Annotated in this window: 46 protein-coding genes and 1 pseudogene (1 of these 47 running past the window's edge); 25 read left to right on the top strand and 22 right to left on the bottom strand. The window is 45.6% G+C overall.

The window, feature by feature from the left end; genetic code table 11:
* The 7 genes from istA to DWW91_RS23620 form a co-directional block, all read right to left on the bottom strand.
* Window positions 1-856, bottom strand: the 5' portion of a protein-coding gene (istA, locus tag DWW91_RS23650; RefSeq protein WP_117694571.1) for an IS21 family transposase. Its footprint begins 677 nt before the window's first position; only the first 856 of its 1,533 coding nucleotides appear in the window; the start codon lies at window positions 854-856; its stop codon lies beyond the left edge, outside the window.
* 86 nt (window positions 857-942) lie between these two features.
* Window positions 943-1,245 carry a hypothetical protein gene (locus DWW91_RS23645; protein WP_122329095.1) on the bottom strand — a complete coding sequence of 101 codons (303 nt, stop codon included), beginning with the start codon at window positions 1,243-1,245 and terminating at the stop codon, window positions 943-945.
* A gap of 24 nt (window positions 1,246-1,269) precedes the next feature.
* A complete protein-coding gene (locus DWW91_RS23640) occupies window positions 1,270-2,553 on the bottom strand; it encodes a PcfJ domain-containing protein (RefSeq protein ID WP_122329094.1) in 1,284 nt (427 codons plus the stop codon).
* Entirely contained in the window at window positions 2,550-2,978 is a 429-nt protein-coding gene (locus tag DWW91_RS23635; protein WP_122329093.1) for a PcfK-like family protein, read from the bottom strand. Before DWW91_RS23635 ends, DWW91_RS23640 begins: the two co-directional genes overlap by 4 nt.
* A gap of 12 nt (window positions 2,979-2,990) precedes the next feature.
* Window positions 2,991-3,212: a hypothetical protein gene (locus DWW91_RS23630; RefSeq protein ID WP_122329092.1), complete on the bottom strand. Its 222-nt coding sequence runs from the start codon at window positions 3,210-3,212 to the stop codon at window positions 2,991-2,993.
* Between the two features lie 11 nt (window positions 3,213-3,223).
* Window positions 3,224-3,439: a hypothetical protein gene (locus tag DWW91_RS23625; protein WP_122329091.1), complete on the bottom strand. Its 216-nt coding sequence runs from the start codon at window positions 3,437-3,439 to the stop codon at window positions 3,224-3,226.
* A 7-nt stretch (window positions 3,440-3,446) separates the two neighbouring features.
* Window positions 3,447-3,782, bottom strand: coding sequence for a molybdenum ABC transporter ATP-binding protein (locus DWW91_RS23620; protein WP_122329090.1), 336 nt, complete (start codon window positions 3,780-3,782; stop codon window positions 3,447-3,449).
* A gap of 451 nt (window positions 3,783-4,233) precedes the next feature.
* Here DWW91_RS23620 and DWW91_RS27730 point away from each other — a divergent pair, with 451 nt between their 5' ends.
* Window positions 4,234-4,395, top strand: a complete 162-nt coding sequence (locus tag DWW91_RS27730; RefSeq protein WP_158599475.1) for a hypothetical protein — start codon at window positions 4,234-4,236, stop codon at window positions 4,393-4,395.
* Between the two features lie 439 nt (window positions 4,396-4,834).
* Here DWW91_RS27730 and DWW91_RS23605 read toward each other — a convergent pair whose 3' ends face one another.
* Complete coding sequence (locus DWW91_RS23605) at window positions 4,835-7,771, bottom strand: DEAD/DEAH box helicase (RefSeq protein WP_122329089.1); 2,937 nt, start codon at window positions 7,769-7,771, stop codon at window positions 4,835-4,837.
* 120 nt (window positions 7,772-7,891) lie between these two features.
* On the opposite strand from DWW91_RS23605, the gene DWW91_RS23600 reads away from it, so the two are divergent.
* Window positions 7,892-8,437: a DNA-3-methyladenine glycosylase I gene (locus DWW91_RS23600; RefSeq protein WP_122329088.1), complete on the top strand. Its 546-nt coding sequence runs from the start codon at window positions 7,892-7,894 to the stop codon at window positions 8,435-8,437.
* A gap of 146 nt (window positions 8,438-8,583) precedes the next feature.
* Window positions 8,584-9,279: a hypothetical protein gene (locus DWW91_RS23595; RefSeq protein WP_122329087.1), complete on the top strand. Its 696-nt coding sequence runs from the start codon at window positions 8,584-8,586 to the stop codon at window positions 9,277-9,279.
* Window positions 9,280-9,369: 90 nt separating this feature from the next.
* Here the strand turns inward: DWW91_RS23595 and DWW91_RS23590 are convergent, their stop codons facing one another.
* On the bottom strand, window positions 9,370-9,648 hold the full coding sequence (locus tag DWW91_RS23590; protein WP_046147433.1) for a hypothetical protein: 279 nt from the start codon (window positions 9,646-9,648) through the stop codon (window positions 9,370-9,372).
* A gap of 154 nt (window positions 9,649-9,802) precedes the next feature.
* Window positions 9,803-10,513: a DUF169 domain-containing protein gene (locus DWW91_RS23585; RefSeq protein ID WP_010802642.1), complete on the bottom strand. Its 711-nt coding sequence runs from the start codon at window positions 10,511-10,513 to the stop codon at window positions 9,803-9,805.
* Window positions 10,514-10,745: 232 nt separating this feature from the next.
* On the opposite strand from DWW91_RS23585, the gene DWW91_RS23575 reads away from it, so the two are divergent.
* The 3 genes from DWW91_RS23575 to DWW91_RS23565 all read left to right on the top strand — a co-directional run bounded on the left by DWW91_RS23575 (window position 10,746) and on the right by DWW91_RS23565 (window position 13,730).
* On the top strand, window positions 10,746-11,636 hold the full coding sequence (locus DWW91_RS23575) for an MBL fold metallo-hydrolase (protein ID WP_007658391.1): 891 nt from the start codon (window positions 10,746-10,748) through the stop codon (window positions 11,634-11,636).
* 10 nt (window positions 11,637-11,646) lie between these two features.
* Window positions 11,647-12,102 carry a GNAT family N-acetyltransferase gene (locus DWW91_RS23570; RefSeq protein ID WP_010802640.1) on the top strand — a complete coding sequence of 152 codons (456 nt, stop codon included), beginning with the start codon at window positions 11,647-11,649 and terminating at the stop codon, window positions 12,100-12,102.
* Window positions 12,103-12,203: 101 nt separating this feature from the next.
* Window positions 12,204-13,730: a sensor histidine kinase KdpD gene (locus tag DWW91_RS23565; RefSeq protein WP_007658395.1), complete on the top strand. Its 1,527-nt coding sequence runs from the start codon at window positions 12,204-12,206 to the stop codon at window positions 13,728-13,730.
* A gap of 28 nt (window positions 13,731-13,758) precedes the next feature.
* On the opposite strand, the pseudogene DWW91_RS28210 reads toward DWW91_RS23565, so the two are convergent.
* A pseudogene (locus DWW91_RS28210) lies at window positions 13,759-14,277 on the bottom strand (GNAT family N-acetyltransferase).
* Window positions 14,278-14,890: 613 nt separating this feature from the next.
* Here DWW91_RS28210 and gltB point away from each other — a divergent pair.
* The 3 genes from gltB to asnB are packed head-to-tail and all read left to right on the top strand — an operon-like array spanning window position 14,891 to window position 22,621.
* Window positions 14,891-19,489 (top strand): glutamate synthase large subunit, encoded by a 4,599-nt coding sequence (gene gltB / locus DWW91_RS23555; RefSeq protein ID WP_122329086.1) that lies wholly within the window; start codon window positions 14,891-14,893, stop codon window positions 19,487-19,489.
* 33 nt (window positions 19,490-19,522) lie between these two features.
* Window positions 19,523-20,944 (top strand): glutamate synthase subunit beta, encoded by a 1,422-nt coding sequence (locus tag DWW91_RS23550; RefSeq protein ID WP_122329085.1) that lies wholly within the window; start codon window positions 19,523-19,525, stop codon window positions 20,942-20,944.
* A gap of 12 nt (window positions 20,945-20,956) precedes the next feature.
* Window positions 20,957-22,621 carry an asparagine synthase B gene (asnB, locus tag DWW91_RS23545; protein WP_007658404.1) on the top strand — a complete coding sequence of 555 codons (1,665 nt, stop codon included), beginning with the start codon at window positions 20,957-20,959 and terminating at the stop codon, window positions 22,619-22,621.
* Window positions 22,622-22,836: 215 nt separating this feature from the next.
* On the opposite strand, the gene DWW91_RS23540 is transcribed toward asnB, so the two are convergent.
* Complete coding sequence (locus tag DWW91_RS23540; protein ID WP_010802637.1) at window positions 22,837-23,175, bottom strand: cupin domain-containing protein; 339 nt, start codon at window positions 23,173-23,175, stop codon at window positions 22,837-22,839.
* 174 nt (window positions 23,176-23,349) lie between these two features.
* Between DWW91_RS23540 and DWW91_RS23535 the strand changes: the two genes are divergently transcribed.
* The 11 genes from DWW91_RS23535 (at window position 23,350) to DWW91_RS23480 (ending at window position 42,064) form a co-directional block, all read left to right on the top strand.
* Window positions 23,350-25,569: an alpha-N-acetylglucosaminidase gene (locus tag DWW91_RS23535; RefSeq protein WP_048317472.1), complete on the top strand. Its 2,220-nt coding sequence runs from the start codon at window positions 23,350-23,352 to the stop codon at window positions 25,567-25,569.
* Window positions 25,570-25,980: 411 nt separating this feature from the next.
* Window positions 25,981-26,565: an RNA polymerase sigma-70 factor gene (locus tag DWW91_RS23530; RefSeq protein WP_122329084.1), complete on the top strand. Its 585-nt coding sequence runs from the start codon at window positions 25,981-25,983 to the stop codon at window positions 26,563-26,565.
* Between the two features lie 65 nt (window positions 26,566-26,630).
* Entirely contained in the window at window positions 26,631-27,653 is a 1,023-nt protein-coding gene (locus DWW91_RS23525) for a FecR domain-containing protein (protein WP_122329083.1), read from the top strand.
* A gap of 337 nt (window positions 27,654-27,990) precedes the next feature.
* Window positions 27,991-31,350 carry a TonB-dependent receptor gene (locus DWW91_RS23520; protein WP_199722624.1) on the top strand — a complete coding sequence of 1,120 codons (3,360 nt, stop codon included), beginning with the start codon at window positions 27,991-27,993 and terminating at the stop codon, window positions 31,348-31,350.
* Between the two features lie 18 nt (window positions 31,351-31,368).
* Complete coding sequence (locus DWW91_RS23515) at window positions 31,369-33,039, top strand: RagB/SusD family nutrient uptake outer membrane protein (protein WP_122329081.1); 1,671 nt, start codon at window positions 31,369-31,371, stop codon at window positions 33,037-33,039.
* A gap of 373 nt (window positions 33,040-33,412) precedes the next feature.
* The gene (gene dapF / locus DWW91_RS23510; RefSeq protein WP_122329080.1) at window positions 33,413-34,225 is read left to right on the top strand and encodes a diaminopimelate epimerase; all 813 of its coding nucleotides are present in this window, start codon (window positions 33,413-33,415) and stop codon (window positions 34,223-34,225) included.
* Between the two features lie 65 nt (window positions 34,226-34,290).
* On the top strand, window positions 34,291-35,517 hold the full coding sequence (locus DWW91_RS23505) for an LL-diaminopimelate aminotransferase (RefSeq protein WP_007658415.1): 1,227 nt from the start codon (window positions 34,291-34,293) through the stop codon (window positions 35,515-35,517).
* A gap of 672 nt (window positions 35,518-36,189) precedes the next feature.
* Window positions 36,190-37,224: an aspartate--ammonia ligase gene (gene asnA, locus DWW91_RS23500; protein WP_007658421.1), complete on the top strand. Its 1,035-nt coding sequence runs from the start codon at window positions 36,190-36,192 to the stop codon at window positions 37,222-37,224.
* A 92-nt stretch (window positions 37,225-37,316) separates the two neighbouring features.
* Window positions 37,317-39,503, top strand: coding sequence for a glutamine synthetase III (locus tag DWW91_RS23495; protein ID WP_122329079.1), 2,187 nt, complete (start codon window positions 37,317-37,319; stop codon window positions 39,501-39,503).
* 197 nt (window positions 39,504-39,700) lie between these two features.
* The gene (locus DWW91_RS23490; protein WP_007658423.1) at window positions 39,701-39,970 is read left to right on the top strand and encodes a hypothetical protein; all 270 of its coding nucleotides are present in this window, start codon (window positions 39,701-39,703) and stop codon (window positions 39,968-39,970) included.
* Between the two features lie 162 nt (window positions 39,971-40,132).
* The gene (locus DWW91_RS23480; protein WP_122329078.1) at window positions 40,133-42,064 is read left to right on the top strand and encodes an NAD(+) synthase; all 1,932 of its coding nucleotides are present in this window, start codon (window positions 40,133-40,135) and stop codon (window positions 42,062-42,064) included.
* Between the two features lie 99 nt (window positions 42,065-42,163).
* Here DWW91_RS23480 and DWW91_RS23475 read toward each other — a convergent pair whose 3' ends face one another.
* The 5 genes from DWW91_RS23475 to DWW91_RS23455 all read right to left on the bottom strand — a co-directional run bounded on the left by DWW91_RS23475 (window position 42,164) and on the right by DWW91_RS23455 (window position 47,302).
* Window positions 42,164-42,400, bottom strand: a complete 237-nt coding sequence (locus DWW91_RS23475) for a hypothetical protein (RefSeq protein WP_199722623.1) — start codon at window positions 42,398-42,400, stop codon at window positions 42,164-42,166.
* A gap of 22 nt (window positions 42,401-42,422) precedes the next feature.
* On the bottom strand, window positions 42,423-42,713 hold the full coding sequence (locus DWW91_RS23470; protein ID WP_122329077.1) for a nucleotidyltransferase domain-containing protein: 291 nt from the start codon (window positions 42,711-42,713) through the stop codon (window positions 42,423-42,425).
* A 152-nt stretch (window positions 42,714-42,865) separates the two neighbouring features.
* A complete protein-coding gene (locus tag DWW91_RS23465) occupies window positions 42,866-44,269 on the bottom strand; it encodes a Gfo/Idh/MocA family protein (protein ID WP_007658430.1) in 1,404 nt (467 codons plus the stop codon).
* Window positions 44,270-44,367: 98 nt separating this feature from the next.
* Entirely contained in the window at window positions 44,368-45,903 is a 1,536-nt protein-coding gene (locus tag DWW91_RS23460; RefSeq protein ID WP_370449611.1) for a sulfatase-like hydrolase/transferase, read from the bottom strand.
* Window positions 45,904-46,015: 112 nt separating this feature from the next.
* Window positions 46,016-47,302, bottom strand: a complete 1,287-nt coding sequence (locus DWW91_RS23455; RefSeq protein ID WP_007658434.1) for a DEAD/DEAH box helicase — start codon at window positions 47,300-47,302, stop codon at window positions 46,016-46,018.
* A gap of 356 nt (window positions 47,303-47,658) precedes the next feature.
* Between DWW91_RS23455 and recQ the strand changes: the two genes are divergently transcribed.
* Window positions 47,659-49,491 carry a DNA helicase RecQ gene (gene recQ, locus DWW91_RS23450; protein WP_046147674.1) on the top strand — a complete coding sequence of 611 codons (1,833 nt, stop codon included), beginning with the start codon at window positions 47,659-47,661 and terminating at the stop codon, window positions 49,489-49,491.
* A 177-nt stretch (window positions 49,492-49,668) separates the two neighbouring features.
* Window positions 49,669-49,875, top strand: a complete 207-nt coding sequence (locus tag DWW91_RS28205; RefSeq protein WP_007658438.1) for a winged helix-turn-helix domain-containing protein — start codon at window positions 49,669-49,671, stop codon at window positions 49,873-49,875.
* On the opposite strand, the gene DWW91_RS23440 is transcribed toward DWW91_RS28205, so the two are convergent.
* The 4 genes from DWW91_RS23440 to DWW91_RS23425 are packed head-to-tail and all read right to left on the bottom strand — an operon-like array spanning window position 49,868 to window position 53,327.
* The gene (locus DWW91_RS23440; protein ID WP_046147449.1) at window positions 49,868-50,455 is read right to left on the bottom strand and encodes an aminotransferase class IV family protein; all 588 of its coding nucleotides are present in this window, start codon (window positions 50,453-50,455) and stop codon (window positions 49,868-49,870) included. The two genes, DWW91_RS28205 and DWW91_RS23440, sit on opposite strands and share 8 nt — an antisense overlap.
* Complete coding sequence (locus DWW91_RS23435) at window positions 50,439-51,425, bottom strand: aminodeoxychorismate synthase component I (RefSeq protein ID WP_046147450.1); 987 nt, start codon at window positions 51,423-51,425, stop codon at window positions 50,439-50,441. The genes DWW91_RS23440 and DWW91_RS23435 overlap by 17 nt, the downstream gene beginning before the upstream one ends.
* Before the next feature lies 1 nt (window position 51,426).
* Window positions 51,427-52,302 (bottom strand): carbon-nitrogen hydrolase, encoded by an 876-nt coding sequence (locus DWW91_RS23430; protein WP_046147451.1) that lies wholly within the window; start codon window positions 52,300-52,302, stop codon window positions 51,427-51,429.
* Window positions 52,299-53,327, bottom strand: a complete 1,029-nt coding sequence (locus DWW91_RS23425) for an agmatine deiminase family protein (RefSeq protein ID WP_122329121.1) — start codon at window positions 53,325-53,327, stop codon at window positions 52,299-52,301. The genes DWW91_RS23430 and DWW91_RS23425 overlap by 4 nt, the downstream gene beginning before the upstream one ends.
* A 142-nt stretch (window positions 53,328-53,469) precedes the next feature.
* On the opposite strand from DWW91_RS23425, the gene DWW91_RS23420 reads away from it, so the two are divergent.
* The 3 genes from DWW91_RS23420 to creD all read left to right on the top strand — a co-directional run bounded on the left by DWW91_RS23420 (window position 53,470) and on the right by creD (window position 55,791).
* Window positions 53,470-54,093 carry a hypothetical protein gene (locus tag DWW91_RS23420; protein WP_228100176.1) on the top strand — a complete coding sequence of 208 codons (624 nt, stop codon included), beginning with the start codon at window positions 53,470-53,472 and terminating at the stop codon, window positions 54,091-54,093.
* Window positions 54,090-54,380: a transcriptional regulator gene (locus tag DWW91_RS23415; RefSeq protein WP_046147454.1), complete on the top strand. Its 291-nt coding sequence runs from the start codon at window positions 54,090-54,092 to the stop codon at window positions 54,378-54,380. The genes DWW91_RS23420 and DWW91_RS23415 overlap by 4 nt, the downstream gene beginning before the upstream one ends.
* Window positions 54,381-54,444: 64 nt before the next feature.
* Entirely contained in the window at window positions 54,445-55,791 is a 1,347-nt protein-coding gene (gene creD, locus DWW91_RS23410; protein WP_046147455.1) for a cell envelope integrity protein CreD, read from the top strand.
* A gap of 10 nt (window positions 55,792-55,801) precedes the next feature.
* Here creD and DWW91_RS23405 read toward each other — a convergent pair.
* A partial coding sequence (locus DWW91_RS23405) for a Helicase associated domain protein (protein WP_233584565.1) occupies window positions 55,802-57,671 on the bottom strand: 1,870 nt, incomplete at its 5' end.

The following is a 57,671-nucleotide window of genomic DNA, read 5'->3' as shown; positions in this document are numbered from 1 at the left end:
TGCCGTGGTGTTCCGTACCGTTGGCTGTACGTTCCAGCCAGCTCAGGACATCCTTGTTCAGCAGGTCGATGTCGATAAACTCACGACCGCGAAGGAAGTTGTACTTCACATATTTGACCACGTTCTCTATCTTACCCTTACTTTGGGGATCGGACTTATGGCAGAATACGGGCTCGAAGCCATGTTCCCGAACCAGGGCACGGAAGCTGCTGGTAAGCACCAGATCGCCAAGGTTTTCCTTAACTAGCAATACCTTGTCCTGATCATAAATGATTTTCCGGGGTATACCTCCGAAGTGCTCAAAGGCCAGTTCATGGGCATAGACAGCAAGTGCGGTGGTAAACGGTGTCCGGCTAAAATACACGAACTTGTACCTGCTCCGGCTCAGGGACATCGCAAAGAAATAGACTTTTAGAGACTGCCCCTGAGAGGTTCGCATCCAGCGCTCGCCGAAATCACATTGGGCGTATTCTCCATAAGGAGTCTCAGGCTGCTTCTCATAGGGACGGTAACTCTTTTCCACCTCTTTGGGCAGATTATGTGTCAAACGAATTCGGTTGATGAAGTTGAAAACCGTTTTGGGAGTAACTGCCGGAAGATCCACAAAATTCTCCTTTAACCTGTCATGGATCTGAGGGGCGGACAGAAAAGGCCATTTAACAAGCTCCTCCACTACATAAGTCTCGTAAGCGTCAAGCTTATGCCCGTAATGCCGGTCATAGCTCTGGCTAGATATGAACTCATCTTCTGTCATAGACAGATACTTGGACACCGTCTGACGGTGAAGGCCTAAAGACAAACCTATCTGGCTTTTGTTTAGGCCGGATGAAAATAATTCTTTAACTTTGTTCCACATTAGATACTTCTTTTATTTGGAAGTCTCGGTCATAGCATTGTAATTAATAGTTGGCACTACAAAATTACAATGCTATTTTTTTCTAATCATGTCGATTTTACTTTTCCGATTTTTGACGAGACAAAGTTACCGATTACATGTACTGACAGCACTCTGTTCCGTATCACCATTTCGGGATTGCTTGTGTAGCGTTGGTACAGGTAGAAATGGTGTGAGCCGAAGCCGTAAAGGAAGAACTTGTCAAGTTCGTGTTTCTCGGCAAAGTCCTTTACACCCGCCCTTAACCGCTCTTCACTCTGACAAAAAGTGAGGAGGTTCATAAATTCAAGGAACATCGTGGGGATTTTATCGTCCCACAAGCAAACCATGCTTTCAAATCTTACTTCCATATTGTTCTTTATTATAGGTTGATATTATGCTGCGTTCATCCGCTGACGGATAAGTTCGGTATTGTCCTCCACAAGTCGGATGATGCGGTCGTGGTACTCGGTATTGGAATTGCATACCCCTCTGCTCTGTACCACTTTCAGCGTTTTCAGTGACACTTCTATCGTTTCAATCCGTTTGCCGTCAATGGTGGCGGATAGGATAAGGGAGTTTGCCTTGTTGTGATAACCACCCACACAATGGTGCATCATCCGCCCTTCCTCCACCATTTCCTCAACGCTCTCTATGACCTTGATGCAGATAAGGCTGTCGGAGAACACAAGTCCGAAGAAGATGCCTTTGGCTTTCAGATAGTTCTTCTCGTCCTCAATCGCCTTTTTCCGTTGCTGTTCCGTCCGCTCACGCTCCCTTTGCAGGTTGCGCTTTGCCACCAACTTGTCGTGTTCCGCTTTGAGGTCGGCAGGGCAGACGTATTTCGGGCTGTTCGTGTCCTTGCTGAAATGCCGCAGTAGGTCGATGGTGTCACGCCATACGGAGCCGTCCGAAATGGTGTAACCATTGCGGATGCAAATCTTGACGGATGCCCAATACCGTCCCATGTCAAAGGAACTGCGGATATAGTGGCGCAACATGGCGTATTGCCCTGCCTTCAAGAGTGTTTCGGCTCGGCTGTCGGAAAGGATAGCCGTGAAAAGGTCATACGGCAGTGTGTTGTGATAGTCCCCGTTGAAGCCGTTGCGTTTCAGTTCGGGGATGAAACGCTGTCGGGGATAGGTACACACAGGTGCTATATCGTATGCGTGAAGTCTGTTGTTCTTGCGCACTTCCATGTCGCTGTATTCAGACCATTGGTCATAATACAACATTGACATACCACGCAGTCGGGCAACGGTGGTTGTCTTTCCATCGGGTGAAATCCACCTCTGCACCACTTCATAAATGGAATACTCGGCTGCTTGCCCTGCCTTGTATCGGGACTTGACGAAGAAGAAGCGTATCACTTGGTACTGCTTGCTGGTGGTGACGATAGAGAAATACTCATTGTCGTTGAAAACACTCTTTCGGGTACGCAACGCTTCCAACTGCATACTGCAATGGGGGCAGATGCATCCGCAAAGGGTGTCTGCAAGGTCGTGGTCGCTCTTCCACGAATGTCCGCACTCGGTACAGATGTTCGTGCCGTCCGCTCTCTTGATTGCATAATGCTTGAAGCAATGGCGGAAAGCGTATGCCTTTTGCGTGGCGGTCAATCTCGGTAGTCGCTTGCTCAGATGCGCGACTTCCTGCTGTATGTGTGTTCTCGGTTTCATAAGCTTAAATCAAATAATGAGGGTTGTTGTATTTCTTGGATGGTCGCTTTGGTGGCGGTTCTCGGCTTGTTGCGGTTCTGCAACTTGCGGAGTTCCTCGTCTTGGTATTGTCGGATAACGTTCTGCCGTGCTTCCGCCTTTTCCTCTGCGGTGAGTTCCACCACATAGTTCACGGCTACTTGGCATTGGATAGGCTTGCCCACCTCTATTTCGTTCTCGTCATAGTAGTGTACGGCTTGTCCGTATATCTCCCCGTCCGTGAAGCCGTTGCAACCGCTTTTCTGCACATAGTTCAGAATGTAGGTCACACAATCGTCTATGTTCTTGGCAGGGTTGCGGTAATTCTTGGCAAAGAGCGCATCTTCCGCTGCACGTTGCTCCAAATACATCTGTATCGTTCTCTTGAAATGGTCTGTCGTTTTCATATCGCTGTCTTTTTAGATTGTCAGTTTCAGTATCTCTCTCCAATAAGTCGGCTCCACCTCGCTCAAAAGGAAGTCCGTAAAGTCCTTCCGTGCGTCCTTGTTCAGTTCGTGGTATAGTTCACGGAATACGGATATGTTGCCGTTGATGTACGTTTCCACCATGTACTCGAAGATGTTGCCTACCTCGTAGTATCTGCATTGTTGCTCCACTGTCTTGCTTCTTCTCTTTGTCATGTCGGTAGGTATTAAAGGGTGAATAACCAAAGGATGAAGCCGAAGAAGGCGATTGTGGAAAGGATAGCCACGATGATGCCTATCGCAACTCGGAACACTCCGTTTACTATCTCTCTGACGATGCCCCAAAGGATGCCGGACACCCAAAGGGTGGTGCGCATGATTAGAGTGCATATTGCAAGTCCCATGTATTGCGCCATTTGTCTGAAGTCTGCCGTTGCCGTCATATTTTCGCTATTTTTCAAGTTCTACAATGTTGTCTATCCTGCCGTATAGGTATCTGCGAAGTCCGGTCTTGTCTGTTGCCTTGTATTCCGTCCAATGTCCGTATTGGCACACGAGGAACGTGCGTAGAACATCGGAGAAGTCAAACCTCCAGCCTTGCAGGGGTACTGCGCTCTTGAAATAGGTGTTGCTGTTCACTTTTTCGGTGAGCCAATCCTTTTCCTCTCGGTTCATCTGTCCTCCGTTGTTCAGTTTCTCACGAAGAATGTAAACCTTACTGCCTTTCAGTGCTTCCAATATCGGCACTTCCCAAGCCACGAATTTTGTTGCTATTGTTGTTCCCATATCCGTTCTGTTTTTGATTTTTTGTTTTTAATGCGGATTCAAGAGCTGAGGGAGTTGAGTTTCAAACTATCTTATCTGCCTCTCGTTTATCCGACATTTTTTTTAATGCGTCTTTCTGTCGCATCGGTCGTTTTCGTTTCGGGTGCTTAAAAAGGTAGGGATTAGGGAATGCAAGGTTTTTAGGGAAAAATACTACCCGAAGGGCTGGAGATTTTTCCCGAAAACAGGAGGCTTGACCTTGCTTTCCCGTCAAATCCCGGAGTTACCTTTGCGCCCAGAACGGAAATGACTGCCTGATGCGGCTCACTGAAAGGCGCGAAAATGGAGGTAAACGGAAGTAGAGGCAGATTAGACTGAAAACTTCAAAAGAGAAATCCGTGGAAAAGGAAGCCCCCAACAAAAAAGGACATAGCCAGTAGCGTGAAACCGGGCAAACCACCTGCAAGGAAGTATGGTTCTATCTGTCCGGCCTGACGTGTCGGGGCGGGCAGATAAAATCATTCTTCCCGGTTTGCCTGCTGTGGGTGACGGCTTGTTTCATTTATGGACAAGCGGTCATACACGGCTTTCCGCTTCCGGCTCAAAAGAACAGCGAAAAAGAAAAATCATCTGAAAAGCCGTAAAAGCACCTCTTTGGCATAAGCACAAAAGAAATGGGCTTTGCCTCATCAGTCTAAACTGTTGCTTAGGCGTGAGGCAAAGCCCTTTTCTCCGCTTATGCAATAGTCGACACACGTTCGTTCAAAATCCTTTTGGGCGATGGTGTGCCGATAAATAAAACCGCTTTTACGGAAAACTTGTATGAGATAGAAAAAAATCAGGGAGATTCATATCAAAATCTCCCGTTTTATTGTTACTTTTGCATACGAAGAGTTCTTTGAAGGTTACGCAACGCGCAGACGAATAATGCAGCAGATAACTAACTAAATCGTAACCTATTACTATCATAAGCGATTAACATACGCTCTTTTCCAATAAAATACACTCTTTTCGTAACTTCATGTCTACAAATATACCGTTTTCCATTCAATTACGTGTGAAAAAGCGAAAAGTTACAACAAATCTTCCCACTCTTTATCCGTCAGTGACTTCAGCGGATTGTTTTCCGAGATGAATGTTTCAGCCAGTTCGCTCTTGGATTCCTGGAGGTTGCGTATCTTCTCCTCGATCGTGTCGGCAGTAATAAAGCGGTAGACAAAGACTTGCTTTTCCTGTCCGATACGATGAGCACGGCTTTCCGCCTGCAACTCGGCTGCCGGATTCCACCAGGGATCGAGGATGAAAACATAATCGGCATCCGTCAGGTTTAGTCCTACCCCACCGGCTTTCAGGGAAATGAAAAAGGCGGAAACATCATTGCGGGTAGAGAAACGGGTAATTTCGCTCTCACGGTCGAGGGTACTTCCCGTTAACATCGCATATAGCCATTCACGCTCGGTGAAGGCATCCGCCAACAGTTTCAGATGTGTGACGAAAGACGAGAATATCAGCACCTTATGCCCTTCACTAACCAGTGTTTCAAAAGCATCCAGCACCTGCTCCATCTTCCCCGAACCGCCTTCATAGTCCGCTAAAACCATGTGCGGATGATTCGCCAACTGGCGTAAACGGGTTATACCGTTCAATGCGACAAATGAGTTCTTATGGCGCTCCTGCAAAATCGTATTCCGCAGCGCATTCTTCTCTTTCTGGTAAACCTCCCGTTGTTCCGGTGTCATTTCACAATAAACCACCTCTTCCGTCAACGGGGGAAGTTCGGGAGCCACCTGTTGCTTGGTGCGCCTCAGAAAGAACGGACGGATAATCTGTTGCAAGCGTTTGCGGGCATTATCGTTTCCTTCCTTTGTTATCGGATGGATAAAATGTTTCCGGAATCCGTCCGCAGAACCCAGCAGACCGGGATTAATGAAGTTGAATTGCGCCCACAGATCTTTCAGCGAGTTTTCAATCGGCGTCCCGGTCAGCACCAGGCGATGCTCACATTGCAGGCGGACAACCGAATGGTATGTCATGGAAGCCGGGTTCTTTATATTCTGGCTTTCATCCAGTATCACATACGTAAAGCGATATTTCTCCAACAGTTCGATATCCCTCCGGAGAAGCCCGTAAGTAACCAATACAATATTATACCGGTCGAAACTCTTCCACGGTTCTTTCCTCTTTTGATCTCCCATATAAGTATAAACGCTCAATGTGCTGAACTTCCGGATCTCCCGTTTCCAGTTCGGCAACAAAGAGGTCGGCACAACGACTAACGAAGCGGGAACCGTCGTTTCCTCCTTCTCCTTTTTCACCTCTTCATACGGTATCTCACCGGGCATATCCATTCCGAAAAAGGAAAACTGTCCGCTGCTATCAACTGTTATATTTTGCGGAGCAGGAGAAGATAACACAACTGCTTTCGGTTCTTCCGGATCATAGATATGTTGCAACAGCGTAATCGTCTGCAACGTTTTTCCCAACCCCATATCATCCGCCAGGCAAGCACCAAAGCCGTTGGCTGCCAGATGGACCAGCCAGGAAAAACCGTCCTGCTGATACGGACGCAAAACAGTCTTTATCTTCGGAGGAACAACAACCGATTCTTTCTGTACATACACATTCGAAACAGTATCCTCCTGTTCCAACGCGGAAACAACTCCCAGATGCATTTTACGAACCCTGATCTCTTCCGGTCTGTCATCACCGAAAGTAAACAGATCGCTATATTTCTCGAACCAGTCTTCAGGAAGTAAGGCGACCTGTCCGTCCGGCAGCACAAACTCCCTTTTTCCTTCCAGAATATGCTTCCTGAAACGAATAAAAGGGAACAGAAAATCCCCCATACGCACCGTAATGCGGATATCGAACCAGTCGGGAGAAGGAGAAATCTCCTGTGTCAGCGAAATCTCTCCCAGATAATACCGGAGAGACGTGTCCGTCTTCACAAAAGAAAAGCAAGACTCCAACTCTGCCTTATGTTGTTGCAGCCAGTCGATAAACGTATAACCGCCTGTTTCGACAACCCTGACAAACTGAACATCCGTTATCTGTTTGAAGCCCCATTTCTCCAGTAAGTTGATATAGATTTGTTCCAACTCCAAATCACGTGTATAATAATAGATGACAGGTTTTCCGTCGACCTTTTCCAACCAGGGATAAGTCAGCTGGCTTTTCTTTCCCGGCGAGAAATAACGGTCTCCATACCGGAAACGCAACTGAAGTGCCGGCTCGTCATTAATAGACCGCTCCACAGACAATTCAGGGATACAAGTTCTCCTTTCGTGAATAAGATCGAAGCCGGAAGAGGTGGCAGGATAATCGCAAATCAGGGGAAGCGCAACCATCTCCAGATACTTTTCAGCATCTGCCAGCGGCACTTCCACATATTTCCGGGTCAGAAACGGTGTAACTTTCGAAGCCTCAATCCGCTTGAAAACTAAGAGCCGATCATCCAACAAAAGGATAGCCGGTTTTGAAGACAAAACCATAAACTTTCTCTTTTTCTGTAAAGGGATCTCTTCTCCATCCATACGACAGACAGCTGAATAACGGAAAAAATGATCTGTTATCTCAAAGCGGAAAGAGATCTCCGCAATATTCCCAGAAAAACGCATCCGGTCATGTTCATAAAGCAGTTTCACACCGGGTTCTTTCATATATACCGGCAAATGATTCGCCTGCATCAACCGGACCATCTCCCTTATTTTCTTATCAATGAAAGGACGGAGTTGCTTCTTCAACATCTCCGCCGTCACCGAACTCAAAAAGCCGGCCACCGTCTGTTGCCTGGAATATACCTGCATCAGGTTCTTTTCGGAATAACTTTGCGCAATAGCAATTACCCGCTTCTCCATCTCAGACAACTCCGTATCGTTTCCCGCATGGGTAGCCTGTTCCTCCACACTGATCACATCCTGAGACACAGCTTTGGCAAAATAAGGAATAAGTAAAGGTCCCAAAACAGGATGGTTACTTAATGCAATGATTAATATATGGTTCGTGGACATCAACGGTTCTTTTTTATTAAAACTACAAAGTTACAAGAAAAACAAATAATCATACCTATAGTTCGAACCAAAGATATTTGATTATCTTTATCAGCCATAATCAATACAAACAAAATTATTATGCCATACTGCGAATACATAAAGACCACTACTGGTTGGGCTATTGATCTTAACAAGACATATCACGATGAAAAATATGGTTTCCCTATCGAAGATGATAATGAATTATTCGGCAGGCTCCTTCTGGAAATCAATCAGGCAGGTTTAAGCTGGTCGACCATACTCAAAAAAGAAACCGCTTTTCGTACAGCCTATGATAATTTCAATATCGAAACCATCGCAAACTATACGGAAACAGACGAAGCCAGGCTTTTAGCCGATCCCGGTATCATTCGGAACAGACTAAAAGTAAAAGCCGCCATCCACAATGCACAGGCCATTATGGAACTGAAAAATGAATACGGTTCATTTAAAAACTGGCTGGATCACCATCACCCTAAAACCAAGGATGAATGGACTAAACTATTCAAGAAAACATTCAAATTTACTGGTGGGGAGATCGTCAATGAATTTCTGCTAAGCACAGGCTATCTCGAAGGGGCGCATACGCCTGATTGTCCCATATATCAGAAAATATTGAAGGAGAGACCGGCATGGAATAGATAAGACACAGTGATTATCGTTCTTTATTTACTTCTTGTCTGAAAATCAAGAAGATACAATTCAAATAACAAAATACTAATCTTCTTTTGATTTTCAAGCAATGTTTATTATTACATTTGCATATAATGTTGAACCTAAATCATAGCTTTATGTTTACCGATACAATGACTTTGACTGAAATGCAAAAAGAGGTTGGAAAAGATTACGATCCTCTTTTTCGCCGTATATATCATTTTCAAGATGAAACACGTCGTTTCTTTTTGAAATCTAAAACTTTTCCTGTCTATAAAGTAATTAACTGGAAATCTTATGTAACTAATAACGAATGGACGGTTATTTTACTTGTCAGGGAAAAGAAATATGTCAATGAACCAGCAGTTGTTCCTTTCGCTAAATATCAGTCATATGGTATGGGAGTTGTTTATATGCAACCTATTACAGACAAGTCATTCTTCGTCATAAATTATACTCCCCATTTTTTCAGGCGATATCATGAGAGATACATTATTCCACAAAATTATAATATTACAGATACCGGAAAAAGAATTGAACATTTCTTTGTAAATAATTCGATACCTTCCTACGATTTCTCCCCTGCCAAAAACAATTTCATCGGATATTATAATCAAGGCATCATTTTCGGAGAACATACAGATGACAGAACCGCTTTAAAAGCTAAGACTTTTGTATCACGAACAATGTTGTATAACGATCAAGCAAGCACAGACGATGAGATCTCATTCATAAGACAAGAAGTTGCCAACTCACCCGATTACCTTCGTGACAGAAACCAATTCTGGGGAGCTGAACGCTATGGCAAGCAGAGTTTGCACAGGGAGTTTTAATATTCCCCAAATAGAAAAAGGGATGAAATAAAAAAGATCGCCTCATTCTTCTTTTGAAGCGATCTCTTTTTAAAGTCAAAACTTGACTTTTTACATTTTCTTTGGTGTTGTTTCTTTCTGATCTTTCTTACAATTGCATTTTTCTGCTTTGCACCCTTTACTGTCAGCCTTGCCACATTCATCTTTACAAGCTGACATCATGGACTTATCGCACTTTTTGTCACATTTTTCCTTACATTTCTTATCACACTTCTTTCCACACTGTTCAGTCTTTGTACATTTCCGGTCTTTCTTGTCACTTTGTGCATTAACAAATGTTATTGCTCCGGTTGCTACCAGCATCATTACGCATACAATAATCTTTTTCATACAGAGTCTTTTTTTATTCTTACTTATTAGATTTATTCCTTTTTGCAAAGATCTATATATCAGACTTCAATATTATTGGCAATATTGCCTTTAAGATTATCAATTATCCCTTATTTGCCGGAAAGCAACAGGTGGACAGTAATAATCAAATCATTTATGACTTCATTCTCTCCTTGATTTTTCCCCAGGCATGTGTGTCGAACAGACAGCTACTCCGCATCGTATCATACATTTCTTTAAATCGGGACATCGGTATCATAAAACTTAAAATATCCGGTTCAAAATAAGGGCGTACAGAAGGATCGAAAAACCCGATGAAGGTACGTTTTCCTCCTCTCGCATTCTCAATAACGGCTTGTGTGACTACAGAGCAACAACCAGAACCGAATAGAGAGGTAACGGCATCCTCTGAATTATTATCGAAAAAGGCCCAGGTTGCCAAACCGGAAAGCATATCGGGTGTCGCCAAAAACAGGATACCTTCCAGATTGTCAAAGTTCTCGACTTTATCCATTCGGGCAAAATTCAGATAATCCATCTTTGCTCTCGGAACCTGCAACTCTTCCAAAAACTCAGAAACACCTTCGGGTGTTTGTTTATATTTTTCTTTTAAAGACACAAATCCGGGAATCCGTTCAGGCATCTCCGTAAAACCCGTATAGAATTTTCCGCCACCACAACCGATAGTTTCCACACTCAAACTAACCGTTTGTCCGGCTCTGACCTCTTTCATGCATTTGAATAAACATCCTCCGATTTTATCGACCGGGGTTACCGGTTGCTCCGAATACCAAAAGACAATAGGAAGATCGACTTTATCTCCGAAGGCTTCGCGATAGTTATTGAGAAATACTTGTATGCCCATGATACAGATGATTTATTGGTTTTGTCAAATATACGAAAAGATTCTATATGTTATGACTGCAAATATCAAAACAATCTGGTCGATAGCTATATTCACATTACTGGCATCCATTAAAGATACAGTTCTTATCATCCGGATGAAAAAGCAGGAATTAAACAGAAGAGTTCAATTTTCATTAGAATAATAGTATATTTGAACTGTTATTTTCAATATCAATCTAAAGACTACAGCCATGTACGAACTTCAGCAAGTTGGCGAAAAAAGCTACTACATAAATTCTCCGGCGAAAATCGGCATCTATCGGCAAAATGCGACAGATATTTATCTGATCGACAGTGGCAACGACAAAGAAGCCGCCAAGAAAATCATTAAAATTGCCGCACAACAAAACTGGACGATAAAAGGAATTGTCAATACCCATTCCAATGCTGACCATATCGGAGGGAATGCCTATTTGCAACAACAAGTCGGCTGCCCTGTCTTTGCAAATGGAATAGAGGCTGCTTTTACACAATATCCGATACTGGAGCCATCGTTTTTATATGGAGGATACCCTTGTAAGGACTTACGTAACAAGTTTCTGATGGCTAAAGAAAGTCAGACATTACCTTTTTCGGACAAGGATTTTCCCCAAGAGCTGGAAGTCATTCCCCTGCCCGGTCATTTTTTTGATATGGCGGGATTCCGTACTCCGGATGATACTGTTTTTCTGGCAGACTGTATCAGTAGTGAAAATACCCTCAACAAATATCAGGTTTCTTTCATTTATAATGTAGCCCAATATCTGGAAACACTTGATTTCGTTGAAAAAATCGAGGCGGCCTGTTTTGTTCCTTCACATGCGGAAATGACGGCAGACATCAAAGGGCTGGTTGCCATCAACCGAAACAAGATCTACGAGATTACCGATACCCTACTCGAAATCTGCTCCACCCCTCAAAATAGCGAAAACATCCTTCAGATGCTTTTCGACAAATACGAATTATCTATGAACTTTGAACAATACGTACTGGTAGGTAGTACTATCCGTTCCTATCTTTCCTGGCTCAAAGATCTCGGTAAATTATCCGTCAGTTTTGAGAATAACATGCTCCAATGGAAAAATATTCAATCATCAAATTAAATTCAACATCATGAAAATTATATCAATACGAGAGAATCCGACCTATAAAGATATCGCTATCAACTATTTTCAAAGCAAATGGCCTTCCGTATACCCTGTGCTCTATGAAGATTCTATTAATCACAGTATAGATTCTCCGAATCCACTTCCTCAATGGTATCTATTGGAAAAGGATAATGAAATAATTGGTTGCGCCGGGCTGATCACCAATGATTTTATCAGCCGGATGGATTTGTATCCGTGGGTTTGTGCCGTATATATAGATGAAAACCACCGGGGACATTTTTACAGTACGCTTTTATTGGAGAAAGCCAAAGAAGATACGATTAAAGCCGGTTTTAGCAGATTATACCTCAGTACGGAACATATCGGATTCTATGAAAAGCTGGGATTCAAATATATAGGTCAAGGTTACCATCCTTGGGAAGACGAATCACGCATCTATGAAATAGAGGTAAAAACATAATTCTACCGAATAACAATGATTATACTGAAACTTTTTCAGCATAAGTCATGCTTTGATTTTGAATAAATACATATATTTGCTTCTAATAAAAAATTATGTTTATGAGAAGCACGTATTTTATCATCACCCTCGCGATTTGCTTCTGCATGTCTCTCCATGCGGAAAACAAAGCAAATAATTACATGAAACAGGCTCAAAGTAGCCTGGAACAAAAGGACTTTACCAAAGCCCGTTATCTTTTTCTGCAAGCTTACAAAGCCTTCTCGAACGAAGGAGACTATACACAAGCCATCGATTGCGGAACAAAAGCGACGTACCTGTACTATCGCGAAAACTATTATCAGGAAGCATTCGAGCTTTGCAGGCAAATGACGCAGTTTCTTTTAACCGAAGAACAGAAAGCGCAAAAGACCTTCTACGACCAACGTTTCCAATTGACAAAAGAACGGTTGCAGATGTACATAAAACTCAAAAACGCGGCACAGGCACAGCTTCAACTCAACACGTTGGATAATCTGGTAAGCCAGGCAGGCAGCGAAAAACTCGCCGAAGACTTTTTATATACCCAGGCAAGTTATTATTATACATTCGGACAAAACGAACAGGGAGATGCCAGCTTCAGCAAACTCATCAACCAATATAAGGATAAAAAAGAGTACGACAAGGTAAGCGAATGTTACAAGCACCTGATCACAATAGCCCGCTCAGCCAATAACGCCCCGTTAATGGAACGTACTTACGAAAAATATATCGTCTGGACCGATTCCGTTAAAGCGCTTAATGCACAGGATGAACTGGGAGCATTGCAGTTAAAGTATGACGACAGCCTGAAAACCATACAGGAAAAAGATGACAAACTATCAGGCAAACAATACATGATAGTAGGTCTTTGCACACTGGTTGTCATTCTTATCGCTGGATTGCTTTTCGTAGCATTCCTGTTATTACGCTTCATTGTGCTCAACAAAAAGCTGAAAAACATCATCCAGACAACCAACGAGCACAGCGAACAGCAAACCAAATTTATCCAAAGCATATCGGAGCAAATGAAGCCGACTCTCGATAAGCTCAATGTATCGGCAGAAGAATTGCGGGCCGAAGCAATCCTGACACGTGTAAATGCCTTGAAGCAATTCAGTGTAAACATCCAGGAATTATCTTCTCTTGAAAGTTCTTTAATGGAACCCTACGAAGTACAATCGTTCAATATGGGTAGTTTCTGCAAAAAAACGATGGATAAGGTAAAAGATAAAATCCATCCGGATGTAGAAGTAATTGTCGATGCCCCTCAACTGGAAGTAAAAACAAACGCAGAACAACTGGAACGTATTTTATTACATCTGTTGAATAATGCAGCTTCACATACGACTTCCGGTAAAATATGGCTGGAATTCAAGAGAAAGGGAGCACACCTTTGCCACATCATCGTTACAGATAACGGAACAGGTATTCCCGACGAATTAAAAGAAAACCTCTTCAAACCATTCAGCGAAGTCAAAGATTTGGCAGAAGGAGACGGACTAGGTTTGCCTATCTGTGCCCTGATCGCCAACAAACTGAACGGCAGCCTTTCAATTGATATGGATTATAAAAAGGGATGCCGGTTTATTCTGGTATTACAGATATAAAGGAAACTGTTCACTATTTACGAAAAACTCATTTAATAAAAGTCTTCCGGTATTCCCGGAAGACTTTTTTATTTGCCGCCTCCCCCGTAAGAAGATATTCAAAACCCAGCTTCTCACAAACCCTGACGGATGCCATATTCTGATCGTACATACGGGCAATAAGTTCCGTACAACCCAATCGGCTAAAAGCATAGTCGATCAAACCCTAACATACTTCCGTTCCATATCCTTTATTCCAATACGCTTGATCGATAATGTAACCAATCTCCATTTTCCCAGGATCTGAAAATGAGTTGAACAGTCCGGCTTCACCTATAATATTGTTTTCTCCCCTCATCTTAACAACAAACACACCATATCCTTCCGGGTATCCAGTTTCATTCGTTGCCTTATAACGAGCTTTTAATTCCTGCAAAGTCCAGTCATACCTGCCGGACTGGATGTATTTCATATTTTCTTCCTGAGTATAGATAGCTAAAAGAGCCTTCAGTTCCTCTTCTATGGTAATTTCCTTTATTACCAGTCTTTCCGTTTCAAAATGGATCATACGATTATAGTTATCAAGAAAAACATCAGTACCTAATGCAAGAAGACGTTGGTTTTCAATAAAGTTCTGTCCATATTTGAGCCATCGTTTGGTAAATGACTTAAATTTACTGCATGGAAAAATTCGGCATTGGAAACAATGGGTAATACCTTTTTCCTTACAACACAAATGAAATGTTTTGCACCGTTCACATTTATCTGAATATTCGGCACCCTTGCAAGGTTTCTTTATCCGCGTATAGTTTGGGCAGCCTCCACAAAAGACACCGCAAGCCGGAACTCTCCCATTGTAAATAATATCAATCATACAAAGATTTCATTTTATTTCTAACAAAGATAAACAAAATACAGGGTTTACATTATCAAAATGATAGTTATTTCAAACTATTAAAAGAAACAGCTCCTTTCATTTTACAACCAAACAACCGTCCATTGATTTCATATTAACATTAAAACAGCTACTATCATGTCAAATAGAAACCAACCGCTCTAATAAACAAAAAAAACGTCAGTATTTAACACAGGCGTACATATCATTATGCAAGAAACAAACTATATTTGTCGAACAATTTGACAACAAAATAGGTATTAAGCAAACATAAGGTCAACAAACAATGAAAGAACAGATCTATTTGAACAGAAAGCAAGGATTATACGATCCTGCGAATGAACACGACGCGTGTGGAGTCGGAATGTTAGTTAACATTCACGGAGGAAAGTCGCACGACATTGTAGAGTCAGCCCTTAAAGTATTGGAAAATATGCGTCACCGGGGTGCAGAAGGTGCCGACAACAAGACTGGTGACGGTGCTGGTATCTTACTTCAGATCCCTCACGAATTTATTTTGTTGCAAGGGATTCCCGTTCCTGAAAAGGGAAAATACGGGACAGGTCTGGTCTTTCTTCCCAAAGACGAAGCACAACGCTCTGCCATCCTCAGTATTATGATCGAGGAGATTGAAAAGGAAGGTCTTACCCTGATGCATCTGCGGAAAGTTCCTGTGAACAGTGACATACTGGGAAAAGACGCACTGGCAACAGAACCGGATATCAAACAAATTTTTGTCACCGGTTGCGATAATCAGCAGGAACTGGAATTGAAGTTGTACGTGATACGTAAACGCATAGAAAACAAGGTAGCAGCTTCTGACCTGGCGGCAAAGAATGACTTCTATGTAGCGTCTTTATCTACCAGGAATATTGTATATAAAGGAATGCTGGAATCCATGCAGCTCCGTCATTACTTCCCTGACCTGACAAATAACTACTTTACAAGCGGGTTGGCATTGGTTCACTCCCGCTTCAGTACGAACACATTTCCGACCTGGAGCCTGGCACAACCTTTCCGCCTGCTGGCTCATAACGGAGAGATCAATACGATCCGCGGGAATCGGGGATGGATGGAAGCGCGTGAAAGCGTACTCACCTCTCCTACCATCGGCAACATTGAGAGTATCCGTCCGATCATTCAGCCGGGGATGAGCGATAGCGCTTCGCTGGATAATGTGCTGGAGTTTCTGGTGGCATCAGGGTTGAGCCTGCCGCATGCCATGGCGATGCTCGTTCCCGAAAGTTCGAATGAAAAGAATCCGATATCGGAAGACCTGAAAGCGTTCTATGAATATCATTCCATATTGATGGAGCCCTGGGACGGTCCGGCAGCCCTGCTCTTCAGCGACGGACGGTTTGCCGGCGGAATGCTCGACCGCAACGGTCTACGTCCGGCTCGTTATCTGATCACTAAAAACGATATGATGCTGGTAGCTTCCGAGGTCGGCGTTATGGATTTTGAAGCGAATGAGATCAAAGAAAAGGGACGCCTGCAACCGGGAAAAATATTAATGGTCGATACAGAAAAAGGGGAAATCTATTATGACGGCGAACTAAAAAAACAACTTGCTGAAGCCAAACCGTATAAGACATGGCTGGCAAATAACCGCGTGGAACTGGACGAACTGAAATCCGGACGCAAAGTTCCGCATACGGTAGACAACTACGACAAATTACTGCGTACTTTCGGTTACAGTCGTGAAGACATAGAAAAGATCATCGTCCCGATGTGCACCGGAGGCGCCGAACCCGTCGGTTCCATGGGTAACGACACACCGTTGGCTGTCCTCTCCGACCGTCCGCAGTTATTATACAACTATTTCCGCCAGCAGTTCGCACAAGTGACTAATCCGCCGATCGACCCGATCCGCGAAGAACTGGTGATGAGCCTGGAAGAATATATCGGCGCGGTAGGTAACAATATTTTGGTGCCTAGCGAAAGCCATTGCAAGATGGTACGGTTGAATCATCCGATCCTGACCAACACACAACTGGACTTGCTGTGCAATATCCGGTACAAAGGTTTCAACGCCGTCAAACTCCCGATGCTGTTTGAAGCAGCCAAAGGACGTGAAGGTCTGAAGTCGGCCCTCGACGAACTATGCAAAAAAGCGGAACAATCCGTTACCGATGGAGTGAATTACATCATCCTGAGTGATAAAAATGTCGATGAAAAGCTGGCACCGATCCCTTCCCTCCTCGCCGTCAGCGCAGTTCATCACCATCTGATCTCCGTACAGAAACGGGTACAAACAGCCCTGGTTGTTGAAACGGGTGAGATGCGTGAAGTAATGCATGCCGCATTGTTGTTGGGATACGGGGCGAGCGCCATCAATCCTTATATGGTCTTTGCCATCCTGAAAGAACTGGAAGACAAACATGAAATACAATTAAACTATGAAACGGCCCGTAAGAATTATGTAAAATCCATCTGTAAAGGACTGTTTAAAGTCATGAGCAAAATGGGGATCAGTACTATCCGCAGTTACCGGGGAGCCAAATTGTTCGAAGCAGTCGGCCTGGATGCGGAACTGGCACGCACTTATTTCGGCGGTACGACCAGCAACGTCGGTGGCATCCGCCTGGACGAGATTGCACGCGATTCGATCGCTATGCACCACCAGGCATTCGACCAACCGGTAGACGGCATGTTGGAACACAAAGGTATTTACAGTTTCCGGAAAGATGGTGAGAAACATGCCTGGAACCCGGAAACCATCTCTACCCTGCAACTGGCAACCCGTTTGGGAAGTTACAAGAAATTCAAGGAATATTCGCGAATGGTGGACGAAAAGGAATCTCCCATCTTCCTCCGTGACTTCCTGACTTTCAGGAAACAAAAATCCATCCCGATCGAACAGGTGGAACCGGCGGAAGAAATCATGAAACGGTTCGTTACCGGTGCCATGAGCTTCGGTTCGATCAGCAAGGAAGCGCATGAAACGATGGCGATGGCCATGAACAAGATACACGGCCGGAGCAATACCGGAGAAGGTGGCGAAGATCCTGCCCGGTTCACTCCGCGCGAAGATGGTTTATCTCTCCGCTCTTCCATCAAACAGGTGGCATCGGGACGTTTCGGCGTAACAACGGAATACCTGGTAAATGCAGATGAGATACAAATCAAAGTGGCCCAGGGAGCCAAGCCGGGAGAAGGCGGGCAGTTGCCGGGGTACAAGGTGAACGACATCATTGCAAAGACACGTCATTCCATTCCGGGCATCTCGTTGATCTCTCCTCCTCCTCACCATGATATTTATTCGATCGAAGATCTGGCACAACTGATCTTCGACCTTAAAAATGTCAATCTGAAAGCGGAGATCAGCGTCAAGCTGGTTTCGGAAAGCGGCGTCGGAACCATCGCGGCAGGTGTAGCCAAAGCGAAAGCAGACCGCATCGTCATCTCCGGAGCCGAAGGCGGAACAGGTGCTTCGCCGGTCAGCTCGATCCGTTATGCCGGACTGCCGCCTGAACTGGGATTGTCGGAAACACAACAGACATTGGTCATGAACAGCCTCCGCGGACAGGTCCGCCTGCAAACAGACGGACAATTGAAAACCGGACGCGACATCATACTGATGGCCCTGTTGGGAGCCGAAGAGTTTGGCTTTGCCACCTCCGCACTGATCGTACTGGGGTGTGTGATGATGCGCAAATGCCATATGAATACCTGCCCGGTCGGTGTGGCGACACAGGATGAAGAGTTGCGCAAACGTTTCCACGGGCGTCATGAATATCTGGTGAACTTCTTCACCTTCCTGGCAGAAGAAGTTCGTGAACACTTAGCAGAGATGGGTTACAGCAAGCTGGATGATATTATCGGACGGACAGACCTCATTGTTGATAAACGAACTCATGGCACACAGATGACGCAGATCGAACAGATGGCCACAGATCAAAATTTAAAAAATCTGCATAAATCCCCCAAATCTGTGTCATCTGCGTGCCATAAATATGATTTACTGGACTTCTCCCATCTGTTACACCTCCCGGAGCAGGCGGCTTATACACCTATCCATCATACGACAAACCAGGTGCATCAAATAGAGAACGTGAAAGATACGGATATCATTCTTCATGCTAAAGGAGCCATCGAGTTCCAGCAGGAAGTATCGTTGGATTATGCCATCGCCAATACCGACCGGAGCGTCGGAGCCATGCTTTCCGGCGAGATTGCCAAACGTTACGGGAATACCGGCCTGCCGGATCACACCCTGAACATCAAGTTCAAAGGCTCAGCCGGACAGAGTTTCGGCGCCTTCCTTGCCCACGGCGTTCATTTCCGCCTGGAAGGAGAAGCGAACGACTATCTGGGAAAAGGCCTTAGCGGTGGCCGCATCAGCTTGATGCCTCCGGTACGTTCCACCTTCGTTGCCGAAGATAATACCATCGCCGGTAATACATTATTATATGGGGCAACCAGCGGGGAAGTCTACATCAATGGCCGTGTCGGCGAACGCTTCTGTGTACGGAACAGCGGAGCTATCGCCGTTGTGGAAGGTGTCGGAGACCACTGTTGCGAATATATGACCGGAGGCCGCGTCGTCGTGCTCGGCCGGACGGGACGGAACTTTGCCGCCGGCATGAGCGGCGGTGTGGCTTATGTATGGAACAAGGCCGGCGATTTCGATTACTATTGCAATATGGAAATGGTCGAACTTTCCCTGATCGAAGACAGTACCACCCGCAAAGAACTGCATGAACTGATTCGCAAACATTATCATTATACAGGCAGCCACCTGGCCGGCAAAATGCTGGATAACTGGGACAAACAGGTAGACGAATTCATCCAGATCGTCCCGATCGAATACAAGAAAGTATTGCAGGAAGAACAGATGAAGAAGTTGCAACAAAAGATCGCAGAGATGCAGCGGGATTATTAAATATCACTTTTCACTCTTAAAATCGAAACAACAATGGCAAATCCAAGAGCATTCCTCACCATACATAGACAAGAGGCAGGTTATCGGCCTGTCGAAGATCGTATCGACGATTTCAGCGAAGTAGAACAAACACTCAACAGCAGCGACCGCCGCCGCCAGGCATCCCGTTGCATGGATTGTGGCGTACCTTTCTGCCACTGGGCGTGCCCCATCGGCAACAAACAACCCGAATGGCAGGACTTCCTCTACAAAGGGCAATGGAAAGAGGCTTACCAGGTACTGGAACAGACCTGCGACTTTCCGGAATTCACCGGCCGCGTCTGTCCCGCCCTTTGCGAAAAAAGCTGTGTACTAAAACTAAGCTGCGACGAACCTGTCACCATCCGCGAAAACGAAGCCGCCATCGTCGAAGCCGCCTTCCGCGAAGGTTATATCCAACCACAACACCCCCGGCGCAATGGCAAACGCGTTGCCGTAGTCGGAAGCGGCCCCGCCGGGCTTACCGCAGCCAACCAACTGAACCGTAAAGGTTACGAAGTGACAGTCTTTGAAAAAGATGAATTACCGGGTGGCCTGCTCCGTTTCGGCATACCCAATTTCAAACTGGGGAAAAACATCATCGATCGCCGTATCCGCCTGATGGAGAAAGAAGGAATCAAATTCCGCGTAAACACGATGGTCGGCAAAGAAGTGACGGCCCGGGATATTGTCAAAGACTTCGATGCCGTCTGCATCGCCATCGGTTCGGAAATACCGCGCGACCTCCCGATCGAAGGCCGTAACCTGAAAGGCGTTCATTTCGCCCTTGAACTGCTGGGTCAACAGAACCGCCTCCTCGAAGGCATCGCCATCCCCCCTAAAAACATCATCAATTGCAAAGGCAAGAAAGTCCTGATAATCGGTGGCGGTGATACGGGCAGCGACTGCGTCGGAACAGCCAACCGTCATGGTGCCGCCAGCGTCACCCAGATCGAGATCATGCCCCAGCCGCCTGTCGGACACAATCCCGCAACTCCCTGGCCCATGTATCCGCAGGTACTGAAAACCAGCAGCAGTCACGAAGAAGGTTGCATCCGTCGCTGGAACCTGGCCTCCTGCCGCTTTATCGGCGATAAAAACATACTGAAAAGTGTGGAAGTGGAAGAAGTGGAATGGATACCGTCGGATAACGGAGGCCGTCCCGAAATGAAAATGACCGGAAAGAAAGAGATCATCGAAGCCGACCTGGTTTTCCTCGCCATGGGTTTCGTCCATCCCGAACAGGAAGGTCTTGTAAAAGAACTCTCCCTAGCTGTGGACGGACGTAAGAATATCGCCGTCGACAGTCAAAATCAAATCGCCGGCAGTAACCTCTTCGCCTGTGGCGATGCCGTCAGCGGAGCCAGCCTGGTCGTACGGGCAATGGCCTCGGGACGCAAGGCAGCAAAAGCAATTGACAAATATCTAACAAAATAAAACAACAGGATTATGTGTGGCATTACAGCAATCTTCAACATTCGTGAAGGAGCCTCCGCCCTCCGACAACAGGCGCTTGAAATGAGTAAACGTATCCGTCACCGCGGCCCGGACTGGAGCGGGATTTATCAGGGTAAAACCGCCATCCTCGCCCACGAACGTCTTTCCATCGTCGACCCGGCTTCCGGTGGCCAACCGCTGAAAAGCAGAGACGGTAAACTGATCCTTACCGTCAACGGTGAAATCTACAACCACCGTAAGATTCGTGAAGAATTGAAAGGAGAATATGAATTCATGACCGGCTCTGACTGCGAAGTCATCCTCGCCCTCTACCGCAAATACGGTACCGGTTGCGTGGAAAGGTTAAGCGGAATCTTTGCCTTCGCCCTCTACGACGAAGAAAACGACACCTATCTCATTGCCCGCGACCCGATCGGCGTCATACCTTTATATATGGGTTACGACGACCACGGACATCTTCTCGTCTCCTCCGAACTGAAAGGTCTGGAAGGCTTCGCCACCATCTACGACCAGTTCAAGCCCGGCCACTACTTTTACAGCAAAGATACGGACCTTACGAAATGGTACATCCGCGACTGGATGGATTACGAAAACGTGAAAGACAACCCCGCCAGCATAGAAGAACTCCATGACGCTCTCGAAGCTGCCGTGCAACGCCAGTTGATGAGCGACGTACCTTATGGCGTGCTCCTTTCCGGCGGCCTGGATTCGTCCATTACTTCCGCCATCGCCAAGAAATATGCTGCCAAGCGTATCGAGACCGGAGGTAAAGCCGATGCCTGGTGGCCGCAACTTCACTCTTTCGCCATCGGCTTGAAAGGTGCCCCCGACCTGATCGCTGCCCGCAAGGTAGCCGATGCGATCGGAACCGTCCATCACGAGATCAACTACACGATCCAGGAAGGTCTGGACGCCCTCCGCGACGTTATCTATTATATCGAGACCTACGATGTAACGACCGTACGTGCTTCTACCCCGATGTATCTCCTTTCCCGCGTCATCAAAAGCATGGGTATCAAAATGGTTTTGAGTGGCGAAGGAGCCGACGAAGTGTTCGGTGGCTATCTGTATTTCCACAAAGCACCGGATGCCAAGGCATTCCACGAAGAGACATTGCGTAAGATAAGCAAACTCTATCTATATGATTGTTTGCGTGCCAACAAAAGCCTCTGTGCCTGGGGTGTGGAAGGCCGTGTTCCCTTCCTCGACAAAGAATTTCTCGACGTTGCCATGCGCCTGAACCCGGCTGCCAAAATGTGTCCGGGCAAGACTGTCGAGAAGAAGATCCTCCGCGAAGCCTTTGCCGATATGCTGCCCGAAGAGATCGCCTGGCGTCAGAAAGAACAGTTCTCCGACGGCGTTGGCTACAGCTGGATCGATACATTGAAAAAGATCACTTCCGAACTGATCACCGACGAAGAGATGAAACAAGCCGCCGACCGTTTTCCGATCAATACGCCGCAAAACAAGGAAGAATATTATTACCGTACGATCTTTGAAGAGCACTTCCCGAGTGAGAGTGCCGCACGCAGCGTACCATCCGTCCCGAGCGTTGCCTGCTCGACAGCCGAAGCACTGGCCTGGGATGCTGCCTTCAGAAATATGAACGAACCGAGCGGACGTTCCATCAAAGGGGTACACGAAGCTGCTTATTAATGGAGAAAACCGTATTGGGCAAAAAATAGATACGGTATTATTTCTCAATCGATTACAGTCTCCTCGTAGTTTCGTATTCAGAAAACTCCAGTTCCCTCCGCAGGAAACTACAATTTCCTAGGCGGGGAACTCGCGTTTCCTAAGCAAGAAACTAGAGTTTCCTGCTTAGGAAATTATAAACAGATAGTTTGCCATCAAAAAATTCCTTCTGACAGTTACAAAAAATCTTCTCGAACCGGATTGAACGTGTCAATCAGAACACCGGCTTCCACACACTCGCAACCATGCAAAACTCCCGATTTCATATAAACGCCATCCCCAGTCCGGATAACCTTGGTTTCCCCATCCGTCGTAAACTTAAAAACGCCACTTGCCACATAGGTAACCTGCGTATGGGGATGCGTATGAGGCGCACCGACCGCTCCCGCTTCAAATTTCACTTTCACCATCATCAGATCACCATTATATCCCATGATCTGACGCTGCACACCTCCACCGAGATCCTGCCATCCTATTTCTTTTTCAAACTGAAAATTAGCACTTTCGTGATTCATAAATTCTTATCTATTAATTCCTGTTCAGGCTGTAAAGATAAATGATAATGTAGTTTTTTCAAATTTTCATAGGGTATCCGGTGCTTTTATACGTCAATTATTCGACATTCAGATACTTTGCTTAGTAATTACACATGAAAAACATTATAAATACTAAATTAATATTTTTACCAAATGAAATTAAGATTGATTGTATGTTGTCTGTTACTATCCATAGGTAGTATATGGGCCAAAGACGATGCACGTAAGGCTTCAGAAGCACTTATCAAAAGAGTTATTCCTGAAAAAGCATCCTCGTTCAAAGTGGAAATGTTTCAGCCGAAGGATGGAAAAGATTGTTTTGAAATTGAATCGAAAGGCAATAAGATCATATTACGCGGTAACAATGGAGTTTCTGTGGCCTCTGCTTTATACCATTATCTGAAATACTACTGTAACGCGCATATATCCTGGAACGGAGATAACCTGAATCTTCCGTCGCGATTGCCTGAAGTGCCGGAAAAAATAATCCGCCCCACAGCTTTCGACCACCGCGTTTATCTGAATTACTGTACGATCAGTTACACAATGGCCTGGTGGAACTGGGAACGTTGGCAACGTGAAATAGACTGGATGGCCATGCACGGTATCAATATGCCTTTGGCAGTGATCGGACAGGAAGCAGTCTGGCAAAACACCTTACGCCGTTTTAAAATGAATGACGATGAAATCCGTACCTTTTTAGTCGGTCCGGCTTTCCAGGCATGGCAATGGATGACAAACATCGAAACATACGGAGGCCCGTTACCTCAATCATGGATCGATTCTCATCAGGCACTCGGACAACAGATATTGGAACGTCAGCGTGAACTGGGAATGACACCGATCCTGCAAAGTTTTACAGGTTTTGTTCCCATCAAATTGAAAGAAAAATATCCGGACGCCCGCATCAAAGACAAAAACCGTTGGTGCAACGCATTCACAGCAACCGTTCAGTTAGATCCCCTCGACCCTTTATTCAAAGAAATGGGACAAGCCTTTCTGGAAGAACAACAGAAATTATACGGAACCAATCATATATATGCAGCCGATCCCTTCCATGAAGGAGCAGCTCCCAGCAACGAAAAGTCATATCTCGAAGCTGTTGGGAAAGTGATATGGGAAGTCGCATCCGGTTTCGATCCTGAAGCAATTATTGCCATGCAAACCTGGTCGTTACGTGAAGCTATTGCACGCACATTCCCTCAGGACCGTTTGTTATTACTGGATTTAGGAGGCTGGAATGTAGAAAAATTCAATAGCTTCTGGAACTATCCGTATGTGGCCGGCGTACTGCATAACTATGGCGGACGTGTTTACATGGGTGGCAATCTGGCCTTATACGCCAAAAATGCACACGAACTGAAACAAAGCCCCAAAGGAGGCAATATACAAGGCATCGGCCTCTTCCCGGAAGCAATCGAACATAATCCGGTCGTTTACGAACTGTCTACAGAAATAACCTGGATGCAGGATGCACCCGACCTGCAAAAATGGATTACCGATTATGCACGTGCCCGCTACGGAAAACTACCGGCCGGTGCAGAACAAGGTTGGAAAGTCTTACTGGAAACAGTCTATGGAAGTAAAGCCGGTAGATTACCCAGCACAGAAAGTGTCATGTGTGCCCGTCCGGCTTTAACCATCCAGAAAGTCGCCGCTAATGGAGATTTGAGTCGCCCTTATTCTACCGTTCGTTTATGGGATGCGGTCGATCATTTTCTTCAGGCTTCCAACGATCTGAAAAAAAGTGACACCTACCGTTATGACCTGGTGGATGTGATGCGCCAGTGTCTTTCCGACCTGTCTTTACCTTTACAAAAACAGATAACAGAAGCCTATTTGGCCGAAGATAACGAAAAATTACAACAAGCCGGAGAACAGTTCCTGGCATTGATCGATGACTTCGACCGCCTGTTGGGTACCCGCTCTACTTTCCTGCTTGGCAAATGGATTAAAGAAGCACGCCAATGGGGAACGACTGAGGAAGAAAAAGATTTATATGAATGGAATGCCCGTACATTAGTTACAGTATGGGGCCCAAATCATTCTTCCGCCCACCTGTTTGAATATTCCAACCGTCAATGGGCCGGCTTAATGAAAGGGTATTATAAGCCACGTTGGGAGAAATTCATCAGCTACCTGAAAGCCCAGCCCAAAGGAGAATGGCGCTACGACGAACAATACATCCGCAAATCGCTGGCGGGCCGCCCCGCACTGGATGCCAGCGATTTCTATACCCGCTTAACCAATTGGGAATATGATTGGGCGTTTAACAAAGACGTTTATCCGGATACTCCGCAGGGAGACGAGATTGAAATCGTAAAAGAATTATATGCCAAATGGCTTCCTGTTATGAAACAGGCTAATAAATAAATCTGAGAACTTTTCGGATCTCACCGAAACTGACAGGTTTACAGAGATGCAATTCCGTTATTCGGATAATGACGATAACAGAATTGCATCTTTACATTACTTATAATCGTTAAAAACCATTTTAATAGAAGAATTAAAAGCGGTCGTTTTATTTGAGTTCTTGAAGAACTCGGGTTAAAACCACATCACATAACATTTTGTTTTTCAAACCATAAAACAAAAACTACTCAATAAGTTTATCCTGGATATTACTATATGTATAACTTTTATAATATAAGAATCCTTTTGATTAATGTCAGGTTTTTAACTACTTGTAATAAAAATACCTTATATTTGCATCATGTGGATGCAATAGTTCTTCAAGAACTACGCACTAGCTAAAAATCATATTCCCCCATTGCGATAGATAAAATGAAGGAAAAGGAGAAGGAGATAAGTTCCATTGATAGTTTGTTTTGGAGAATTGCTATAAAAGACGACGAGATAGCATTTCGTACTCTTTTTTTTCAATTTTTCTCTCCTTTATGTGTTTTTGCCCATAGATATGTTGACAGATGGGAGACTTGTGAAGACATTGTACAGGAAACTTTTTTCAAAATATGGAAAAACAGAAAGAATATAGAAATCAATACATCTAGCCGTAACTTTCTTATCACAAGTGTAAAAAACACCTGCATAGATTTCCTACGTAAACAGGAAACAGAACAAAACTGGCAGCAAAAAGAAATCGAGAACAATACTTCATGGTATACCTCCGGAGATATCTACTCAACGATTGAACTGGAACAGATGCTTTCGGCAGCACTTGCCAAACTTCCTGACAACATACGGATTGTTTTTGAAAAAAACAGATTCGAAGGTATGACATACACTGAGATCTCAGCCGAACATAATATTTCAGTCAAGACAGTAGAGGCCTATATGACAAAAGCGTTAAAACATCTGCGTGTTGAATTGAAAGATTACCTCCCACTTATAATCCTGTTACTCTGGTAATATAAAAACATTCTTTAACATAGGGTATCTTTTATGCTATACGTCTAATTTATAAAAGAGCGAAAGTGGATATTCATACAGAACATATAATAGCATATCTTGAAGGACGTTTATCTAAAGAAGAAAAGAACGCTTTCGAGCAACAGCTACAATCCTCCCCCGACTTCAAAAAGGAAGTAGATGATATTCGTTTTATCTGGGAAACTACGGCAGAACTTAAACTGCATAAGCAAATAAACACCCGGCAGAACTGGGAAAAAGTCTCAAGACAAATCGCTATTGATAAATACAAAAAGAAAATCCTGAGTTTTATCCGGACTTCAGCAGCAGTACTGCTGATCCCTGTTCTGATCGCGACCTATTCCCTGTTCAATACGCTGAAGGATTGGAACAACCTGCCGGTAGAACAAGTGGAATTGACAACGGCCTATGGTTTGATTTCCAAAATCACCCTTCCCGACGGATCCGAGGTATGGTTAAACTCCGGTTCCTCCATCTCCTACCCCAAACGTTTTACCGACAACAAAAGAAACATACAACTGACGGGAGAAGCATATTTTAAAGTAACTTCTGATAAATCGAACCGCTTCGATGTATTAACGCCCAATGGATTGCAAGTCAGTGCCTACGGCACGGAGTTCAATGTTAAGGCATATGAAGATGAAGATAAAATAGAGGCAACTTTAGCAAAAGGGCATATTGAAGTCACAGAAATAGGCCAGCCGGTTTCCAGGACTTTACGTCCGGGAGAACAGGTCGTATATTATAAAAATACCAGTAGAATGGAAGTTGACAAAGTAAATCTGGCTGTCGAAACTTCATGGAAAGACGGAAAAATGATATTCAGACGAGCTAACATGAATGAAATCGTGCAACGACTCGCCCGCCATTTCAATGTCGATATTAAGCTGGAAGGTGAAGAATTGTATGACTATAACTATTCTGCTACTTTTACCACAGAGACACTAAGTGAAGTTTTACTCCTACTGGAAAAAACAGCACCTATAAAATGTACAGTGATAGAACCTAAACAAACAGATGATTTCACCTATTCACGACGCACTGTTATCATAAAAACGATAAAGTAACACACATCATCAAAGAAAAAAGAAAAAAAGTGGATTTTAACATAGGGTGTTTGCCCACACGCCACGTCTAATATAAAAACTAATATTATAAATGTTAACTTAAAAGAAATATTATATGAGAACAGACACTTAAAGAAAAAGCAGGAAAACGCTGGTTACATTTTCCTGCTTCAATCAAACAAATTACCAATCCGAAAATCTCACCTGACGAATGGTAATCCCCAATTAAGTTATTTTCAAACCTAATTAAATTTGATAATGTGAAATTATGAAGAATTTATCAAACCTAGAAGGTTTTAAGTCTAATTTTGACTTATTACCAAAAATTCCAATGCGTATGAAACTCGCTGCATTCTGTTTAACCTGCTTTTTAAGTACGGCAAGTGCAGGCACCTTGTACTCACAATCTGCCCGAATTTCTTTGGACATGAGGAATGCTTCTGTTGAACAAGTTTTGCAGGAAATTGAAGAAAGTTCCGAATTTTACTTCATGTACAACAGCAAGCTCGTTAATGTTGACCGCAAAGTAAACATCAAAGTCAAAGACAAGTCTATTGAAACTATCTTAAATGAAATTTGCAAGGCTGCAAACATTGAGTATAGCGTAAATGACAAGCAAATCATCCTGCGCCCGAAAAGCATGGAAGCAAATGCTACTCAGCAAAAAACAAAAACTATCAAAGGTATTGTCAATGACCAGTTAGGTCCTATTACCGGAGCAAACGTTTCTGTAAACGGTACTACTATCGGTACAATCACCGACATGGATGGTCGTTTCACTTTGGAGGTTCCGGAAAATGCGACACTACAAGTATCTTTTATCGGTTACCTGACTCAAAATGTAAAAGTGGAGGGACAAACCGATTTTACAATCTCCATGAAAGAAGATACACAAAAATTGGATGAAGTGGTTGTTATCGGCTACGGTACACAAAAGAAAATGAACCTGACAGGATCCGTAGCTACAATCTCTGCTGAAAACATTGCAACTATTCCGGTTTCCAATATTTCCAATGCGATGGCAGGACGTATGCCGGGTATCTTCTCTTACAATAAATCCGGTATGCCCGGTGTATCTTCCCCGATCACCATCCGTGGGACCAATACACCCAACAATACAAACCCAACTTACGTAATCGACGGTGTTGTCCGTGAAAAAGCCGACTTCGATGCCTTGGACCCGAATACAATCGAAAACATCTCCGTACTGAAAGATGCAGCCTCGGCCGCCGTTTACGGTTCGCGTGCAGCAAACGGTGTGATTGTTGTTTCAACCAAACGCGGTAAGAATCAAAAACCACAATTCAGCTATTCAGGATTATTCGGTACCGAACGCTCAACACGTAAACCGGAAGTATTGAGCGCATACGATAGAACAGTGTATCTGAATAACAAATTCATGTACAACGGTATTCCTGAAACCGACACCCGTTACTACACCGCCGACGAACAAGAATACTTCAAAACGCATAGTACAGACTGGGTAGATTTAGCTTGGAGAAACCCATTCACAATGCAACATAACCTAAGCGTCAATGGTGGTAGTGAACGTATCAATTATTATATGTCAATCGGCTATTTCGATCAAACCGGAACATTCGATAATTTGGATTTTCAACGCTACAGTTTCCGTTCAAATGTAGATGCCAAAGTAGCTGACAATTTTACGATCGGCTTAGATGTCGACGGAAACATGGGTGATCAGCGGACTCCCTATTGGCCTTACGATTCCGACCAGGAATTGATGAATGATATGTATCGTGCTTTGTTAAACTTCCCGTCTACCGAACCGGCTTATGTAAACGGAAAACCGAATGCAACCATCTACAACTGGAACGTTTTGGAAGCCATTAAAAACGGACACCGATCCAAGAAAAAGAACACCCTGAATACCAAATTAAGTGCTAAATGGGATATTCCTTGGGTTGAAGGATTGAGTGCCAATGCAATGTTCAACTACCGCCGGTATTATGAGAATTACAAAACCGTCGGTAAAGCCTATACGTTATATATGCACGAAACATCCGGTGAGCATAACCACATCATCCGTGATGATGCGTCCGTTACCGGAACACGTACAAGAACAGAAAACGGAAACTTTGTTCGAAAAGATTTCAACGAAACCAGTTCGTACACATTGAACCTGCAATTGAACTATAACCATACATTCGGGAAACACGACATTGGAGCCATGTTCTTATATGAACAATTCGAACAATGGGGAGATAATTTTTGGGCTCAACGCAAAGAATTGCTTTCACCATCTTTGGAACAATTGTTTGCAGGTAGTGCTGATAGCCAATGGAAAGATGCCAGCGGTAACGAATCTGAAATCGGGCGTATCGGTTATGTAGGGCGTGTCAATTACGGCTTTGACAACAGATATTTGTTAGAAGCCAACTTCCGTTACGACTCTTCCGTAAAATGGATTCCGGGAAAACGTTGGGGATTCTTCCCGTCGGTTTCTGCCGGATGGCGTGTAACAGAAGAAAACTTCTTCAAATCAAATGAAAAACTAAGCTTCATCAACAATTTGAAACTTCGTACATCCTATGGTACCTTAGGTAATGATGGAGGAAGCAATGTTGCTTATTACCAATATTTGAGCAAATTCAACACCGGTAGCAACGTTGTTTTTGGAAGTGGGGCAACCGGTATTCTACCAGGGGTTTATCCTAGTAGAGGCATTACGTGGGAAACAACCACAACGGCCGATGTCGGTTTCGACCTCGGATTATGGAACGGATTATTGAGCTTGGAATTCGATTACTTCCATAAAAAGACCAAAGATATCCTGATGGCTCGTACACGTACGATACCGGAAACGTTCGGTGCCAGCCTTCCGAAAGAAAACTATGCTGAAATGGTCAACCAAGGTTGCGAGTTCTTAGTACGTCACGACAACAAGATTGGAAATTTCAACTACTATGTGTCAACCAACTTTTCTTTCGCCCGCAACCATTACACGAAAATTGATGAATCAGCTAATGCTTACGAATGGGAATTGAAAACAGGTCGTCCAATTAACTTTATCACTGGCTATATCGCCGATGGCATTGCCCGTACCGACGAAGACCTTGTCGGTTTGCCTAAATATAATGGAGGTTTCAATTGGTCAAAAGGAGATATCATCTTGCAAGATATACATGGTGCAGGCGGTGTTGGTGGTCCCGATGGAATAGTCGATGGTAATGACAAAGCAGTCCTTTCATTATATAGTAAAGATCCTGAAATCATCTACGGTATCAGTTTAGGTGGTGAATGGAAAGGACTTGATTTCACAGCATTCTTCCAAGGAGTCGGCCATCGTTCAATCATGTTCCCTAACCGCGGCGATACGTGGACAGAACAAACAGTTTTGAATATCTGGTCGGATGCTTATTCTCCCGATAATATCAATGGAAAATATCCGCGTGTAGGAGGTACAGGATCTGTAGGAGCCAATAGTCAAGCTTCTACATTCTGGCTGATGAATGGTAATTATTTCCGTTGTAAAAATATCGAAATCGGTTATACATTGCCTAAGCAATGGATGAGTTCGATCGGTGTAGACCGCTGCCGTCTTTATGTGTCAGGAACTAACTTGTTCGTGTTAGACCACATCGGCATTTACGATCCAGAAAATAGCGGCGACCGCGGTGCTTACCAATATCCGTTGACAAAGAGTTTTAACTTCGGTGTTAATGTTAGTTTCTAATCATTTGAGTAATTCGATATGAAAAAAATATTTATTACATGTGCAGCCATTTTGGCTTTATCATCTTCATGTTCCAGCATATTGGATAAAGAAGACTTGAGTTCTATCTCAGAAGAGCAAGTTTGGGTTGATAAAACATTAACAACCTCTTTCTTGAATGCATTATATACATCTATTCCAGCATGGGATACTTCTGTTGCTGATGCCTCAGACGAGGCCACAGGTGGAGGCTCTTGGACAAATGGTACGATTACTCCGGATAGTCCTATCTGGTACTGGCCGTATGCAAACATACGCAATTGTAACATTTTCATACAAAATGCTTCAAACCCGGAGGTATGTACTATTGACCGTGAGCTGGCAGATCGTTTGATCCATGAAGCTCGTTTCATCCGGGCTTACCTCTACTTTGAAATGGTAAAACGTTATGGCGGCGTGCCTTTGATAACAGTACCTCAAGAGATAACAGACGACCTTTTTGTTAAACGTAATTCAACCGAAGAGTGCTTCGAGTTCATCATTAATGAATTAAACGCTTGTGCTGAAAAACTACCCGATACATACGATGCCAGTGAATTGGGACGTATTACCAAAGGAGGAGTTAAAGCTTTCTTAGGACGAGTATTGTTGTTTCGTGCCAGTCCGCAATTCAATCCTAACAACAAACTCGAACAGTGGCAAACGGCATATGACCACAACAAGGCAACACTTGAATACTTGATCGGTCAAGGACATGCCTTATACGAAGACTACGGTGAATTATTCTTGGAAGAAATGAACAAAGAAGTAATCTTTGCCATCCGCTATGAAAACCCGACCCGTACGCATAAGCGCGATGCGGCAGTTCGTCCGATCAAATTCTCACAAAATGCTTCCGGTGGCTGCCATCCGACACAAGAGGTTATCGACCGCTTCCCGACTATCGATGGTGGAACCTACACCTATGCCGATTGGGAAAAAGAAGGTAGCGGAGATATCTTTAAGTTGTGGGAAAACCGTGACAATCGTTTCTATGCAACAATAGTTTACCAAGGTAGTACCTATTTCAATGAAAAAATGGAATTGAATGAAGATGCTCAAAATGACTATGCGTATGGGAAAAACATGGGTACTCGAACTGGATATTATTCCAAAAAAGGTATCAATCAGAGTTTGTCAATTGATGAATGTCAGAAATCAGGAACCGACTACATTGACATCCGCTTAGGCGAAGTTATGTTGAACTATGCAGAAGCAGCGGTAGAGGTTGGTAAACTGGATGAAGCATTCGATATGCTAAAACAAATCCGTAAACGTGCCGGTATCAAAGAAACCAGTTCTAATCCGGACATGAAAGGAATGCTTTACGGTTTGAATCCGAAGATGAGTCAAGAAGAAATGCGTGAAGCTGTACATGAAGAACGTTTCATAGAATTGTTGTTCGAACAAAAACGCTTATGGGATATGCGTCGTTGGATGATCTACGACAAATTAATGACAGGTCAGGAAAAACGTCATGCATTAGTGATGACCCAAAAAGGAGATGGAAGTTATTCCACCCATCTGTTCGACCGCGACAACACCCCCATGATCACAAACGAACAAATGTATTTCCTACCAATGAAACGAGGCGAAATGAGCAACAACCCTAACCTGGAACAAACAAAAGGTTGGGAAAATGGTACATTCGATCCGCAGGCAGGACTGTAATAGTAAATAACAGACCACATCTGCGTATCATTTTACAAAAAGACGGCATTCCCCTCGAATTACTTACAATTCGTACGGAATGCCGTCCTTTTTATGCTCTTCTATGAACATAAAGACACAACCAAACCTGCCAACAAGAGTAGCTTTAACGATATTTCAACAACTTTTCACTTACAGCAACTTACAATACACACGGATTATTTGTTATACAGTTACGAATTATTACGTAAAACCGCTTTATTGAATCAAATTATCACACAATAGAGATTTAAAGGACATTTGGATACGTTTAATGATTATAATATATCAAAACGTCGTATATTTGTATCGTAATAAAACAAAAGGAAACAATAACAGGAGTAAAACAAATAAAATGACAAATCCAGTTAGATTCACAAAGATGCACGGAGCCGGTAACGACTATATATACGTAAACACGATGGCTTATCCCCTGGAAAACCCGGAAAAGCAAGCTGTCAGGTGGAGCGCTCTCCATACAGGCATCGGGTCGGATGGATTAGTACTGATAGGTTCATCTGAAAAAGCCGATTTCAGCATGCGGATATTCAATGCAGACGGTTCCGAGGCCATGATGTGCGGAAACGCTTCCCGCTGCATCGGCAAATATGTATATGATGCAGGACTGACCGATAAAAAGACAGTCACCCTCGAAACATTATCCGGCATTAAAGAGCTTCAGCTGACCGTTTCGGATGATGATACCGTCAGTGAAGTAACAGTCGATATGGGAACACCCGAAATCGGCGAATCGGCCCTCGAACTGGAAGTCGGCGGACAGGTTTACATCGGAACCGTCGTGTCAATGGGCAACCCTCACCTGGTTATTTTTGTTAATGATATAAACGATATCGACTTACCGGCTATCGGACCTAAGCTGGAAACACACGCCTTCTTCCCCGACCGGACCAATGTTGAGTTTGTAGAGGTTTTAAAAGACGATGAAGTCCGGATGCGGGTATGGGAACGGGGCTCGGGCATCACCCAGGCTTGCGGAACAGGAGCTTGTGCTACAATTGTAGCCGGTGTCGTATGCGGTAAGACGAAACGAAAAACAAAAGTATTCATGGACGGCGGCCCACTCACCATCCACTGGGACGAAAACTCAGGAAAGGTCTACATGACCGGAGGAGCAGTCACCGTATTTGAAGGAATAATAGAGAAGTAACACAAAAAGCAAAACAAAGGGCCGACAACCCCGACAAGACAACAACATAAAACAATTGAACGAATATGGCACTGATTAATGAACATTTCCTGAAACTGCAAAGCAGTTACCTGTTTTCCGACATCGCGAAAAAGGTAAACAGTTTCAAAGTGACACACCCTAAAGACAAAATAATCCGCATGGGAATCGGTGATGTAACACAGCCCCTGGCACCTGCCGTCATCGAAGCCATGCATAAGGCAGTGGATGATTTGGCTTCTACAGAGAATTTCCACGGTTACGGCCCCGAACAGGGATACAGCTTCCTGATCGACGCAATCATCAAGAATGATTATGCCAGCCGCGGCGTATTCCTGGAGCCGGGAGAGGTCTTCGTCAGCGACGGTGCCAAAAGCGATTGCGGAAATATCGGCGATATTCTCCGCCACGACAACAGTATCGGGGTACTCGATCCGGTCTACCCCGTTTACATAGACTCCAACGTCATGAGCGGACGCACCGGAGTATTGGAAGACGGCAAATGGAGCGATGTTGTTTACATCCCCTGCACGGAAGCAAACAACTTCACGCCCGAACTGCCGGCCCGCAGGGTGGACATACTCTACCTCTGTTACCCGAACAATCCGACGGGAACAACCCTGACGAAAGACGAGTTGAAGAAATGGGTAAACTATGCATTGGCAAACGACGTCCTGATTATGTACGACTCGGCTTACGAAGCCTACATCCAGGACCCGAACATTCCCCATTCAATCTACGAAATCAAAGGGGCGAAGAAAGTAGCCATCGAATTCCGCAGTTTCTCGAAGACAGCGGGTTTCACCGGAGTACGCTGCGGATACACGGTTGTCCCGAAAGAACTGAACGGCTTCACGCTGGGAGGCGAACGGGTACAGTTGAACAAACTGTGGAACCGCCGGCAGACGACCAAATTCAACGGAACCAGCTACATCACCCAGCGGGGTGCCGAAGCGGTTTACTCTCCGGAAGGCAAAGAACAGGTAAAAGCAACGATTCATTACTATATGACCAACGCACGGATTATGAGAGAAGCCCTCCAGGGTTGCGGCTTGAAGGTGTATGGCGGCGAAAACGCCCCTTACCTCTGGGTGAAAGCCCCGAAAGGTCTCACCTCCTGGAAATTCTTTGATAAACTATTGTACGAAGTCAACATCGTCGGGACACCGGGCGTAGGTTTCGGTCCGAGTGGCGAAGGTTATCTAAGACTCACCGCCTTTGGCGACAGGGACGACACTTTGGAAGCTATGGCCAGGCTGAAGAAGTGGCTCTGAAGAATTGAAAATTAAGGATTTGCAATTAGCAACTGACAATTAAGGAGCAAACGTTTCTCCGGGCAAATAAGAACGAAGCAGGAAAGGCGCATTCTGCAACGTTACCGGCAAAGGCCTCTATTAGTAATCTGCGTTCATCTGCGCCCGTCTGTGTCATCTGCGTGCTATGAGGGCACCTGGCAGAAGCAGCTACGCAATGAAGAACAAAGATTATTTAAGTATTTGATTTAGGTTATCTCATAAAAAGGACTGTATAGAGAAGTCGGCCGCTGCTTTTCGATTTTATAGAATGTCATACCGCTTGACCACACCTGACTATGGCAGGCAGCTCTATACCTCCTTTTTATCAACTATCAAAAAAGTAAGGTTATGAAAAAGATTGAAGCTATTATTCGCAAAACCAAATTCGAAGATGTGGAAGAAGAGGGATGGTGTGAATCGCACTACTCGGACAGGGTAAGTCCCTCCCCTCGGGTACGATAGTACCTCATCCGGATGAGGCTATCTACCACACCAGGATGAGGCAGTTCACATCATCAGGATAAGGCGATTCACATCATCGGGATGAGGCAGACAACCGCATCCGGGTGCGGTACCATAGGATACGGGAAGGGAGGCAATCCCTCTCCTCCCATACCGACAATGACAATCAACATTTTAAACTATATACACATGTCACTGATTATTCCAAAAGATTACAAACAGACGCTTACACCGGAAACAACCGAGCAAGCGATTCAGATGTTAAAAACCAGCTTCCAGGAAAAACTGTCGAAAGCGTTGAACCTGCGCCGCGTAACCGCCCCTTTATTCGTTCTCTCGGGAACCGGCATCAACGATGACCTGAACGGGGTGGAACGTGCCGTCAGCTTCCCCATTCACTGTATGGGCGAACGGCAGGCAGAAGTCGTCCACTCGCTCGCCAAATGGAAACGGATGAAACTGGCGGCCTATCGTATCCCTGCCGGCTACGGACTTTATACCGACATGAATGCCATCCGCGGCGACGAAGACCTCGACAATCTTCACTCGCTATATGTTGACCAGTGGGACTGGGAAAAAACCATCCGCCCGGAAGACCGCAACCTGGATTACCTGAAACGTACCGTACGCTGCATTTACACGCTACTGAAAGAAATCGAGGAGATGGTCTACAACCAGTATCCTCACATCACTCCTTCCCTGCCGGACAACATCACCTTCATCCATGCGGAAGAATTACAAAAGATGTACCCGGGCATTCCTCCCCGTGAACGCGAAAACAAAGCAGCCGCTAAATTCGGTGCCATCTTCGTTATCGGCATCGGCGGTGAACTGACAAACGGGGAGAAACACGACGGACGTGCCCCTGACTATGACGACTGGAGCACAGTCAACTCCGATGGCTTCAACGGCCTGAACGGTGACATCATCCTTTGGAACGACGTCTTGCAATGTGCCTTCGAACTGTCATCCATGGGTATCCGTGTCGACAAGGAAGCCCTGCGCCGGCAGCTGCAAGAACGCGGATGCCCCGAACGTGCTGCCCTGGAGTTCCATAAGATGTTGCTCGACGGCCGCCTCCCGCAATCCATCGGCGGCGGCATCGGCCAGAGCCGCCTCTGCATGTTCTTCCTCCGCAAAGCACATATCGGAGAGGTACAGGCTTCGATATGGCCGGAAGAACAGACTGACATCTGTAAGCAAAACAATATCATCTTGTTATGATAAACAAAGAGTAACTGTTTCCCCTCTCGAGAGGGGAATAGTTACCATCAGATATAAATAAAAACAAACACTTACTATAAAAATCAGGTATTATGTCAAAGTTAAGATTCAGAGTAGTAGAATCGGCCTTCAAGAAAAGAGCCGCCGAAGTAGCCGCCCCGGCAGAACGTCCGTCGGAATATTTCGGAAAGAACGTATTCAACCGCGAGAAGATGTTCAAGTATCTTCCGGAAAAAGCCTATGCCAGACTGGTCGACTCCATCGACAACGGTACCCCCCTCGACCGCGAGACTGCCGACGCCGTAGCCGCCGGTATGAAGAAATGGGCCATCGAAATGGGTGCAACACATTATACCCACTGGTTCCACCCCCTCACCGAAGGGACAGCCGAAAAACATGACGCTTTCGTCGAACACGACGGCAAAGGCGGCATGGTCGAAGAGTTCTCCGGCAAACTGCTCATACAACAGGAACCCGATGCCTCCAGCTTCCCGAACGGCGGTATCCGTAATACGTTCGAAGCCCGCGGTTACTCCGCCTGGGACCCTTCCTCTCCTGCTTTTATCGTGGGTGACACCCTGTGTATCCCGACCATCTTCATCGCCTACACCGGCGAATCCCTCGACTATAAAGCCCCATTGCTGAAAGCGCTCGAAGCCGTAAACAAGGCTGCCGTCGACGTATGCCATTACTTCAACCCGGAGGTAAAGAAAGTATATTCCTACCTCGGTTGGGAGCAGGAATATTTCCTGGTAGACGAAGGACTCTACGCCGCCCGCCCCGACCTGCTGCTCAGCGGACGTACGCTGATGGGCCATGAGAGCAGCAAAAACCAGCAGCTCGAAGACCATTACTTCGGTGCCATCCCCACCCGCGTCATGGAATTTATGAAAGAGTTGGAAATGGAGGCCCTCAAACTGGGTATCCCATTGAAAACCCGTCATAACGAAGTGGCTCCGAACCAGTTCGAACTGGCCCCTATCTTCGAGGAATGCAACCTCGCCAACGACCACAACCTGTTGGTCATGGCGCTGATGCGTAAAATCAGCCGCAAGCACGGTTTCCGTGTCCTGTTGCACGAAAAGCCCTTCAAAGGCGTCAACGGCTCGGGCAAGCACAACAACTGGTCGCTGGGCACCGACACCGGCATCGGCCTGATGGGTCCGGGCAAGACACCGGAAGACAACCTCCGTTTCATCACCTTCGTAGTAAACGTGCTCATGGCCGTCTACCGTCATAACGGACTGCTGAAAGCCAGCATCTCGAGTGCCACCAACGCCCACCGCCTGGGAGCCAACGAAGCACCTCCCGCCATCATCTCCAGTTTCCTCGGCACGCAGCTGTCGCAGGTATTGGAGCACCTTGAAAAAAGCGAGCCCGAAGACCTGATGCTGGCCGGCAAACAGGGCATGAAGCTCGACATCGCCCGCATCCCCGAGTTGCTGATTGACAATACCGACCGCAACCGTACTTCGCCTTTCGCCTTCACCGGCAACCGTTTCGAGTTTCGTGCCGTAGGTTCCGAAGCCAACTGCGCATCTGCCATGCTCGCCCTCAATGCAGCCGTGGCCGAACAGTTGAAACTCTTCAAAGCCGAAGTAGACGCAAAGATTGCCACCGGCAAAGAGAAATTCGCCGCCATCCTGGAAGTCCTCCGCAAAGACATCAAAGCCTGCAAGGCCATCCACTTCGACGGTAACGGTTACAGCGACGAATGGAAAGAAGAAGCCCGTCGCCGCGGCCTGGATTGCGAAACCAGCGTACCGCTCATCTTCGACAACTACCTGAAGGAAAGCAGCATCCGGATGTTCGAATCGACCGGCGTCATGACTCACAAGGAACTCGAAGCCCGCAACGAAGTAAAATGGGAGACGTACACCAAGAAAATCCAAATCGAAGCCCGCGTGTTGGGTGACCTGACGATGAACCATATCATCCCTATCGCCACCCGCTACCAGTCTTCGCTGATTGACAATGTATATAAGATGAAGGACCTCTTCCCGGCAGAAAAAGCCTCCGTCCTCTCCGCCCGTAACCTGGAGATTATCGAAGACATCGCCTGCCGTACCAACTTCATCAAGGAAAAGGTAGACGAAATGGTCGAAGCCCGCAAGGTCGCCAACAAAATTGAAAGCGAACGCGAAAAGGCAATCGCCTACCACGACACCATTGTCCCGATGCTGGAAGAAATCCGCTACCACATCGACAAACTGGAACTGGTAGTAGACGACCAGATGTGGACGTTGCCGAAGTATCGCGAATTATTGTTTATCCGATAAGACCACACATTCCTTGAGCCGGGATGTCCCTCCAAAGCATCCCGGCTTATCTTATCATCTCACTCAGACAGTAGTTTTTTGTTGATTGTTTTGTGTTTGCAAGGGGAGCATGCTGTGAAGTATGGCTCCCCTTCTTTTATATTCCCGGAGAATTATATACCTTTGGACCATCATTATATAAGAAAGGAGTTTACGTTATGACGGCAATGGAATTACAGCAATGGAAAAAGAACTTCATCCGTAATTATTTGGATAAGATAGACAGTTTGGAAATGATGGATAAACTGGAAAAAAGCACAAAGCGAATACTGAATAAAAAAGCAGCCGTTTTGTCTCCTATTGCGTTTAGCATTGAGGAAGCCAACAAAGAAATCGACTTGGCAGAACAAGAATTAAGCGAAGGTAAAGGTATCAAGGAGCCCGAAATGCATCAATTCTTTGAAGAATGGAGAAAGAAATTGAAGTAATCTGGGCACCACGTGCACAAAGACAAGCAGATTTAGCCATCACCTATTGTCTGAAACAATTTGGAAAAAGAACTGCCCTCCGGTTCATGAACAAATTGGAGAAAGGATTGCCGGCAAGACCCCGATAAACTCAAACACGCTATACGATAAAAATAAACTCATATGAACTACGGATTCGTAAAAGTAGCAGCAGCCGTCCCACACGTACAAGTGGCAGACTGTTTTTATAATATTCAACAGATGGAAGGCCTGATGCGCCAGGCTTCTGACAAAGGCGTACAAATCATTGCCTTCCCTGAAATGTCGGTAACGGCTTATACCTGCCTGGACCTGTTCGCCCAGCAGACTTTGCTGAAAAATGCGGAACAAGCCTTATTGAAACTGGTCAGCGACACCGCCGACCTGAATATCCTCACAATCGCAGGCGCCCCGTTAGTGACGGAAAACAGGCTGATAAACGCTGCCATAGCTTTCCAGAGCGGAAAGATATTAGGCGTAGTCCCCAAAACATACATACCGAACTACAAGGAGTTCCAGGAACAACGCTGGTTCACTTCCGCCACCGAATTACGGGACAAGACCGTCTCAATCGGAGACAGAACATATCCGTTGGGCAGCCACTTGCTCTTCACCGCCGGACAGGTAAAAGTCGGCATCGAAATATGCGAAGACCTGTGGGTTCCCGTCCCCCCCAGTTCCTTACTGGCGATGGAAGGAGCCAATATCCTTGTCAACATATCCGCCAGCAACGAACTGATCGGAAAACACCATTACCTCCGTTCGCTGATATGCCAGCAGTCCGCTCGCTGTATGGCCGGATATGTCTATGCCTCCGCCGGTTTCGGAGAATCCAGCACCGACCTTGTCTTTGCCGGCAACGGAATCATCGCTGAAAACGGCACCCTATTGGAAGAGTCCCCGCGCTTCACCATGCAGGAACAACTCGTCATCAGTGAAATCGACATCGAGAACCTGCAAAACGACCGCCAGGTAAATACTAGCTTCATGCACGGCACCTCCACCCTGCTGGCAGATGAAACAATAACAATCCCGTTCGTCCTGTCTGAAAACTCCGGCCAGCCGGTATTGACCCGCTCCGTTGACCCGCATCCGTTCACTCCTTCCGGCGACGCACTGAAGGAACGTTGCGAAGAGATTTTCCAGATACAGGTAGCCGGACTGGCAAAACGTATCGTCCACACGCACTCCCGGACAGCGGTAGTCGGTATCTCCGGCGGACTCGATTCCACACTGGCATTGCTGGTAACCGTCATGACATTCGATGCCCTGAATATCCCCCGCAACCAGATACTCGGCATCACCATGCCCGGCTTCGGAACGACAGACCGCACCTACACCAACGCCTGCGACCTTATCCGTTCACTGGGTGTCACACTAAAGGAAATCTCCATCAAGGATGCCTGCCTCCAGCATTTCAAAGATATCAGTCACAACCCATCGGTTCATGACGTGACCTACGAAAACAGCCAGGCCCGCGAACGCACCCAAATCCTGATGGACGTAGCCAACCAGGAAAACGGTATGGTCATCGGTACCGGCGACCTTTCCGAACTAGCCCTTGGCTGGGCTACCTACAACGGTGACCACATGTCGATGTACGGTGTAAACGGCAGTATCCCCAAGACGCTTGTCAGATACCTGGTAGAATGGGTTGCCCACAACCGGGTGGACGAAGCCTCATGCGCTACATTGCTGGATATCGTCGACACTCCAATCAGTCCCGAACTGATACCCGCCGACGAAAACGGAAACATCAAACAAAAAACGGAAGACCTCGTAGGCCCTTACGAACTACACGACTTCTTCCTCTACCATTTCCTCCGTTTCGGTTCCTCCCCCGCCAAGATTTATTTCCTGGCACAACAGGCTTTCGGTGGCAGTTACGACAAAGAGACCATCCGGAAATGGCTCCACACCTTCTTCCGCCGTTTCTTCCAGCAGCAGTTCAAACGTAGTTGCCTGCCGGACGGCCCAAAAGTAGGTTCCGTCAGCCTTTCCCCCCGTGGCGACTGGCGTATGCCGAGCGATGCCATGGCGACACTTTGGCTGAAGGAGATAGAAGAGTTAGACTAAAAAAACAAAAGATAAAACGTCCCGCATCCAAATTTGATAGTTTAGATGCGGGACGTTTTATTTCTAAATTCCGTTTTATTAAATCCTGACTATCTTCTCTCAGACAGCAGCTTTCATTCGTTTATAAATACTTTTTAATATCGACACCTTGGATATTAATTCATTCAACACAGAAACAATATCATTTTCCATCAATGGATAATCATGGGCAATCTCATTACGCAATTCTCGAATATATCCCCACTCATCTGCACTATCTATAAAATGATAACGCTCCAAAAGATTCAGAATATCCCGCATAGGCAAAGCAGAAACATCTTCATCTAAATACTCCAACACATATCCTGTTTTCGATTTGTCATATTAATCGTATACCTGTTATTAATGCTTCCTTTGCAACCAACGATTCTTCATGGTCGCCTATCACATCGATTTTTTGATCGCCTAAAAGTTGTTTCAGCCGAGCAATCATGCGTATACGAGCCAAGACACCTTTCTTTTCGGATGTAGTACGTACTAACAGATCAATATCTCCACCACGTTTCTCGTTATCTGTTCGTGAACCGAACAGATAAACTTCGACACCTTCCCCGTAAATTTCTTTTGCTACACGGACAATCGATTGTATGTCTTTCTTATTTAAACGCATTTTATCTCTGTTTTTACAAAGATAGATACTTTTATTTTGTATTCAATACTCCACATTCCGAATTCTTACTCGTAGGACTACTGTACTATTATATAAAAAAGGCTACCGGAATCCCGATAGCCTTTTCATTTATATTACGCTTGTGCTTATTCTTACAAACCGAATTCCGGTTTACGGTTAATCCATTGTCCGCGAGTAAAGTCAGGGAAGTCAACCAACGCACCACCACGAGCGATAGACATTTCAGACAAAGCGGAGATAGCACTCCATGCAGCAGCATCATAGCAATCCATTGGAGCCGGACGTTTGTTCTTGATGCGGTCGATCAGATCATACATCATAATGAAGTCCATACCACCGTGACCGGCTTCTTTTGCCTGAGCATCCAACTGAGCCCATAGTTTGTGGTCGTATTTCTTGAACCATTCGTCAGAATTATCCCAACGGTGAGGTTTAGACTGACCTTCCACATATACATGATCGCCATCGTTCATCCACAAACCATCCGTTCCCTGAATACGGAATCCCAAAGAATAAGGACGAGGAGAATTTGTATCGTGAGTAACGATGATTGTCTGGCCGTTTGCACATTTGATCATAGATGTCACGATGTCACCCAGGTTAAAGCGAACTTTAGCCAACGGATGGTTTTCGCCACCATTATCTACGATGAACTTATGCAATCCGCGAGACTGAGTTGCCATAGCAGACATAGCAACGAAACGGTTACCTCGGTTGATATCCATACAATTGGCAACCGGTCCGATACCGTGAGTCGGATACACATCTCCATTACGATGTACGGAGTGATTCGTACGCCACTGAGCTTCTGCAAAAGCTGTCGGGCCCATACGCAACTCACCACCCTTCTGATAAGTATAATTCTTACCGTCATTGAATTTCACATCACGCAAGTCATGTTCGTAACCGCAACCACCGTGCAATAATTCACCGAACAACCCTTCGCGAACCATGTTCAAAGCCGCCATGCAGTCACGACGATAACAAACATTCTCCATGATGTTCAGATGGCTGCCTGTTGCTTCCGATACGTTAACCAGATCCCAGCATTCTTCCAGCGTATTGGCAGCAGAAACTTCTACGCCAACATAAGGAACACCGGCTTTCATGGCTGCAACCGACATCGGTACGTGCCATTCCCACGGGCTGGCAATAATCACGCAGTCGAACTCTTCATTGTTCAACATCTTTTCAAATTCACGTTCGCCACCTTTATACACTTTCGGGGCATCCACGTTGAATTTAGCGATGTGTTTCAATGTACGGTCGATCGGGCCTTGCTGGATATCGCAAATAGCAACAATCTTATTTCCCGGGATAGCCAGCACATTATTGATGTGCTCATGGCAGCGTGAACCTGTTCCGATAAATCCGAAACGCAGTTTGCCGTCATCTTTTCCGGCTGTTTTTTTCTTCTGAGGTTCTGGAGAACCTGCTACTGTAGTGGCCGAAGCAGTACCTGCCATAGCCAAACCTGCTGCACCAACTCCGGCGGCAGTCATTTTCTTAAGAAAGGAACGACGAGTGTTTTCCATGTTCTTTATTTAGTATTTTATGTTAAGTGGGCAAATTTATAATATTTAATCAACTTCTCAAATATGTTTAGAAAAAAAGAGTCAATCATTTTAATCTATTAATAATTTGTCATCTTTCCAGTCTCCCTTTTCAGCTTCTCGAAGGTCATCATCATTTGGCGCAATCGTTTAGGTTCTTTATCCGCCAAGTTATGATTCTGTCCGACATCTTCCTTTACATTATATAACTGGTAACAATTCCCCAGTCCCGAGAAACCGGTACCGTCAGGGTCGTCATAATAGCTGGGATAAGGTGGAATCATCACCCAGTCGCCCTGATGGAGGGCATAATTGAAATAACCTTCCGTCACCAGTTCCTTACGTCCCTGGTCGCTTTTCCCTAGAAAGACGGGTAAAGTATTCTGGCTGTCCGTCTTATCCGAATATGTCTGCCCGGTCAATGCTGCCAATGAAGCCAGCAAATCCATTTGGCAAACCAATGCATCGGATACTCCCGGTTTTACAACCGCCGGCCAACGCAACAGGAACGGGATGCAGGTACCGCCGTCATACAAGCTGGTCTTTCCTCCGCGGTGAGGGCCTGCCATCTTATGATTGCCAACCATTTCGACAGCCTGATCCTGATAACCGTCATCCAATACGGGACCGTTATCGCTGGTCAGGATAACCAGGGTATTCTCCGTCAATCCCAGTTTATCCAGCTCTTTCAGAAATTCAGTCACACACCAGTCAGCTTCCAGGATGACATCTCCGCGAGGTCCCATACCGGATTTGCCGACAAACTTCTGATTCGGTACACGGGGCACATGCGGCTGGTGTAATCCGTAATACAGGAAGAAAGGTTTATCTTTATTGTCTTTCAAAAAGCCTTTGGCTTTCTCCAGGAATAACTCGGCCATATCTTCATCTTTCCACTGGGCAGCCTTACCGCCTTTCTGGAAACCGATACGCGGCACACCGTTTACAATCGAACCGGCATGTCCCACACTCGGGTGCATCCGGAGTAGTTCAGGGTTGTCTTTTCCGGTAGGTTCGCCGGGGAAATTATGCTTATAACTGACATACAGCGGGTCATTCGGTTCCAGTCCGACTCCTTTCCCGTTTTCGATAAAGATGCAAGGCACGCGGTCGTTGGTTGCCGCCTGGATGAACGAATAATCATATCCCACTTCCTTGGCTCCGGGATAAACCGTCTCATTCCAATCTACCGCTCCGTCACCCAGTCCCAGATGCCATTTACCGACCGAGCCGGTCACATAGCCGGCCTGTTTCATAACCTTCGGCAAAGTGACTTGCTGCGTATTGATAATGAGAGCGGCATTACCGGGAAGGATTTTTGCATCTTTATTCGTCCAGGGATATAATCCGGTCAAAAGTGAATAACGACTGGGCGTGGAAGTCGCTGCCGTACAATATCCCTGCGTAAAACGCAGTCCTTCGTTTGCAATCCGGTCCATACCCGGAGTTTGGATACGGGTGGCTCCGTAACAACTCAAATCGCCATACCCCAAATCGTCGGCTACAATGATTACGACGTTGGGCTGTTGCTGGTCCTGAGCGTAGACATTAACTCCGGATAAAGCCCCTATCCCGGCTGCTACGCATAGTAGATTTTTCATATTCATGTTTTTCATATATAAAAATACAGGCATTGATTGTAATAATCAACGCCTGCAAATATAATCAATCGCTCGGATTTCAAAGCATGCTGCTTACGGATTTTACGTTCGTATTCCGAGTTACTATCTATGATTTCTTTTTGGCAGTCTTCTGGTTTCCCGCCTCAGCCCGCTTCTTATTCCGCCAGAAACTGCCGTCGCGCTTGCTGCCGAACATATTACGTCTTTTCGATTCCTGCTTGATGGCTTCTTTCTTCTCTGCCACGGCTGCTTTTACATCTGCCGTTTCAAATTCATTTCCGCCGGCAACAGGTATCTGTTTGCCTATCAGTTTCTGGATATCTTTCAGGTACGGCACTTCCTCTGCATCGCAGAATGAATAAGCGACACCGCTGCGTCCGGCACGACCTGTACGTCCGATACGGTGTACGTATGTTTCCGGCACATTCGGCAGTTCGTAATTTATCACATGCGAAAGATGGTCCACGTCGATACCGCGGGCGGCAATATCCGTAGCGATCAGTACACGGGTGGTATGATCCTTGAAATTAGTCAGTGCACGCTGGCGGGCTGTCTGGCTCTTGTTTCCATGGATAGCTTCCGCTCCGATATTCGCTTTTGCCAGGACACGGGCCACTTTGTCCGCACCATGTTTCGTACGGGTAAATACCAGCACCGATTCCAAAGAAGAATCTTTTAACAAATGCGTCAGCAGGCTTACTTTCTCCGCCTTTTCCACGAAATAAACGGACTGGTCAATCTTATCCACCGTCGATGAAGCCGGAGTAACCTCCACCTTCTGCGGCTCATGCAGGATCGTTCCCGCCAGGCGTTCTATCTCCGGCGGCATCGTTGCCGAGAAAAACAGCGACTGGCGCTTTTTGGGCAACAAAGGCAAAATACGTTTGATATCATGGATAAATCCCATATCCAGCATACGGTCGGCCTCATCCAATACAAAATAATCAAGATATTTCAAGCTGATAAATCCCTGATTGATCAAATCAAGCAGACGTCCGGGGGTTGCAATCAATACATCTACGCCACGTTCGAGCGCATCGGTCTGAGGCTTCTGTCCTACACCACCGAATATAACGGTATGCCTCACACCGGTATATTTACCGTATGCCGTAAAACTTTCTCCGATCTGGATAGCCAGTTCGCGGGTTGGTGTCAGTATCAATGCTTTGATACCACGCACTTTTCCATGCTGGCGTTCGTTATACAAATTCTGAATAATAGGAATGGAAAATGCAGCCGTTTTACCTGTTCCGGTCTGTGCACAACCTAATAAGTCATATCCGTCTAAAACGTAGGGAATTGCTTCTGCTTGTATAGGGGTTGGAATTGTATAACCTTCTTTTGTAAGAGCCTTTTGTATCGGCTCTATCAGTTCTAATTGTTCAAATGTCATCTAATAATAATGTTGAGCCATCGCGGCTCGTTAAATAAATAATTTGGACAAAGATAGTCAAATATACCCACATTTACCTATTTCATAGGGAAATAATATGAATAGTGATGCAAAACTACCTGTTTTCCCTAAAGAGACTGCTCTTATATCATATATTATAATATTATTTTCTCATATATTATGATACTTTATTCGCATAATATATGAGAATCCAGTATCACAATATATAACATTTTACTTCCCTGATAAAGAAGGGTTTGCACAACCGTACCCTGTCCATGTCAGAATCAAGTTCCGTATGTTCAACGAAGGTTAATACAGAAATTATATTATCTTTGTAAATTGATTTTTGGATGATGAAAGAGTTACAGTTGCTGCTAAAGAAGTTTTTCGGATATACTTCTTTCCGCCCGTTACAGGCGGAGATCATACAACGTATTTTGAGGAAAGAGGATTCACTGGTGCTGATGCCTACTGGTGGAGGAAAATCAATTTGTTTCCAGTTACCGGCCATTTATATGCCGGGAACAGCCGTCGTGATCTCTCCGTTGATCGCCCTGATGAAAGACCAGGTAGGCGGATTGGTTGCCAACGGTATCCCGGCAGCCGCACTCAACAGCATGATGCCGGAAGAAGAACGACACAGAATAAAACAACTCTGCATCCAGGGTAAAATAAAACTGCTTTACCTGTCGCCCGAAGCACTGGTTGGCGAACTGCATTGGCTGCTTCCCCGTATGGATATATCCCTGATCGCCATCGACGAAGCCCATTGTATCTCACATTGGGGGCACGACTTCCGTCCCGAATATACCCAACTGTCCGTTTTGAAAGAACAGTTCCCCAAAGTCCCGATCGTTGCCCTGACAGCTACAGCCGACAAAGTCACACGTACCGACATTGTCACCCAATTGAAGCTGCGTGATCCGGAAGTTTTCGTTTCGTCCTTCGACCGTCCGAACCTATCCCTGACTATCCGCCGGGGACTGAACAAAAAGGAGAAAACTTCCGCCATCGTCCATTTCATCCATGCCCACCGCCATCAGAGCGGGATCGTTTACTGCATGAGCCGGAACAGTACAGAGAACCTGGCAGAAGAACTCTCTTCTTACGGGATCAAGGCCGTTGCCTATCATGCCGGACTCCCGCCTGTTCAACGCGAAAAGGCACAGGATGATTTTATCAACGACCGGGTAAACGTGGTCTGTGCAACCGTTGCCTTCGGGATGGGAATAGATAAAAGCAATGTGCGTTGGGTCGTACATTATAATATGCCCGGAAGTATCGAGAACTACTACCAGGAAATAGGCCGTGCCGGACGCGACGGGATGAAAAGCGACACCTTGCTGTTCTATTCGGTAGGCGACCTGCTTGTCCTCCGCCGTTTTGCCGAAGAAAGCGGACAAAAAGACACCAACCTCCAGAAGCTGAACCGTATGCGCCGTTATTGCGAAGCGGACATCTGCCGCCGGCGTATCCTCCTCAGCTACTTCGGAGAAGAAAGCGACCAGGACTGCGGCAACTGCGATGTATGCAAAAACCCTCCCCAACGGTTCGACGGCAGCATACTCGTCCAAAAAGCGTTAAGCGCCATCTTCCGTACCGGTGAATTTGTCGGCATGAATATGCTTATCAATATCCTCCGCGGCTCGGAGAAGACAGAGATCACGGAAAAAGGATACGATAAATTAAAGACATACGGTGCCGGAAAAGACCTCTCCTATAAAGAATGGAAAGAATATCTTTACCAGATGCTTCAATTGGGATATATCGAAATCGATTATGTCAATGCCGGAATACTGAAAGTCACTCCGCTGGGAAGAAAAGTATTGTTCGGTGAACAGAAAGCGATGATGGCTATCTATAAAGAGCCGGAAGAAAAAACTTACTTCAGAAGAAAAGACTCGAAATTCAAATACCGCCCGATCAAACCCATCCAATCGGCATCGGTCGAAGAAACGCTGCTCGACTCGCTCCAGCAACTCCGCAAGCAGATTGCCGAACGCGAACAGACACCAGCCTACATCATCTTTTCCGATGATTCACTGGAAGATATGGTACAAAAAAGGCCTGTTACCCTGGAAGAGTTCAGCGAAATACGCGGTGTGGGAGAAATCAAACTGGAAAAATACGGAAAGGTATTCGTGGCACTGATACGGTTCGTACTGCGGTTGCCCAAAGACAGATAACCGCCCATTTTTATTTCAGTTTCCCGATAATACGTTTAAGAAGCAAAAATTACCGTTACAGTAAAAAAAGAGACGGTTCTTACAAAAATATCCGGTACTTTAGTCTTCGAAAAAAGAACCGGACAGTATCCCTCTACCGCCGGTCCTATATAGTATTAACTTATAAAATAACAGCTTATGAATACGCTAAATGTAAAGTTGTCTCATAGCATTTCTCAATTATATGAGACTTTGTGTCAGGTTGGAAAGAGTACATTTGCTGAATTACAACGAGCAACAAATTTTAAAGACACGGAGCTCTGTCTGGCTCTATGCTCGCTCATGCACGACAACAAAGTATATCAGGCACGTATCAGCAATACCGTTTATTACATTATTAAATAATGTTCTCCACCGGAAATTCGATCTCACCAAACCCGATCATCGCATTAAACAGGCGAACCAACGAGTAACGTGACAAATCCTGCGGACGAATAACAGCCGGAACAATCCTCCCCTTTCCTAATAGAGATGCCCGCATCGTTCCTTCCAACAAAGGGACCTCGGGTGTCTCCCATTGGCTACCATTCCATAAAGCAATATTGGCAATCGATGTATCCGTCAAGACGCCATCACGTATGATTAAAATATCGTCCGCTTCTCCCTTCTGACGAAATAATTCATCCAACTTCTGACGGTCAGCACTTTTATATGTATAATCCAACCCGTCCGACGTGACCAGTCTCAAACGATTCACCGGACGAACGGTGTAAGGTAGATATTCCACCTTCTCCACTTCCTCCTGATATTCGACCCGGCATTTGGTACGTCCGGAATAATCTCCGAGCTGGATATAATCCGCCAGGTTTACAGGCAGGTTACATTCAAACACATCTCTCCGCGTCTTGTTGAAGCGGTAATTATGAAAGGCCAGATTAACCGCCTTTCCATCCTCGATACGGATTGTTTCAATAAATTGGCACATATACTTTTTGTTTCATTTCATTATATTCACTTTCTAAATCACTTTGGGAAGTAATCCCACCGCCGCTCTTAAACAGGAAATCTCCTCCCTCCTGCCCGATAAAGCGAATCATCACGGCACTGTCCAGACGATGACCGTCAAAATATCCCATAACCCCGGTATAAAATCCCCGTTCGTATGTTTCAGCTTCCCCGATAATCTCCATCGTCTTCTTCTTGGGAGCTCCGGTGATAGACCCTGCGGGCAACAGCCGGAACAATATGTCTCCCAATGAGGCTTTCCAGTCTTCCGGTAGCTTACCTCTAATTTCCGAACTGACTTGCAACAGTCTTCCCCTGTTTGTCTGCAACTCATCTATATACCGGTATCGCGACACCGTCACTTCCGAAGCTACCTGGCTCAGGTCGTTACGAATCAAATCGACAATCGTGGCATGTTCCGCCTCTTCTTTTTTATCTGCCAAAATCCGTTCCCGCGCATCAGGCAAAGAGGCATCGATCGTCCCTTTCATCGGATAAGAATAGATAAATCCATCCTCGATACGCACAAATATCTCAGGAGAGAAAACAACAAAACGCTCTTTCACCCATAATTTATAAGGAGCATGGGAAAGATAGAAAATCTCTTTCAACGTCAGGTTCGTTCGTACCGGAGTCGCACAAGTCAGGTTGACCAGATAAGAATTACCGGCATAAATATGCTCGATTACTTTCCGGAAAGACCGGGAGTAAGTTTCAAAAGAAACCGGATTAGTCTCCCATTCAACATGTTTTTCCGGAAAGGTTTCCGCTTTTGACGTCACATTGGTAACGCCATTCAAATCATACAACACCTCACCCGGCTCTACCTCCTCCGGCTCCGCCACCCAAACTTGCTCCTGCTTATAATCAACGACAAATATAAAAGGCCGCCCGGATAATCCCAATCGATTCATATACCGGACGGCTTCTTCTTTATTGCAAAACTTCATATTATATCAAAAATCGCTCTGTCAGTCCGCCGAAAGCATCGATACGACGGTCACGGAAGAACGGCCACCAACGGCGCACATTCTCACTCCGTGCTTTATCAATCTCTACCACACGCACCTCTTCATGGTCGTTCGGGAACTCAGCCAGCAACTCTCCCTGGGGACCTGCCACAAAGCTATTTCCCCAAAACTGGATACCGTTTGTCTGTCCCGAAGGGTCCGTCTCATGTCCGGTACGGTTTACCGTAATCACCGGAAGTCCGTTAGCTACGGCATGTCCGCGCTGCACAGTTATCCAGGCACCCAGCTGACGTTTTTTCTCTTCTTCCGTATCACTGCTCTCCCAACCGATAGCCGTCGGATAAATCAGCATCTCAGCACCTTTCATCGCCATCAGGCGGGCTGCTTCCGGATACCACTGGTCCCAGCAAACCAATACGCCCAACTTCCCGACAGACGTCTCTATCGGTTCGAATCCCAAATCGCCGGGAGTAAAATAAAACTTTTCGTAGTAAGCCGGGTCGTCCGGTATATGCATCTTACGATATTTTCCGGCAATCGAGCCGTCTTTCTCAATCACCACGGCTGTATTATGATACAATCCCGGAGCACGCCGCTCGAACAGGGAAAGTACTAAAACCACGCCCAGCTCTTTTGCTAAAGCCCCGAACTCTTCCGTAGACGGTCCCGGAATCGTTTCCGCCAGGTCGAACATCTGCGTATCTTCCGTCTGGCAAAAATACAGGCCGTTATGCAACTCCTGCAAGACAACCAGTTCCGCACCTTCGTCGGCACAAAGCCGGATGCTATTTTTCAGTTTCTTTATATTATCTGCCCGGTCACAGGTATTTGCCTGTTGAATCAATCCTACTTTCATACAATAAATTCTTTTGGGTACTGCATCGTCACACAATGCAATGAGCCATGTTGTTTAATTAACGGTAAACAATTAATACCTACAATCTCTCTGTCCGGAAACGCCGTCTGCAAGGCCGCTTTCGCCACTTCATCTTTCGATGAGTTATAGAACGGAACAAGCACAGCCCCGTTTATAATCAGGAAATTGGCATAGGTAGCCGGCAAACGCTCGCCTTCCCACTCCACTTTATCCGCCATCGGCAAAGCGACCAGCCGATAAGGTTCGCCATTTGCCTGCGTGAACTCCTTCAATTCCTCTTCCATCTCCCGGAGTTCGGCAAAATGCTCGTCTTCCTCATCCGTGCACTGCACATAGGCAATCGTATCCTCACTGCAAAAACGCGCCAGCGTATCGACATGACTGTCGGTATCGTCTCCCGCCAGATAACCGCTTTCCAACCACAGGATACGGTCCAGTCCGAACACCTGCTGGAGATAATTTTCCAGTTCTTCCTGCTGGAGATATTCGTTTCTGTTCACGGAAGATAGACATTCGACCGTAGTCAGCAAAGTTCCCTTTCCATCCGACTCGATACTGCCGCCTTCCAATACAAACGGCTGCATATTGACAGGAACCACTTCATCGGCAAAAGTCTTGCCATGAAACAATTTCCGCGTAATCAGATTATCATGGTTGGCAGCAAACTTCATCCCCCAACCGTTGAACACAAAATCGTACACCACCGGCACCCCGTCATCAAACACGGAAATGCCCCCATGGTCACGCGCCCAGGTATCGTTCGTCTCCATCTCACGGAAAATAACACGGTTATAATCCACCTCTCCCAACTGCGAGCGTACCGCCGTTTCATCCGGACAAACAATCAATAACTTCTCCCGTTTGATCACCTCTTTGGCAATCTCCACAAAACAAGGAACCACCTCGTCCAGTATCGGAGCCCAATCGGTCCCTTCATGCGGCCAGGTCAGTTGAACAGCACTCTGAGGATACCATTCTGCCGGTAATATCGTTTTATTATCCATGTCTGCTAATTTAATTTTCAGGATACAAAGATAAAAGATAATAAGAGCAATGACAAAATTCTGCAAAAAACTCCTCTACCTATTTGGATTATTCAGAAACCTCATTAACTTTGCGGCACAAAGTACTTTTTATTTTAAGTATATGAATAAACAAATAGAAGACATAAAAGCTATCCGCGAGATGATGGAGAAATCATCCAAATTCCTTTCGTTAAGCGGTTTGTCAGGCATATCAGCCGGAGTCATAGCCATTATCGGAGCAGCACTTGCCTATTTCCATATTTTACGGGAACCGGCCAGTGCCAACTTCGACACGACACACGAAGCCATGTTCCGCGAAATCACTTTGCTGATAACCGACGCTTCCGCCGTGCTGCTCTTCTCTATTTGTTTCGGTATCTATTTTTCCTGGAGAAAATCGGTGAAAAAGAACCTGATGCCCTCCAAAAGCCTGATAAAAAGGACACTTTATAACCTCGGTATCCCATTGATTGCCGGAGGTATCTTTGCCCTCATTTTCCTGCTACGCGGCGATTTGGCTATGGCGATCACCATGACGCTGACCTTCTATGGTCTGGCATTAATTAATGTATCCAAATACACCCTCGACGAAGTACATTATTTAGGCTTGACAGAAGTCGTGTTAGGTATTGTTGCCGCCCTGTTCCCCGACTGGAGCCTCTTGCTTTGGACTATCGGATTCGGAGTTTGCCATATCATTTACGGCACAGCTATGTACATCAAATATGATTTGAAGAAAGAATGAAAAACATACTGTCCAAATTAAATAAAGCCTTCGAAAACCGGATACGATTAGGTATCATGTCTATCCTTTCGGTAAACGAATCAGCCGACTTCAACACCATGAAGCAACTGATGGAATTGACCGACGGGAATTTGGCCAGCCACCTGAAAGCCCTGGAGACTCTCGGATATATCCAGTCCGTCAAACAATTCATCGGACGGAAACCCAATACCCAATATTCCATCACCGAAGAAGGACGAAAAAGTTTCAAAGAGCATTTGAATGCACTGGAAGAACTTATCAAATAATTTTTTTTACCCATCTACTTTGAATCGCAAAGTACTTTTAAACTACATAAAACAGGTTTAGCTTATGGAAACAACAATCAAAAAAGCAGCAAAAATCAATCAGTCTATCACACTGAAAGCACTGATTATCGGATTCCTGACCCTCATCCTCCTGATTCCGGGATTAATGATCCAGGATCTGATCCGGGAAAGACAAAACCGGAGTTTGGAAACAATCGAAAAGATTAACAACAAATGGAGCAATGCCCAAACCTTTTGCGGTCCGGTCATTTCCATCCCTTATACCACGACGCAGGTAAATCCGGACAACAAGACAACCATTCAGGAACACCTTCTGAATATCACACCGGAAAACCTGAATATCACAACACAGTTATTTCCAGAGGAAAGATATTACGGTATCTACAAAACGATCCTTTACAAAAGCGAGATAGACATAACAGGAAACTTCGACAAAATAAACTTCCCCAAACCGGAAAACAGTATCATTCATTGGGAACAGGCCTATCTATCCATCGGTGTTTCCGACCTGAGGGGCATAACAGAAAACATCGACTTCAAACTGGACAACAAACAATTGTCGGTCGAAGCCACCGGTAACCTGGATACGCAGATAGGAAAAATGCTGGTCATGCCATTAAAGAATACCGACCCTCTCCTGTTCAGCCAACCCCAAACATTCAACTGCAAATTAAAACTGAACGGCAGCAGTAACATCAATTTCATCCCCATAGGCAAAACGACTAAAGTGCACGTTACAGGCAACTGGAAGTCCCCCGGTTTCATCGGCAACTTCTCCCCGGAGCACCATATTACCGAAAATGGATTCGAAGCCGACTGGAGTATCCTCAGTTTCAACCGCAGTATCCCGGAAATGTGGATCGACTACCCGGGAAACTCATTCGACGATTCCTCCTTCGGGGTAAGCCTGATCGACCCGGTAAACCATTACCAGCAGAACATGCGTTCCGCCAAATATGCCATCATGTTCATCGCCCTGACCTTCGTTGTCTTCTTCTTCGTCGAGATCCTGACCAGAAAACGGATCCACCCTATACAGTATTTGTTGGTCGGCTTCGCATTGATCCTGTTTTACAGCCTGCTCCTGTCTATCTCCGAACAGATAAACTTCGGCACGGCCTATCTGATTGCCAGTATCGCCACCATCGGCCTGATCACAGCTTATACTCACAGCATCTTCAAAAATAAAATACAGACCGGAGCACTCACCGGCATGTTATGTTTATTATATATTTTCCTGTATGTTGTTCTGCAACTCGAAGATGTTGCCTTATTAATAGGAAGTATCGGCTTGTTTGTAATCCTGGGAACGATTATGTTCTTCTCCCGGAAAATAAGTTGGTATAAACAAGAAGATGAATATCCTCAAATACCTGAAACAGATAAGTAAACAACAAACCTTATAAAGGGAAAGAGATAGACTCCAGCATCTGTTTTCGCCAGGAGAGAAGTTTACCGTTTTTGAATAAGCGACGTTGGACGAAGCACCAACTGCCGAGCTTGTTTTCACGGACAGTAGGCCAACGGTGCTTCTCCTGGTAAAACAGTTTTAATTTTTCATAGTTTTCAATCCAGATATCGTCGGTATTCCAGACAAAACCGGCTTCATCCATCATCCTGATACGTTCGGAGGCTAGTCCCCCCTGTTTACGGAACTTACGTTGGGTACTACACCAGGAACCTAATTTGCCATCATTACTTTTAGGCCAATATCCCTTTTGGTGATAAAAAAACACCACCTGTTCCCAATTTTTTATCCACTGGGCATCCAAATCTTGCTCCCACGCAAAACCGATGCGATCCAACAAAGCTATCCGTTCTTCAGATAACACCCCTTTTTTACGTCCCTGCCGTTGGGTGTTGCACCAGATACTCAGATTATTTTCTCCCTTCTTAGGATAACGTTGCATCTGAGTTATAAAAATCTTCAGTTCTTCATAATACTGCATCCAACGACTGTCCTGTACTTCCCATTCGAAACCGATTCGGTCTAACTGCGAGATATAATCTTCCGACAGCGTTCCTTTCTTCCGGGCAATCCGTTGGGTGTTACACCAGTTTCCCAACTTTCCTTCGGCTGCCTGCGGCCAGCGCCCTTCACGTTCCTTATATTCGATCAAACGTTCATACATCACCGGCCATGCATCCAGTTCCGCCAGCATATCATCCACACGGGCACGGATATCAGACAAAAATCCAGTTACCTCAAACTCCATAAAGCCTTTAAAGCTCTTTGGAGCACGGATTGCCGGATGATAAGCCAACTCCCTTGACATAGCCTCATAAACAGAACGGCCCGAAAGGTTATTGACGAAGTCAAGCACCACCGGATGCCGGTCCGAACCGGCTTTCAGGCAGCGGCCCAACTGTTGCAAGGCTACTACATACGACTCCGTCCGACGCAGGAACATGGCGGCATCCACTCCCTCCACATGCAATCCTTCGATCAACATATTTATAGAGAAAAGGACATGCAGTTTTCCCGTTTCCCTACGGAAACGACGCAACGTCTTTTCATTCTCCCGATTGCTGAGTCCGTTATGGATCTCGAATGTTTCCGTCTCAAAACCAGCCTGCCCGAGCCAGTTCGATACTTCGGGAACCATATGCTGAAGATCTTCCTTGTCTTTACAGAAGACAAGCATTTTCTTTACCTCTTTCGGAAGATAACGCCGAATCAGTTCCGATGCACTCAACGAACCGCGAAAGTCGAGACGGGCAAAGTCTATCTTGTCCTGAATACGCTTGCGCCTTTCAGATGTACAGTCGCTCCTGTTCAACATACGCTGTACCTTATCCAGTTGGTTATTCAGATCGAATACGCTCTGCACCAGGACAGGGACAGGCAGTATCTTATAATACCAGGCCATAGACAAAGACAGTTCATGGAACAGGTTTCCCTTGAAATAGACTTCTACCGTATCGAGCATCTCTTCGGGACGTATCGGGGTTGCCGACATTCCCAGTACACGGGCCTCCGGATTGTTATCAATGACTTCCTGTACGGCTTTACCCCATACCTCCGCCCCGAAATGATGGAACTCATCGATAATAATATGATCCGCTTTAAGCTCACCGACCGTACCGCGATTCAGGACTAATGCCTGGAAAGTCCGGTAGGCAACATGCGGCATTGTCCTGCCAATTGCTTTTTTGATCTCGGCGATAATCGTAACGTTGGGAGCAATAACCACTATATCATCTTCCGAATGATTGACGATATAGCGGGCAATCAGGTAGGACTTTCCTGTTCCGGTCGCCTGTACAACC

Origin of the sequence: Parabacteroides sp. AF17-3, assembly GCF_003635445.1 — a bacterium.
GTDB lineage: Bacteria > Bacteroidota > Bacteroidia > Bacteroidales > Tannerellaceae > Parabacteroides > Parabacteroides goldsteinii.
This window is presented reverse-complemented; position numbering and strand designations above follow the sequence as displayed.

Coding starts and splice junctions, on each gene's coding strand:
- DWW91_RS23645 (WP_122329095.1), bottom strand. CDS start 1,245: ATGGAAGTAAGATTTGAAAGCATGGTTTGCTTGTGGGACGATAAAATC.
- DWW91_RS23640 (WP_122329094.1), bottom strand. CDS start 2,553: ATGAAACCGAGAACACACATACAGCAGGAAGTCGCGCATCTGAGCAAG.
- DWW91_RS23635 (WP_122329093.1), bottom strand. CDS start 2,978: ATGAAAACGACAGACCATTTCAAGAGAACGATACAGATGTATTTGGAG.
- DWW91_RS23630 (WP_122329092.1), bottom strand. CDS start 3,212: ATGACAAAGAGAAGAAGCAAGACAGTGGAGCAACAATGCAGATACTAC.
- DWW91_RS23625 (WP_122329091.1), bottom strand. CDS start 3,439: ATGACGGCAACGGCAGACTTCAGACAAATGGCGCAATACATGGGACTT.
- DWW91_RS23620 (WP_122329090.1), bottom strand. CDS start 3,782: ATGGGAACAACAATAGCAACAAAATTCGTGGCTTGGGAAGTGCCGATA.
- DWW91_RS27730 (WP_158599475.1), top strand. CDS start 4,234: ATGGTTCTATCTGTCCGGCCTGACGTGTCGGGGCGGGCAGATAAAATC.
- DWW91_RS23605 (WP_122329089.1), bottom strand. CDS start 7,771: ATGTCCACGAACCATATATTAATCATTGCATTAAGTAACCATCCTGTT.
- DWW91_RS23600 (WP_122329088.1), top strand. CDS start 7,892: ATGCCATACTGCGAATACATAAAGACCACTACTGGTTGGGCTATTGAT.
- DWW91_RS23595 (WP_122329087.1), top strand. CDS start 8,584: ATGTTTACCGATACAATGACTTTGACTGAAATGCAAAAAGAGGTTGGA.
- DWW91_RS23590 (WP_046147433.1), bottom strand. CDS start 9,648: ATGAAAAAGATTATTGTATGCGTAATGATGCTGGTAGCAACCGGAGCA.
- DWW91_RS23585 (WP_010802642.1), bottom strand. CDS start 10,513: ATGGGCATACAAGTATTTCTCAATAACTATCGCGAAGCCTTCGGAGAT.
- DWW91_RS23575 (WP_007658391.1), top strand. CDS start 10,746: ATGTACGAACTTCAGCAAGTTGGCGAAAAAAGCTACTACATAAATTCT.
- DWW91_RS23570 (WP_010802640.1), top strand. CDS start 11,647: ATGAAAATTATATCAATACGAGAGAATCCGACCTATAAAGATATCGCT.
- DWW91_RS23565 (WP_007658395.1), top strand. CDS start 12,204: ATGAGAAGCACGTATTTTATCATCACCCTCGCGATTTGCTTCTGCATG.
- gltB (WP_122329086.1), top strand. CDS start 14,891: ATGAAAGAACAGATCTATTTGAACAGAAAGCAAGGATTATACGATCCT.
- DWW91_RS23550 (WP_122329085.1), top strand. CDS start 19,523: ATGGCAAATCCAAGAGCATTCCTCACCATACATAGACAAGAGGCAGGT.
- asnB (WP_007658404.1), top strand. CDS start 20,957: ATGTGTGGCATTACAGCAATCTTCAACATTCGTGAAGGAGCCTCCGCC.
- DWW91_RS23540 (WP_010802637.1), bottom strand. CDS start 23,175: ATGAATCACGAAAGTGCTAATTTTCAGTTTGAAAAAGAAATAGGATGG.
- DWW91_RS23535 (WP_048317472.1), top strand. CDS start 23,350: ATGAAATTAAGATTGATTGTATGTTGTCTGTTACTATCCATAGGTAGT.
- DWW91_RS23530 (WP_122329084.1), top strand. CDS start 25,981: ATGAAGGAAAAGGAGAAGGAGATAAGTTCCATTGATAGTTTGTTTTGG.
- DWW91_RS23520 (WP_199722624.1), top strand. CDS start 27,991: ATGAAACTCGCTGCATTCTGTTTAACCTGCTTTTTAAGTACGGCAAGT.
- DWW91_RS23515 (WP_122329081.1), top strand. CDS start 31,369: ATGAAAAAAATATTTATTACATGTGCAGCCATTTTGGCTTTATCATCT.
- dapF (WP_122329080.1), top strand. CDS start 33,413: ATGACAAATCCAGTTAGATTCACAAAGATGCACGGAGCCGGTAACGAC.
- DWW91_RS23505 (WP_007658415.1), top strand. CDS start 34,291: ATGGCACTGATTAATGAACATTTCCTGAAACTGCAAAGCAGTTACCTG.
- asnA (WP_007658421.1), top strand. CDS start 36,190: ATGTCACTGATTATTCCAAAAGATTACAAACAGACGCTTACACCGGAA.
- DWW91_RS23495 (WP_122329079.1), top strand. CDS start 37,317: ATGTCAAAGTTAAGATTCAGAGTAGTAGAATCGGCCTTCAAGAAAAGA.
- DWW91_RS23490 (WP_007658423.1), top strand. CDS start 39,701: ATGACGGCAATGGAATTACAGCAATGGAAAAAGAACTTCATCCGTAAT.
- DWW91_RS23480 (WP_122329078.1), top strand. CDS start 40,133: ATGAACTACGGATTCGTAAAAGTAGCAGCAGCCGTCCCACACGTACAA.
- DWW91_RS23470 (WP_122329077.1), bottom strand. CDS start 42,713: ATGCGTTTAAATAAGAAAGACATACAATCGATTGTCCGTGTAGCAAAA.
- DWW91_RS23465 (WP_007658430.1), bottom strand. CDS start 44,269: ATGGAAAACACTCGTCGTTCCTTTCTTAAGAAAATGACTGCCGCCGGA.
- DWW91_RS23460 (WP_370449611.1), bottom strand. CDS start 45,903: ATGAAAAACATGAATATGAAAAATCTACTATGCGTAGCAGCCGGGATA.
- DWW91_RS23455 (WP_007658434.1), bottom strand. CDS start 47,302: ATGACATTTGAACAATTAGAACTGATAGAGCCGATACAAAAGGCTCTT.
- recQ (WP_046147674.1), top strand. CDS start 47,659: ATGAAAGAGTTACAGTTGCTGCTAAAGAAGTTTTTCGGATATACTTCT.
- DWW91_RS28205 (WP_007658438.1), top strand. CDS start 49,669: ATGAATACGCTAAATGTAAAGTTGTCTCATAGCATTTCTCAATTATAT.
- DWW91_RS23440 (WP_046147449.1), bottom strand. CDS start 50,455: ATGTGCCAATTTATTGAAACAATCCGTATCGAGGATGGAAAGGCGGTT.
- DWW91_RS23435 (WP_046147450.1), bottom strand. CDS start 51,425: ATGAAGTTTTGCAATAAAGAAGAAGCCGTCCGGTATATGAATCGATTG.
- DWW91_RS23430 (WP_046147451.1), bottom strand. CDS start 52,302: ATGAAAGTAGGATTGATTCAACAGGCAAATACCTGTGACCGGGCAGAT.
- DWW91_RS23425 (WP_122329121.1), bottom strand. CDS start 53,327: ATGGATAATAAAACGATATTACCGGCAGAATGGTATCCTCAGAGTGCT.
- DWW91_RS23420 (WP_228100176.1), top strand. CDS start 53,470: ATGAATAAACAAATAGAAGACATAAAAGCTATCCGCGAGATGATGGAG.
- DWW91_RS23415 (WP_046147454.1), top strand. CDS start 54,090: ATGAAAAACATACTGTCCAAATTAAATAAAGCCTTCGAAAACCGGATA.
- creD (WP_046147455.1), top strand. CDS start 54,445: ATGGAAACAACAATCAAAAAAGCAGCAAAAATCAATCAGTCTATCACA.